The following is a 47827-nucleotide window of genomic DNA, read 5'->3' as shown; positions in this document are numbered from 1 at the left end:
CCTCCCAGCATGAATGTTGAATCAGAACTGCGATGATTTGGGAATCCTACGACTCATATAAATCTCATCCCGCTCTAATGCAAATCGGGCCGCGCTTTTGGCGCGGCCCGATTGTCTACGTAGCTGTTTTAGAGCGATCAGCCGCGGAAGAGCGACAGGATCGACTGCGACGAGCCGTTGGCGATCGACAGCGCCTGGACGCCGAGCTGCTGCTGAACCTGCAGTGCCTGGAGGCGGGTCGATTCCTTGTTCATGTCGGCATCGACGAGCTGGCCGACGCCGCGGTCGATGGAGTCCATCAGGCTCGAGGTGAAGGTCTTCTGCAGGTCGATCGAGCTCTTGGCGGCGCCGAGCTTGGTGGCGGCGGTCGTCATGTCCTTCAGCGCGGCGTCGACGACGTTCATCATCTGCGAGATCTGAGCGTCGCTGGCGGCGGTGGTGCCCGTGAAGATGGACAGGCTGGAAACCGAATAAGTATCGCCGGCTACGGGAGCAGCACCCAGGGTCGGGTTCTGTGCCGTGGCGGTCGTAGCGCCGGTGGTGCCGAGGCGAGCCGCATCGAGAATGCCCTTGGAGGTCGGGGCAGCGCCCGAGTCATAGAGCTTGATGCTTTCCACGTTGACGTCGATCGTCGAGATCGAAACCGCGCCCGTGGCGCCGCGGTTGAAGGCCGAAACGATCTTGACGTCGGCAGCGGTGCCCGAGGCCGTCGACACCGACAGCATGTTGGTGCCGGAGAAGGTGGCGCCGTCTGCATAGGCCTTCAGCTGGTCCTGAAGAGCTTTGATTTCAACCTGCGTCTTTTCCTTCGAAGCATCCGTCTGGCCGTAGGAGGCGGTCAGCTTCTGCTGGATCTGGTTGATCGTGGTGATCGCGCTGCTCATGCCGGTGTAGGCGGTGTCGACCTTCGAGGCGCCGAGGCCGAGCGCGTCCGAAACGGTCGACATGGCCTGGTTGTCGGACCGCATCGTGGTGGCGATCGACCAATAGGCCGCGTTGTCCGAAGCCTGCGAGACGCGGTAACCGGTGGAGATGCGGGTCTGGGTGGTCTGGAGCTGGTTCTGGGTATTGTTGAGGCTCTGCAGCGCGGTCAACGCAGCGCTGTTGGTCATGATACTGGCCATGGTACTCGTACCTTATTTTTACACGGATTTTTTTGACATACCGGCATGTCCGGTATGACGGTGCGGCATCATGCCAATGACCGCTCAACTGGGTCACCCGCCATCTGCGAGCGACTATGGCGGGAAGTCCCTACCAAAGACCTAAATCGGACAGTTAATCGAAAATATATTGCGTAAAATTTGTGCGGAACGGGGACGGCATTTCGATACCCGTTCAAGCGTCGTCAGGTGAAGGATCGCACCAGGCTGCCGACCAGAAGGTTCCAGCCGTCGATCAGCACGAAGAACAGGATCTTGAACGGCAGCGACACCACCGTTGGCGGCAGCATCATCATGCCCATGGCCATGGTGACGGTGGCGACGATGAGGTCGATGACGAGGAACGGCAGGACGATGAGGAAGCCGATCTCGAAGCCGCGCCGGATCTCCGAGATCATGAAGGCCGGCACCAGGATGCGCAGGTCGACGGTCTCGCGCGAGACGGTCTGGCCGCGCTCGCGGGCGAGGTCGGCGAAGAGGTCGAAATCCTTGTCGCGCACATTGTGCAGCATGAAGTCGCGGAACGGGCCGGAAATCTTCTCGAACGCCTCGGCCTGGGTGATCTGGTTGTCCATCAGCGGCTTTACGCCGGTGTTCCAGGCCTGGTCGAAGGTCGGCGCCATGACATAGAAGGTCATGAACAGCGACAGCGAGATCAGGATCAGATTTGCCGGCGTCGACTGCAGGCCGATGCCGGCGCGCAGGATCGAGAAGGCGATGACGAAGCGGGTGAAGCTCGTCACCATGATGAGCAGGCCCGGCGCCACCGAAAGCACGGTGAGCAGGCCGAACATCTGGATCAGATAGCCAACGGTCGTGCCGTCGGCCTTGCCGATGCCGCCAAGATCGAGCTGCTGGGCCGCGGCGACGGATGTGGTGACGACGATGAGCGCCGTGGCTATGAGGAACTTTCTCATTCGAGCAGCATCGTCCTGACGAGAACCTGTTTGACGTGGCCGCCGCTGCGCAGCGTCGCGCGCTCCTCGAGATCGGCCTTGAGATGCTGGTAGCCGCTGGCGCCCTCGATCTGATGCAGCTTGAGCGTGCGCACGTAAGCGAGCAGATCCTGGTGGATCTGCTCGGTCATTTCAGGCGGCTGTGGGCCATCATAGAGCAGCGACGCTTCCAGCCGGATCCAGACTTCCGACGGCGAGGCGAGATTGGTGGTGATCGGCGCCAGTTGAACCAGCGTCGGCGCGGCGGCCGATTTGCCCGCTTCGGCAGACTTTTGCGCAGTGCCGGCGTTCTCCGGCGCCGCAGGCACCGGCGCCGGTGTCTCACCCTGCTTGAGATAGCCGCCGGAGACCCAGCCCATGCCGACAGCCGCACCCGTCATGACCAGCAGCATGGCGAGCTGGATCACCAGGGAAGGCCCCTTCTTGGGCTGGGTCTGCTCGACATTCGCCACCGTTGCTCGCTCCCGGCCCTAGAAAGGAAGAACCTGGTCGAGGACCTGCTGGCCATAGGCCGGCTGCTGGACCTCGCTCACGCGGCCACGGCCGCCATAAGAGATGCGCGCCTCGGCGATGCGCTCGTAGGGGATGGTGTTCTCCGCACCGATGTCGGACGGACGCACCATGCCGGCGATGGTCAGCACCCGAAGCTCGTAGTTGACGCGGACCTCCTGCGAGCCCCTGATCAGCAGATTGCCGTTGGGCAGCACATCGGTGACAACGGCCGCGACATTGAGTTCGAGATTCTCCGAGCGCTTGATCTCGCCGTCGGCATTGGTCTCGGTGCTGGAACTCAGGCCGGCATCGCCCTTGCCGCTGGTGCTTGCCTTTTCCCAGCCGAGATTGACGTCATAGCCGAGCTTGCGCGCCGCGGTGCGGCTGCGATCGTTCTGGTTCTTGAAATTGGCCTTGTCGTTGAGCTTGATGTTGACGGTCAGGATGTCGCCGGCGCGCAGCGCGCGCGGATCGGTGAAGAGCCGGCTCTGGCGGTCGTCCCACAGCGAAAATTTTTTCGGCCGCGAGGCCGGTGGCTCGGGATAGCTGTAAGGCCCCGAGGCACCGTCGCCGATGCCGGAACCGACCGGCGACAAGGCCGGCTCCCTGCCGATCTCCTTGAAATTGGTGCCGCAGCCGGACAGCGCCGCGACCGCGACGAGGACAAGGAACTTCAATTTCATGACGGGTCAACCCTTCGCGCCGCGCTGGCCATGATGCCGGTGAGCGTCGCCGCCGCCTTCTGGTCCATTTCGTTCAAGATGACGCCGGCCTTGCGCGAATCGAGCTTCATCAGGATGGCCGCAGCGAGCTCGGCGTTGACCATCGCCAGCCGTTCGGCCGCGGCGTCGGGCTTCATGCCGGCATAGATCTTGACGACGCCGTCCTCGGCGCGCGCCAGGAACACTTCGCGGCGCTTCAGCCATTCCTCATATTCGGCGCGCTTTGCTTCCAGCGCTTTCATGCGCTCGTCGATGCCGGCCTGCAGCTGCTTCAGCTCCTCGGCCTGCAGAGCGTAGCGGCGGTCGCGCGCGGCGTCCGCAATGTTGGAGCAGAAGCGCTGGATCTCGCTTTCGTCGGGAGCCTTGCCGCCTGCGAGTGCCGCCGGCTGGGCCGGCTCCTTCGCGCGCGTGAGTTCCGCCGACTGGGCCGGCGCCTGTCCACCGGGCAGAACCTGCCGAATTTCCTCCGCGCCGACGGAAGCGCTGCCAAGAAGCGCGGCTGCTGCCACAGCAGCGATCACTGTGAAGGGGCGGTGCGTCTTCGAGGAGAGCAGCTTGATCATCGGCGTGCCTATTGAAGAACAAGGTCGGCCTGCAAGGCGCCGGCCGATTTGATGCCTTGCAGGATGGCGATGATGCCGTCGGGCTTCACGCCCAGGCGATTGAGGCCGGAGACAAGCGTTTCGAGATCTGGACCGTCGAGCACGGCAACGCGCGCGTTGGGCCGGGTCGCTTCAATGGCGGTGAAAGGCTCGACCGCGGTCTGGCCCCTGGAGAAGGGTTCCGGCTGGACCACCTTCGGCGCTTCGGTGATGCGCACGGTAAGCGTGCCGTGGCTGATCGCCACGCGCGAGATCCTGACATTGCTGCCGATGACGATGGTGCCTGTGCGCTCGTCTATGACGACGCGGGCCGGGGCATCCGATTCGACGACCAGATTCTCGATCTCGGCATAGAAGCGCGCGGCGGAGATATTCTTCGGCCGCCTGATCTGCACGGTGCGCGCATCGCGCTCGGCGGCGACACGCATGCCGAAGCGTTGCGAGGTATAATCGTTGATGGCGTCGGCGATGCGGATCGCGGTCGAGAAATCGGGATTGCGCAGTTGCAGCGTCAGCACGCCCTGGTCGTCGAACTCGGCCGGCACGGCGCGCTCGACGATGGCGCCGTTGGGCACGCGGCCGGCGGTCGGCACACCCTGCGTCAACTGCTGGGCCTGGCCCTGGGCGGTGAAGCCGCCGACGATCACGGAGCCTTGCCCGACGGCATAGATTTCGCCATCGGCCGCCTTCAGCGGCGTCATCACCAGCGTGCCGCCGGCAAGCGAGGTGGCGTCGCCCATCGAGGAGACGTCGATGTCGATGCGGGCGCCCGACTGGACGAAGGGCGGCATGTTGGCGGTGACGATGACGGCGGCCACGTTCTTGGCGCGCGCGCTGCCGCCTTCGGTGGCGATGCCGAGATTCTCCAGCATGGCGCGGATCGACTGTTCGGTGAACGGCGAGTTGCGCAGGCTGTCGCCGGTTCCGGCAAGGCCGATGACCAGGCCGTAGCCGACGAGCTGGTTGTCGCGCGCGCTCTGCAGCTGGGCGATGTCCTTGATGCGCGCGGCGACCTGGCCGGGCGGCAGCGTGCTTGGCCCGGTCGAGACCCGGAACATGCGCTGGGTCGTGGCCGGATCGTATTGCGGATCGTCGTAGACGCCGCCGTTTTTCTGCGCCAGCTCGCGCTTGACCTTGGGTGTCAGCCCGTCCGCCAGCGCTGGCTGGAGAGCGATGGCCGTGCTCAGCAGAAGGACAAAGGCGCGCATCACGAAGCGCCGACCTTGATGGTGCCGTCGGCCATCACCGTGCCGGAAATGATCTTGCCGCTGTCGATGTTGCGGATCTTGATCTGGTCGCCGGCGGCACCGGGTTGCAGCGTGACGCCGGCCGCCGAAATGGTCAGCGCGCCGGCGGTGAAATAGACCTGCACGGAAGCGCCCTGTTCGACCAGCCAGGCGTCACGGATGGCGGTGACCGGGATATAGCGGCCGGGCAGAAGCGTGCGCTTGGCAACCTTGCCTTGGAGCTCCTCGGAGCGCGTCGCCATGCCGTCCGGCTTGTGCTTGCCTGGGATGAGCGTCACCTGCTTGAGCGAGGCGAATTCGATGGTCTCGCCGGGATAGATGACCCGGTTGGGGATCAGCACGGCCTCGCCGACGGATTGGCCGGCGGCAATCTGGTTTGCCGACTGGCCGGTCGTGTCCTGCGCGAAAGCCGGCATGCCGGCGGCCACCAGAATGGCGGCCAGCGCGGCGCGGCGGAGTGCGCAGGAGATCGGCTCGGCCATCATCCGTTACCTGATGTTCTTGGAGACCACCGAGGCCATGTCGTCGGCGGCCTGGATGACCTTGGAGTTCATTTCGTAGGCGCGCTGCGCCGAGATCAGCTCGGTGATTTCCTTCACCGGATCGACGTTGGAGGACTCTAGATATCCCTGCTGGATCGTGGCGAAGCCAGGATCGCCCGGAACGCCGACATTGGCCGGACCTGAGGCAGCCGTTTCCTGGAAGAGGTTGTCGCCGAGCGGCGCCAGGCCCGCCTCGTTGGCGAAGTTGGCGATCTGGAGCTGGCCGAGAAGCTGGAGGTTGGTCTGACCGCCCAAGCGGGCAAAGACCTGGCCGGTCTTGTTGACGATCACCTCGACGGCGTTGGTCGGCACGGTTATGGCCGGGATGACCTTGGCGCCGTCCACCGTCACGAGCTGGCCGGTGGCATTGGTGTTGAAGGCGCCGGCGCGGCTGTAGAGCGTGCCGCCGTCGGCACCCTCGATCTGGAACCAGCCCCTGCCGGTCAACGCCAGGTCGAAACTGTTGCCGGTGCTGGCCAGCTCGCCCTGCGTGTGGACGTTGCGCACCGCCGTCGTCTTGACGCCGAGGCCGATCGAGACGCCTTCCGGCACCAGCGAGGTGTTGGAACGGTTGGGCACGCCTTGCGTGCGGTCGACCTGGTAGAGCAGGTCGGAGAATTCGGCCCGCGCCCGCTTGTAGCCGGTGGTGTTGATGTTGGCGATGTTGTTGGCGATGACTTCCAGGTTGGTCTGCTGGGCATTCATGCCGGTGGCGGCGATGGCAAGTGCTTTCATGGCGCTGTCCTAGATACTCATGCGACTGATTTCGAGGTAGGCCGAGACGACCTTGTCGCGGATCGCGATGGTGGTCTGCAGCGCCTGCTGGGCGCTCAGCACCGCATCGACAACCTGGCGCGTATCGGCATCGCCCTTCAGGGCCTGGATCGACATCTGCTCGGCGCCCTGCAGCGTGTTGACCGTTTTGGTCGCCGCATGGCTGAGGACGTCGGCGAAGGTGCTGCCGACGCTTTCGCTGGCCTGCGTTCCGATGCCGCCTGGCAGCAGGTTCGGTGACGCAGACCCCGCTCCGTCAACCGCTGTCTTGAATTGTATAGCCCCGATACCGCCGATCATTACTGGTTCCTCATCAGGTCGATGGTCATGGAAATCAGATCGCGAGCCTGCTTGATGACCTGCAGGTTGGCTTCATAGGAGCGGTTCGCCTCGCTCATGTCGGCCATTTCGACCAGCGTGTTGACATTGGGCATCTTGACGTACCCTTTGGCGTTGGCGGCTTCGTTGCCGGGCTGGAATTCGATCGGGAAGTCCGAGGGGTCGCGAGAGATCGAGCTGACTTCCACCAGCGAGCCGCCGGTTGCGCGGTCGACCTCGGACTGGAAGGTGATCGTCTTGCGACGATAGGGATCGGCGCCGGGCGTGTTGCCGGTCGACTGGGCGTTGGCAAGGTTTTCCGAAACCACGCGCAGGCGCTCGGACTGGGCGCCAAGGCCGGATGCCGCGACTTTGAGGGCTGCTGTCAGCGCGTCCATGCTCAGCCCTTCACCACCATCGTCATCATCGAATGGAAGGCCTTGACGATCGCCGTGTTGAGCTCGAAGGAGCGGCGGACCTCGCCGGCCTTCATCAACTCCTGCTCGACAACGACGGTGTTCTTCGACGGCATGATCGCGCCGTCAGGGTCTTCCGGCTTCACGTTGAAGCCGGCATTGGCGGTTTCGGCGCCGAGGTGGCCCGCCTGCGTGGCGGCCAACGTCACCGCGGTCCGATCGAGGACCTTTTCGAACGGCTCGACGTCATTGGCGGTGTAGCCAGGCGTGTTGGCATTGGCGATGTTGGAGGCGATCGCCGACTGGCGCACCGCCAGCCATTGCGACTGACGCGTGGCGAGATCAAAAAGGTTTACGGGTTCCATGGGAATCTCCCGGACAAGTACGCGCAAGACTAGGCGGCCAGTCTTGCGCGGACCTTGCGCGGGGAGGGCTATGCAGCCCTAGAGCCAGATGATTTCAGGTCGAATCGACCTGAAATCTGAATCCGGCTTAACGCATGATGTCGTCCGAAAACCGCTTCACACTTTTCGGCATCATGTTCTAAAGCGCGTCGCGCTGAAACGGATTCAAGCGACGCGCCTTAAGTTTTTGTTTTTATGCATGTCGTTATCCCAGAACCGCTTCACACTTCTGGGCGACATGCATTAGCCGTTACCTAGAGAGCTGGATCACCTTGTCGGTGCTGGTGACGATCACCCACCTGCCGCCACGCTGCTCGATGGAGGCGACGCGGCTGGAATCCGGGAGGACGGAGCCGCGCTGAACGATCCAAAGACCTGTATCGTCCTCGATCATGGCGCGGCCGTTGGCGACATGCACCATCTTGAATTCCGAAGCGGCGGCCGGGAAAGGCTGGTCATCGGGCGCGGGCGCGGGGTCGTCCTGCACCGTTCCGGTGGCAAACAGGTCGATATCGGTATTGGGAACGTCCCTGGCCGTCAGCGTTCCGCTGCGTTCGGCTACGACGCCGCCGCCCTGGCGTCCGGAATTGCTGCCGCTGCCGCCGAACTTGATGGCCTGGACGCCGAACTGCTCCTGGTTGAAGAAGATGTACCAGGGAAACAATGCGCAGATCAGGCCGAGCGTGATGCCGAGCGCGGCGATGACAAGATCGCTGCGACGGTCCGCGCTTCTGTCGACCAGGCGCGGGAACTGGGCTTTCGGCGGCTGTGGCCACTCGGTGCTTGGAAAAAGCCCGTCGATCAACGAATCGCGGCTGACCTGTGCCACATCGGCGATCGCGGCAGCGGATTTCCTCGGCGGATGCGGCTTGTCGGCTCTGCTCAGAAGAGCTGTTGCCTTCACCGTCTTGGCGCGCGCGGCCTTATCCCTGGCAATTCTTGCTTTGTCGGCCTCAGCCCTCTCCGCTGCCTCGGCCTCGGCAAGCATGTCGCGCAGCATGCGCTCGGTGTATTGGAGCTCAGTCTCCTTGATCGCCATTGAGCTTCCCCTTGAGATGGCGGGCGAGGTCGGCGAACGGATCGGCCGATGCGCGGTCCCGCGGCGATTGCGTGAGCGCCTCGTAAATCAGCGGCACCTGTCGCACCGCGATATCGAGCTCGGTGTCGGCGCCGCTCTGGTAAGCGCCCAGCAGACGGATGTCGCGCGTATCCTCGAAGCGCGCGATCATCGATTTGAGCCTTGTCACCAGCATGCGTTGCTCGGCGCTCCAGGCCTTGTCGGCAAGGCGCGAGATCGACGACAGCGGATTGACCGGCGGATAACGGCCCTGCTCGGCAAGCGCGCGGTCGAGCACGACATGGCCGTCGAGAATGCCGCGCACCGAGTCGGCAACTGGATCATTGTGATCGTCGCCGTCGACCAGCACGGAGATGATGGCGGTGATCGAGCCCCTACCTTTGACTCCGGGGCCTTCGGCGCCCGGTCCGGCGCGTTCGAGCAGCTTCGGCAGGTCGGTGAAGACCGAGGCCGGATAGCCGCGCGCGACCGGGGGCTCGCCGGTTCCCGTCGCAACCTCACGCAGCGCATGGGCAAAGCGGGTGATGGAATCCAGCACCAGGAGCACACGATGGCCCTGATCGCGAAAATGCTCGGCCACGCACATGGCGGTGTCGGGCGCGCGCCGGCGCATCATGGCGCTTTCGTCGCTGGTGGCGACGACAGCGACGGTCTTGGCCATGCTCTCGGCGCCGATCGTATCCTCGAGGAACTCGCGCACCTCGCGGCCGCGCTCGCCGATCAGGGCCACGACCACGGTATCGAAGGCCTCGGCGCCGGCAAGCATGGCAAGCAGCGTCGACTTGCCGACGCCGGAACCGGCGAAGATACCGAGCCGCTGGCCGAAGCAAAGCGGGGTGAAGATGTCGATCACCCTTACGCCGGTCAGGAAGCCGGTGCCGACGCGCTGGCGCGACAAGGCGCCTGGCGTCGCGCCATGCGTGACGTCGGCAGCATTCGGCCTGATCAGTGGCGGGCCGCCATCAATGGCTCGGGCCAAGGCATCGATGGCGCGCCCGCGCCAGGAGACGTGCGGCGTGACCGCGAGCGGGCCCCGGCGAAAGACGGCGTCGCCAATGCCGGCATCGGCGCTGCGTTCGAAGGGCGCGATCACCACTTCGTCGCTGCCGATCTTGACGATCTCGCCGCGTCGCGCGCCGGCCTTGCCGCGCTGCTCGACGATGTCGCCCAGCCTGGCAATTCCGGACAGGCCGCGGACCTTGTAATGCGTCGGCGAAATCTCGGCGACGCGGCCGCCGCGCGCAAGCAGCGTCTGCGGATCGTCGAACCGCCGGAAGACGCGTTCGAGCGCGGCCAGCCTGTCCGTCCGCCCGGTATCCGCCGGGCTCTCGGAGGCGCGCAACAGGGACGAGCCGATCGTCATGCCGTCACTTCGAGCCGAGCGTCTTGATCGCGTCGTCGGTGGAGGAATCGGTCTGCCGCATCAGCGCTGCGGTGTTCTCGAAAGCGCGCTGAACCTGGATCAGCCGGGTCATTTCCAGCACCGGGTTGACGTTCGACTCTTCCAGAAATCCCTGCGCGATACCGACGTCCGAGCGATCGGTGACAGGTTCGGGCGTGCGCGCGGGAACGATGCCCGAATTGCCATAGCGGACGAAATTCTCGCCGGGATCGAAGTTGTAGAGGCCGATGGCCCCGACCAATTGGCCATTCTGCCTGAGCGAGCCGTCGGCGCCTGCCTTGGGCGGGCCGTTGCGCGGATCGAGCTGGATCGGCGCGCCGCCGCTGTCCAGCACCGGATGGCCTTCGATCGACATCAGTTCGCCGTTCTCGTTCATGGAGAACCGGCCGTCACGCGTCATCACCGTGCCGGCGGGCGTATCGATGGCGAACCAGGCGTCGCCCTGGACGGCGAAGTCGAACGGGTTGCCGGTTTCGGTCAGCGCGCCATGCGCGCCGGAAAGATAGGTCTTGCCGGAGGAGGCGAAGGAAACCGACTTGGGCCCGGTGCCGGAGACGACGTCCTCGAACTTCACGCCGGTGGCGCGAAAGCCGATGGTCGAGGCATTGGCGACATTGTCGGCGATGGTGTCGAGACGGCGCTCGAGCGCGATCTGCGAGGAAAGGGCGACGTAAAGGCTGTCCTGCATGATCTTCTCAGAACTTCAACTGCTGCATGGCCATCATCAGATCGGTGGAGATGCCGACGGTGGTCGGTTTCGCGAAGAGCACGCTGATCGACGACACGGCCGTCGAGGTCGGGTGGTCGATCTCGTACATGCTGGTGAAGCGGGTCAGGAATTTGCCGAGCTTCTCGGGGTCGGTGAAATCCGAGATGTCGAGCTTCTGCCCGAACAACTGCGCCTGCTTGTCGATGTCGGCGGTGGCGAAGGAATCGGGCAGGCCGAGCGCGGTGCGGACCACGCTGGCAAGCGCGGTGTCGGCGAGCACGTCGTACCAGCTGGTGATGTCGGGCGCCTTGCGCTGGAAATAAAGCGCCAGCCGCACGCCCTCGTTGGTCTTGCCGGCGTCTTCCTCCAGCGTCTGGCGCATGTATTTGTCGACGGTCGGCTGCTGCGCTGGAACATAGGTGGTGGCGTTTTCGCCATATTGTTGAAAGTTGAAGGCGGAGGCCAGCGCGGCATAGGCCGGATCGGTCTGTTTGTTGGCGACACTGTTGGGGTCGCGCACGCCGCCTTGCAGGACCTGTTTGATCAGGTCCTTATCTTCGGTGGCGGAATCGAGCCCGAACGCGGCCAGCGCATAGGTGTAGAGCCGGCTGTTGCCCATCAGGTCGTCGACGGACTTCACCTTGGTGATGTTTGCCAGGTAATAGGTCGTCTCACCCTTCACATAGTCCGAGTTCGGATCGAGCCCTGCGATCTGCGCTTGCGTGGCGTAATTCTTCGTCACCAGCTGCTGCGCCTTGTTATACACGGTCGCATCGGCGCCGTTGGCGGCGAAATTGAAGGCGCTGACAAACTGCGCGTAACGCTTGTCGGTCAGCTTGTTGGCGAAACTGTGTGGATCGGAAACGCCTTCCTTGAGCGCCTTGACCATGAAGGCCTTGGCATAGTCCATGTCCTCGAGGCCGTAGGCCTTCATGGCATATTTGAACAGCCGATCGTTGTTGACGAAATCGTCGATCGATTTCACCTTCGTGATGTTGGCCAGATAATATTGGGTATCCCGATCGACCGTCGGCTGTTTTTCAACCTGGTCGATCGACTTGTTGATGTCTTTAACAATCAACTGATAGCTGGTGTAGGTATTGAGCAAGGACACGCCTCCGGCCGAAGCTATCCCGGCACAATAACGCCACTTCCTTGCGCGAAGCTGAATCGCGTCCGCTGCCTTCGATTCAAGCCTCACACAAGGCACGGGGACTATCCCTGATCCACGACTGACATGCGGAAGGACCTGTCGTGGGCATTCTGATCGGACTTGTGGTGACGCTCGGCTGCGTTCTCGGCGGCTTCATGGCCATGGGCGGCCATCTGCATGTGCTGCTGCAGCCATGGGAAGCGGTGGTCATCTGCGGCGCCGCGCTCGGCACCTTCCTCGTCGCCAATCCGATGAAGACGGTCAAGGACACCGGCAAGGGCATCCTCGAAGCGTTCAAGCAGGCGGTGCCGAAGGAGCGCGACTACCTCGAGACGTTGGGCGTGCTGCACAGCCTGATGCGCGAGCTGCGCTCGAAGTCGCGCAGCGAGGTCGAGGCGCATATCGACAACCCGGAAGAGTCGGCCATCTTCCAGGCCTTCCCGACCGTGCTCAAGAACCACGATCTGACGAATTTCATCTGCGACTATTGCCGCATCATCATCATCGGCAATGCCCGCTCGCACGAGATCGAGGCGCTGATGGATGAGGAGATCCAGACGATCCGCACCGACAAGCTGAAGGCCTATCACGCGATGGTGGCGGTCGGCGACGGCCTGCCGGCGCTGGGCATTGTCGCCGCCGTGCTCGGCGTGGTGAAGGCGATGGGCGCGCTGGACCAGTCGCCGGAAATCCTCGGCGGGCTGATCGGCGCGGCGCTCGTCGGAACCTTCCTCGGCATCTTCCTGTCCTATGCCGTGGTCGGTCCGGTCGCCACCAAGATCAAGACGGTGCGCGAGAAGAAGAACCGCCTCTACATCATCGTCAAGCAGACGCTGCTTGCGTATATGAACGGCGCCCTGCCGCAAGTGGCGATCGAGTTCGGCCGCAAGACCATCTCGTCCTATGAACGCCCGACGATCGATGCCGTCGAGCAAAGCACGATGAACGCTGGCGGCGCCGAGAAGAAGGCGGCCTGAGCATGCTCCTTCTCAGACAGGGCCGCTTGCCGTCATGACCAGCCCGGCCAGTCCGTCAGAAACGCGGGCCTTGATCATCGAGCGCCTCGTCGGCGACAGCGGCGAGGCCGCGCAGGTGATCGGCGTCGGGCGCGGCATGGCCGAGCGCGCGTTGCCGCTGCTGCAGAAGGCGCTCGCAGGCGAGCTCGGCGCGCCGGTGACGGTCGATCTGCAAGTCGTGGAAGTCAGCCGCGTTCCCGAGGCGCGCTCGCGCGCCGGCGACGCCTTCGCGCTGAGCATCATTCCTTCGCCGGCCTCGGCCGACGCCATGACGCTGGTGATGGATGCGCAAGCGGTCGCCGTCACAGTGAGCGCGCTGTTCGGCGGCGATCCCGACCAGCCGGTCGCGCCGATCGAGCGCGACCTGTCGCAGATCGAGGCCGATGTCGCGACCACCGTCTTCCAGGAGGTCGCGACGGCGCTCAACGGCTCCGGCAAACGCTCGCTCGATCTGCGCCTGCCGGTGCCGAAGGCGATGTCCGGCAACGAGGCGAGGCGGCGCGTGCTGCGCGACGGCGCCGCCGTGCGCATCGTCTATGGCCTGTCGACGCCGTCCGACAGCGGCACGCTCACGGTGATGATCCCGCAGCGCCTGCTGCTTACCTCGCGCGGCGGCGAGGCCACCGCGGGCGAGGATGGGAAGGCCACGGAGTTCGACTGGCGGGCCCGCTTCTCCAAAGAGGTGATGCGCTCGACCGTCCCGCTCGAAGCGACGATGCCGCTCGCCAGGATGACGCTCGGCGACCTCGCGGCGTTCGAGCCCGGCCAGGTGATCGAATTCGAGGAGAACGCGCAGCTCAACGCCAGGCTCAGCACCCGCGACAAAACATTGTTTGTCTGCGAGTTCGGCAAGTTGGGACAGAACTACACCGTCCGCATCAGCCATCCGCATGACGCCGGGCAGGATTTCATCGACGGACTGATGCCGGGCTGACGCCAGGTCCGGGATTTATGGAGACGACAGATGGCAAAGACCAAGGTGGAAGCCGAACCCGATCAGCCCGACGAACAGCTCGACCGCGCCATAGAGGAACTGCGCGGCGTGCTGCGGGAAGAGGAAAATCGCCCCGATGCCCTTCAGTCGGGCGCCAATTCCTCGATCATCATGACCATTCCGGTCGACGTGCAGATCATCCTTGGCAGCACGGAGATGCCGGTCTCGGAGTTGATGGCGCTGCAGAAGGGTTCCACGGTCGCGCTCAACCGCCGCATCGGCGAGCCCGTCGACGTCGTGGTCAACGGCCGCAAGATCGCGCGCGGCGAGATCACTGTGCTGGAAAGCGATCCGACGCGCTTCGGGATCAGGCTCACCGAGATCATCGCCGCGACGAAAAGCGCCTGAGAATGGTCGGCGGACGGACCAATCGGCAGCGAGGGCTACACGCATGACGACGGCATTGGCGCTCACACGTCCGCAAAAGGCGGCAGCCATACTGGTGGCCATGGGCAAGCCCGCGGCCAGCCGGCTGCTCAAATTCTTCAAGCAGGATGAACTGAAGGCGCTGATCGAGGGCGCGCGTCTGCTGCGCACCATTCCGCAGGCCGACCTGGAGCGCATCGTCGCCGAGTTCGAAGCCGAGTTCACCGAGGGCGCGGGCCTGCTCGATTCAGCCGACCGGATGGATACGATCCTGAACGAATCGCTGTCGCCCGAGGAGATGAGCGCCATCATGGGCGACAAGAAGTTCGAACCGGTCCCGGAAGGACCCGCGCCGATATGGCCGGACCTCGAAAAGCTCGAACCGGCACGGCTTGGCGCCTTCCTTTCCGGCGAGCATCCACAGACGTCGGCCATGGTGCTTTCGAAGCTCGCGCCGCAGACAGCCGCCAATGTGCTCCTCACCATGGAAAAGCCGATGCGCAGCCAGATCATCAAGCGCATGGTGACGATGGCCAACATCCCGGATGCGGCATCCCGGATCGTCGAGAACCAGCTGCGCGTAAGTGTGCTGTCGCAGAAGGCCAGCAGGGACACCTCGGCCGGCCAGGAACGCGTCGCCAGCATGCTCAACGAAATGGCGAAGCCGGAACTGGACGACCTCATGCAGGACCTGGAACAAGCCGGAACGCCCGATCTCGCCGGCGTCAGGTCGCGGCTGTTCGCCTTCGACGACCTGCCTCTGCTGCCGCAGAAAGCCCGGGTTCTGCTGTTCGACGGGCTGTCGACCGAACTCGTCACGCTGGCGCTGCGCGGCGCGGCGCCGGAACTTGCCGAATCGGCGCTGTCGGCAATCGGCGCGCGCTCTCGCCGCATGATCGAATCCGAACTCGGACAAGGATCGGAAGGCATTGCGCTTGCCGACATCATGGCGGCCCGCAAGAGCATATCGGTCGCCGCCATCCGGCTGTCGCGCGAAGGGGCTTTCGAGCTGCCTTCGACGCAGGCGGCCGCCGCCGAAGCCGCTTGACGATAACTAACCGGTCAGAGCGCCATGGCGGATGCAGTCGACAAGGATTCCAAAACAGAGGAAGCCACAGAAAAGAAGATCCGCGACACGATCGAACAGGGCAAGCTGCCCTATTCGCGTGAGACCGCGATCTTTGCGTCCTTCCTCGCCATACTGGTTTTCGCCGTCTTCTACGCCAAGGACGCGGTTGTCGATCTCGGCATGTTCCTGTCGACGTTCCTGGAAAAGCCGGAAGCCTGGCCGATGGACACCGAGACCGACGTCATCTCGCTCTACAAGCAGGTGATGACCGAGATCGGTCGCGCCGTCGTCAGCCTGCTGGTGCTTTTGACGGTTGCCGGCATCGGCGCCTCGATTTTCCAGAACATGCCGCAAATCGTCGGTGAACGGATCAGGCCGCAGCTGTCGCGCATCTCGATCGCCAAGGGCTGGAGCCGGATGTTCGGCGTGCAGGGGTGGGTCGAATTCCTGAAGTCGCTTGCCAAACTCGGCTTCGCAATCGCTGTGTTGAGCTTCACGCTGTCGGAAGATCACCGCAAGCTGCTCGCCGGCATGATCACCAACCCGGTCTCGTTCGGCCTGGTCATCCGCGGCATCTTCGTCGACATTTTGGTGGCGATCGTCTTCGTCATGGGACTGATCGCGGTGGTCGACATCGTCTGGTCGCGTTTCCACTGGCGACGCGACCTGCGCATGACCAAGCAGGAAGTCAAGGACGAGATGAAGCAGTCGGAAGGCGATCCGATCGTCAAGTCGCGGCTGCGCTCGCTGGCGCGCGACCGGGCGCGCAAGCGCATGATGACGGCGGTGCCGCGCGCGACGCTGGTGATCGCCAACCCGACGCACTATTCGATCGCGCTGAAATATGTGCGCGAGGAGGATTCCGCTCCGATCGTGCTGGCCAAGGGACAGGATCTGGTCGCGCTCAAGATCCGCGAGATCGCCAGGGAGAACAACATCCCGATCTTCGAGGACGTGGCGCTTGCGCGCTCCATGTACAAGCAAGTTTCGGTTGATAGCGTGATCCCGTCGCAATTCTACCAGGCGGTCGCCGAGTTGGTGCGGATCGTCTACTCGAAGAAGGCTGCGCGCAAAGCAACCCAATGAACGGACGCCGCTAATCCATGGACCGGCAACCACACGCCAATTCCCGCGAGCTCATCGTCGCCAGCGCCATCGAGCCTGTGGTGGGCGAATTGAGGCTCATCGACGTTGCCGACTATATCGCCTTCATCCGGCTTGAGCATTTCGCCTGCCTGTCGGACCTGGTGGATTCGGCCGCCGAGCTCTACTTCCGGCCGAGCACGCTGCGGCTTGGCCATGGCGGCGAGGCGCATGTCGACTGGGGCGGCAGCCCGCGCATCGTGCTCGATCTCGAGCTCCGGCCGCGCGGCGTGACGGTGTATTTCCAGCTGACGCTGACCGAGCACGAGGCTTCCGTGGTGGTCAACTACGTGTCGTTCGAGAAGCCTGGCGAGACGCCCGAGCACAACACTGCCTTGCTCGAGGACGCGATCGAAGAGGCACACATCCGCAGAACCGAGCCGCTGGCCTTTTGATTGCAGTCGGCCCGAACCTCGCTGCCGCACATTCAAAACGCCGCGCGCTTAGAGCCGTTCCTGGAGTTGCTCCGGAGCGTTTCACCGTTTCACGGAAACGGCGAACCCGCTCCATCTCTCTGCTTTGACGCAATTCCGAACGGAAAACCGCTACGCACTTTTCCTGGAGTTGCTCCAGCAAGGTCATTCGATCAGGCCGAGCCGCAACGCCTTGGCGACCGCCTGGTTGCGGTTGACCGCGTTGAGCTTCTGCGTCGACTGGGTGAGGTACTGGTTGGCGGTGTGCACCGAGAGCTTGAGGAGCTTGGCGATCTCTTCGCTGGTGTTGCCGTTGGCGGTCAGCTTCAGGCATTCGAGTTCGCGCTTGGAGATCGAGCGCGTCCTGCCGGTGTCGCCGGGCCGGATGCGGGCGACCGCCGCGAAGAGTGCGAAGGAGCGGGCGTGGATCTCGCAAAGCGCGTCGTCGGACAACGCGATCTCCGAGCCCAGAAAGACGACCAGCCCGCATTGACCGCGATCGGCATGCACGGGGAAGGCGATGCCGTTGGTGCCCGGCGCCAGCGGCGCCGTTGGCTCGGCCCAGGCGAGCGATTGAAAAATCTGCCGCGAGCCGGCCGCGCCGTCGTCCGCCCACCAGCGCGGCGCCGTCGAGATGCGGCTGTGGCGCACCATATCCTCGCCATTGGCGCCAGAGATGAATTTGGTCGCGACCGCCGTGCCGGGATAATCGGAATCGAAACACGCCACGAGTCGCGCGCGTTCCGCGGACGGGCTGACGAAAAATAGCCCGAAGGCCGAGGCGTTGATGTCGACGGCGATCCAGCGGCAGCGGCGCACGGCATCCGGAATGGTAACCGCGTGGTGGGTCTCGGAGCCGAGAGAGAACGCGCCGAACGGGTTGCGCTGATCGTTGAAAAGGGCGGCGGCCGCCTCTCTGACCTGTGCATGCTTCAAATGATGCCGCTCCTGATCGCCGTCGCGATCGCCATCGCGCGGTTGCTGGCCGCGAACTTCTGGATGGCGTGCGTGATGTAGCTGTTGACGGTGTTCGACGAGACGCCGAGGATGAGCGCCACCTCATCGGTGGTCTTGCCTTCCGAAACCCAGAACAGGCATTCGCGCTCGCGGTCCGACAGCGGATCCTGCATGGACGCGGCCGCGATCAGCTGCGGAATGCTGGAAAGCGCATAGCAGCATTTGAGCTGCGCCTTCATCAGGGCGGTCAGGTCGATCTTTCCCGCCTCGGCGGCCGAGAACAGCACGAACAGGCGCTGCCGGCCGACATTGAGCCGCAACGAATAGATTTCGGCGTGGCCAAGCACGTCGAGCAGGCGGGCCTCTTCCCCTGTCAGCAACGCGCCGGCGTCAGGCGCGTGCGCGGCCACCAACGGCCTTGGGCGTGTGCCCGGCGCCACGGTCAAGGGGCCCAGCGCCAGGTTGGCGATCAGCCTTTTGCCGATCAGCTCTATGCCGTCGAAGATCCAGTTCGAGGAGACGATGCGCGCATCGTTGCGGTCCTGGTCATGCACGATGGCGACCAGCATGTAGCTGTCGGCGCCGATATCGGCTGCGAGCTGCATGAAGAAACTGGTGAGATCGCCGCGCGACGTCAGGCGCGAGCCTGAAGCATCGGGTTGGAGAAGCGCGGCGGGACTGCTCATTTTAATTCTTGGATTCTTGCCGGAATCGATCCTTGTGCCCGGTGCTGGCGAAGCCAACGGCCGGACCCGAAACGCGTCACGTTTACGAAGACACACTCAAAGGCGCGAACGGCGCCCAACCGCGCCGAATCCCTCTAGGGAACGCGAAACCGTCCGCGTCTGGTGCCGGCCTGGCGCCGGGACTTGAGACTTTGGGTGGTCGCCGCGCCCCCCATGGACCGGCTGATTCGGGTCTAATCTACCCGCAGATGAATCCGACATCAAACGCGATTTGACAAAATCGAATCTGATGGACTCGTATTGCGACTCAGCGGCCAGTCTTCGCGTTACTTGGTGTTGATTTCAAAGTCGAATTGGGCCGATGATTTCCCGGCGGGGTCGCAAAAAATACGCCCCCGGTTGCATCCGAGGGCGTATGTCCCTCGATCGGATGCGGCTTAGAGCAGCTCAGCGTTTGATAGAATCGCTGACCTGCTCTAAGTCTTTGTTTTTACGCAATTCCGGACGGAAGGCTGCGGCGAAGGCGCCGAGCCTAACCGCTGCGCACTCTTTCTGGAATTGCTCTAAAGCGCGTCGCGCTGAACCGGGTTCAGGCGGCGCGCTTTACGTCTTTGTTTGATGCATGTCGTTGTCCCAGAACCGCTGCTGGGCGACATGCATTAGTGATCCTCGAAACCCGTCAGCACGCCGACGGCGTTGATGCCGATCTCTTCCACCGCGTAGCCGCCTTCCATCACGAACAGCGTAGACAGGCCGAGCTTGGCGATGCGGCGGCCGATCTTCGGGTAATCCTCGCTCTTCAGCTTGAACTGGCTGATCGGGTCTTTCTCGAAGGTGTCGACGCCGAGCGAGACGATGACCACATCGGGGGCATAGGCCGCAAGCCTGGCGCAGGCGTCCTCCAGCGATGCGCTCCAGCCGTCCCAGTCGGTGCCGAAGGGCATCGGGTAATTGACGTTGAAGCCTTGGCCTTCGCCTTCGCCGCGCTCGTCGGCATGGCCGAGGAAGAAGGGATACTCGACCATCGGATCGCCGTGCAGGTTGAGCACTTGGACGTCGCCGCGGCGGTAGAAGATCTCCTGCGTGCCATTGCCATGATGATAGTCGACATCGAGGATCGAGACGCGTTTGGCGCCCTGGTCGCGGAACCATTGCGCGACGACGGCAGCGTTGTTGATGAAGCAATAGCCGCCCATGAAAGCCGCGCCGGCATGGTGGCCGGGCGGGCGGCAAAGCGCGAAGGCGGTGCGCTCGCCGCCCTTGACCAGGGCGGCGGCGGACAGCGCCACGTCATAGGAGGATTTGATCGCCGCCCAGGTGCCCTCGACGAAGGTGGCGCCGGCATCGAAGGAATAGTAGCCGAGCAAGGCATCGACGCGCTTCGGCGGCACGTCGCCGCGCAGGCCGCGCGTCGGCCAGGTGAAGCCCATGGCCGATCCCTTGAAACCGGCGGCGACCCATTCCGGCCACACTGTCGGCAGGAAATCGATGTAGTGGGCCTCATGCACGCGTTTGGCTGCGGCGAGGTCGTGCTCGACCGGTCCGATGATCGGCCCGAGCTTCTCGCCCTCCACCCGCGCCTTGATGAATTCGGCCCGCGACGGCTTCTCGAAACCCGGCACGATCGCCGACGTGACCAGTTCCATCTGGCCTGAATGGCCGGCATGAAGCGGCGAGTAGACAGTTTTCATCGAAATTCCCCTGGAAGTGCGAAAATCGGTTGGAGGTGCAAAAATCAGTCGAGATTGAGATAGGGGGTCACCAGAGCGAGCCACATGGCTTCCACATCGTCCTCGATGAGGTCGAATGTCTTGCGATCCCGCTTTAATCCGACAAGCCTGCAGGCGTGCCCGACCTCCATCATCACAAGGCCCAGCCGCTTGGCGGTCTTTTCCTCAAGGGCCGGGTTCACATGCTGCAGCCAGGCGGCGTAGAGGGCGATGATGTCCTTGTCGTATTCGTCCTGGATCGGCCTCAGGTCGGCGTTGCCGGAGATCGCCTCGATCACCGGCATCAGGGTCGCGTTGTCGAGATAGATCCGGGACGTGTCGATAAAGAGCTTGCGCACTTCGCGGCGAAACTCTTCGCGGTTGGTGGGTGAGGCGACTTTGATGCGCTTGGCGATCACCTCGGGAAAGGACGACAGCCAGCGCCTGCCGAGTTCGAGAAGGATGGCTTCCTTGTTGGGGAAATATTGGTAGACCGAACCGACTGATAGGCCCGCGCGCTGCGCGATGGCGAGCGTCGTCGGGGTCTTGGTTCCTTGCTCTCGCGTCAGGATCAGCGCCGCGTCGAGAATCCTGTCGACCACCTTGCTTGACCGTTTCTGCCGCGGCTGCTTGCGCGGTTCGAGCGCTATCCTGGTCTTGCGGTCGAGACTGCGCTTCACTGCTTGCTGCCCCCGTTCCCCGCTCGGCCTCACCATAGGCGCGCGGTGCTGTCCACAATACATTCTAAATTCGGCATGTTGACAAACGCGAATAATCAGTCGCATTCTTTATCCACGCTGTCTTCAACGATAACAAGGGGAATTTCGAAGACGGCGCATCGGCATCGGCTTTTGTCACACGGCGTCGCCCCGGTGGAGCGGCAGCTCGTTGGACCTGGCCGCTGTCGGTCCCTCGGCAAAATGTGGAGTCGCGATGTCGGTTGCGGATGGTGGTGCGGATCTGGTGGTCGTCAACGGCCGAGTGCTGACCGTGGACGATGACAATCCCGCCGCTGAGGCTGTTGCCGTCAAAGACGGCGTCATCATTGCAATTGGCAACCGCGCTTCCATCGAAGAGCTCAAGGGACCGGCGACAAAGGTTGTCGACGCCCAGGGCGGCTCCGTCCTGCCGGGCTTCGTCGAGGCGCATATGCATCTGTTCGGCGGTGCGGCCGAGCTCGACAATCTGCATCTGGCGGGCGTGCATGGCTTCGACGCGCTGCGCGACGCGATCCAGGATTTCGCGGCGAAGCGCCCGGACGCCACGCTTCTGATCGGAGCCGGCGTCGACTACGCCATCCTGCCGGAGCCGGTGACGCGCCACGATCTCGACCGCATCATTCCCGACCGTCCCTTCGCCATGTCGGCTTCCGACCACCACACGATGTGGGCGAACACCAAGGCGCTGGAAGAGGCCGGGCTGCTTCATGGCAGGCAGGTCGGACAGGGCAATGAGATCGTCATGGGCGCGGATGGGCTTGCCGCCGGCGAGCTGCGCGAAGGCGAAGCCTTCGGGCCGGTCCTCGACCACTACGGGGCGAACCGGACGCGGCTTGGCCTGGAGGGCGCCGAGCCGGATCCCTATCCTTCGGCGAAGGAATTGGCGGCCGATCGCGACCTCATGCATCGCGGCCTGCAATGGTGCGCCAAGCACGGCATCACCTCCATCCAGAACATGGACGGCAACCTCTACCAGCTCGAGCTGCTGGCCGGGCTGGAAAAGGAGGGGCGGCTTTTGTGCCGCACCAAGATCCCGTTCCACTTCAAGAATTTCATGAAGCTGGACATGCTGGAAAAGGCCTCGCGCATGGCCGCGACCTACAATTCCGAATGGCTTTCGTCCGGCATGGTCAAGGTCTTCTATGACGGCGTGCTGGATTCCTGGACGGCGGTGATGGTCGACGACTATGCCGACCGGCCCGGATGGCGCGGCGAACCGCTGTTTTCGCCGGAACATTTCGCCGAAGTGGCGGTCGAGGCCGACAGGCGTGGCCTGCAGATCGCCGTGCATTCGATCGGTGACGGCGCGGTGCGGGCGGTGCTCGACGGCTACCAGGCTGCGCTCAAGAAGAACGGCAGGCGCGACAGCCGGCATCGCATCGAGCATATCGAGGTGACGACGGCCTCCGACGTGCCGCGCTTCGCCGAGCTCGGCGTGCTCGCCTCGATGCAGCCGGCGCATCCGCCGGGCGCGCTGAACTTTCCGATGGAGCCGACGATCTCGCGCATCGGTCGCGACAAGTGGCCGCTGAGCTATGCCTGGCGCACGCTGAAAGATGCCGGCGCGCGCGTGGTGTTCGCATCCGACTGGCCGGTTTCGCCGGTCGATCCGATCCTGTCCATCCAGGCGGCAGTGATGCGCAGACCTTGGGCAGAAGGCATGCCGGACCAGAGCTTCTCGTTGCAGGAAGCAATAGAGGGCTACACGGTCGAGGGCGCTTATGCGGAGTTCATGGAACATCGCAAGGGTCGCCTGAAAGCCGGGTATCTGGCTGATATCGTCGTTTTGTCGGCTGATATCGAGGCGACGGCGCCGGAAGCGTTGCACACCGTGCGTCCGGCGACCACCATCTGCGGGGGGAAGGTCACCTATCAAGCCTAACGATGGCATAGGAATTGCTTAATTGAATAGGGGCTCGGATCGAGTCACTGCTGCGCAGTTGCCAAGCCGCCCGGCTTATGGTGACAATCAAACAGGAACGCACCTGCCGACAAGAGCAGGCTTTCTCAATGGGGTAATCGTGCCGGAACAACCGGGTAAGAACGCGATCGAAGTTCGTGGTGTAAGAAAAGTATTTGGAACCGGTGAAAACCAGGTCGCCGCTCTCGACACGGTGTCGGTGTCGATCCGCGAGAACGAGTTTTTCACGCTGCTCGGCCCGTCGGGATGCGGAAAGACGACGCTGCTGAGACTGATTGCCGGCTTCGATTTCCCGACCGCCGGCGAGATCCTGCTGCACGGCCAGGATATCGCGCCGCTGCCACCCTACAAACGCCCGGTCAACACGGTTTTCCAGAGCTACGCGCTGTTCCCGCATATGACGGTGGCGCAGAATATCGGCTTCGGGCTCGAGATGCTCGACAAGCCGAAAGCGGAGATCGAAGCGCGCGTCGCCCAGATGCTGAAGCTGGTCAAGATGGAGGTGCAGAAGGCACGCCGCACCAGCCAGATTTCGGGCGGCCAGCAGCAGCGCGTGGCGCTGGCCCGCGCGCTGGCGCCGCAGCCGAAGGTGCTTCTGCTCGATGAACCGTTGTCGGCGCTGGACTACAAGCTGCGCAAGGAAATGCAGATCGAACTGAAGCGGCTGCAGAACGAAACCGGCATCACCTTCATCTTCGTCACCCACGACCAGGAAGAAGCGCTGACGATGTCCGACCGCATCGCGGTGATGTCGGCCGGCAAGATCCTGCAGGTCGGCACGCCGCGCGACATCTACGACCGGCCGGCCGAACGTTTCGTCGCCGACTTCATCGGCGAGACGAATTTCCTGCCTGGCACGGTGGTGTCGAAAAAGGCCGGAGTGGCCACGGTCAAGTTCGCCAGCAATGCGACAATCTCAGCGGGCTATCCGGAAGGCTTCGACCCGACCGGCGAGGTGACGCTGGTGGTACGTCCCGAGCATGCCGATCTGGTGCCCGATCCCGCCAAGGGCACGATCGCCGGGACACTTTCCAATATCGTCTATTTCGGCACCGACACGCATTATCACGTCAAGCTCGACGGCGGCGGTGAGGATTTCATCGTGCGCCATCAGAACAGCCGTTCGAGCGCGGTGACCTACGAGACCGGCGCCAAGGTCGGCATCCAGTTCGAGGAGGACGCCGCGCGCGTCCTGAAAGACTGATGACGACAGCCACGCTCTCCCCAACCACGATCTCCAAGGCCGCGTTGTTCGAGGCCCAGGCGGTGAAAGCCGGCGCACGGCGCAACCGGCTGCTGTCGGTACCGGCGCTGATCATCATCGGCATTTTCGGCGTGCTGCCGCTGATCATCATCTGCGTCTACTCGTTCCTCGTCGCCGCGCCCTATGGCGGCGTGCAGTGGCAGTTCTCGACCGACGCCTATCTGAATTTCCTCTTCCAGCGCGATATCTTCGACGACACGCTGCAGTTCACGCCGGACTTCCTGATCATCTACCTGCGCTCCTTCCTGTTCGCGGTGGTGACGACGGTGATCTGCCTGCTGCTCGGCTTTCCGACCGCCTATTTCATGGCGACGCGACCGCCGGCGCAGCGCAACTGGTGGGTGCTCCTGATCACCATCCCCTTCTGGTCGAACCTTCTGGTCCGCACACTGGCGATCATGTTCATCATCCGCGACGAGGGCCTGATCAACAACGCGCTCCTGGCGCTCGGCGTGATCGATAAGCCGATCACCATGCTCTACACCAATTTCGCCATCCAGCTCGGCCTGCTCTACGCCTTCCTGCCGTTCATGGTGCTGCCGCTCTATTCGAGCCTGGAGAAACTCGACTTCCGGCTGATCGAAGCGGCTTACGATCTCTATGCGACGCGCCGGCAGGTGTTGTGGCGCGTGATCATCCCGCTGTCCAAGCCCGGCATCATCGCCGGCTGCCTGCTCGTCTTCATCCCGGCGCTCGGCGCCTATGTGACGCCGCTGATCCTGGGCGGCGGCGTGCACCTGATGATCGGCGATCTCATCGCGCAGCAATTCGGATCGGGACGCAACTGGCCGCTCGGCTGCGCGCAGGCGCTGATCCTGATGGCGGCGGTGCTGGTGGCGCTCTACTTCTACGTCCGCAACACGTCGGGGAAGATGCAGCATGGCTGAGCCCCGCATCATGGACATCAAGGACCAGCCGGGCTTCCGCTCGATCGCCATCATCTGCCTGCTGGTGCTCTATGTGCCGGTGCTGATCCTGATGATCTTCTCGCTGAACAGCGGCTCGCTGGTCACGCATTGGGAAGGCGTCACGCTCGGCTGGTATGGCAGCGCGCTGCTCAACGAGGAGTTCCACAGCGCCGCGAAGAACACGCTGATCATCTCGGTGACCGCGACGATCGTTTCGACCATCTGCGCGACGCTGGCGGCGATCGGCATGACCCGGGTGAAGCCATGGCGCGGGCTTGCCGCGGCCTTCATGGTCATCAACCTGCCGCTGATGGTGCCTGAGATCATCACGGCGGTGGCGACGCTCTCCTTCTTCGCGCTGATCGCCGGCACGCTCGGACTGAATTTCGGCATCGGCAATCTGATCCTCGCCCACACCGTGTTCTGCATCCCCTTCGCCTATATGCCGATCAGGGCGCGGCTCGAGGACATGGACCTGACGCTGGAATATGCGGCGGCCGATCTCTATGCGACGCCGTGGAACGCCTTCAAGCGCATAACGCTGCCGCTCTTGGTACCCGGCATCATGTCCGGCGGCGCACTGGCCTTCATCGTCTCCTTCGACGATTTCACCATCACGCAGCTCGTCGCCGGTCCCGGCCAGACGACGCTGCCCCTCTATATCTGGAACCAGATCCGGCGGCCGATGACGCCTGAGATCAACGCCATCTCCACAATCCTGCTGCTGGTGTCGATCCTGTTCGTCTCGGTCTCGTTCCTGATTGCGCGGCGGCGCGCAAAATGACCCGAGAGCTCCAAGACAAACAATGGGAAGGCAAGGAGAACATAAAATGTCTAGAAAACTGATGGCGGCCGTTTCCGCGGCCGTTCTGTTATGGGCAGTGCCGGCGCTCGCCGACGGCGAACTGCACATCTACAACTGGGGCGATTACACCAACCCCAAGCTGATCGAAAAATTCGAGAAGCAGTACAACGTCAAGGTGACGCTGGACGACTACGATTCCAACGAAACCATGCTGTCCAAGGTGCGCGCCGGCAATTCCGGCTACGACATCGTGGTGCCGTCCGACTATACCGTGAAGATCATGGTCGAGGAGGGCCTGCTCGAAAAGACCGAGCCCAACGCGATGCCGAACGGCAAGAACATCGATCCGCGCTTCGTCGACGTCTATTGGGACTCCGGCCGGCACTACACCGCGCCCTGGCAGTTCGGCACGACGGCGTTCTCGGTCAACACGGACAAGTTCAAGGGCGACATCGACACGCTGGCGATCCTGTTCAACCCGCCGGACGAGATCAAGGGCCAGATCAATGTGCTCGACGACGTCAACAGCGTCATGCATGCCGCCGAGCGCTATGCCGGCGTGCCGCGCTGCGGCGCCGACAAGGCCAATCTGAAGAAGGTCAACGATATCCTCATGGCCGCCAAGCCGTCGTGGAAGACCTTCAGCTACGACACCATCACCAAGATCACCTCCGGCGACGTCATCGTGTCGGAGCAATGGAACGGCGCCAGCTACCGCTCGCGGCAGAAGATACCGGCGATCAAATATGCCTATCCGAAGGAAGGCATCGAAGGCTGGATGGACAATGTCGCGGTGCTGAAGGGCGCCAAGAACCTCGACAACGCCAAGCTGTTCCAGGACTTCGTCATGGCGCCCGAGAACGCGGCGCTGATCTCGGAGTTCGCCGGCTATGACAACGGCATCGCCGGCAGCCACAAATTCCTGCCAACGGAGTTCGCCAACTCGCCGGAAATCAGCCCTCCAGCCGGCTCGCCGACGCCGGAATTCGTGGCGCCGTGCCCGCCTGACGTGGTGGAGATCTACAACAAGATCTGGACCAACCTGCGCAAATAATTTTGCGCAGCGCATGAAAGGAGGGGGAGGCTCCGGCCTCCCTTTCTTGTGTTCAGGGAGGGACCATGACGTCGTCTTACCGCAACTCCGATCCGCGGCCGCCGATCATGCAGGGCTCGCCGCCGAAGCTGGTGCCGCCGAAGCTCGATTGGGACCGGCCACCCTGGAACCGCTGGGCCTTCCAGCACATCCGCGAATTCCTGCCGACGGTCGAGGTGTGGCGCGGCAGCGGCCATCGCCATCGCCTCGAGCGCGAGGAGGTCGATCTCGACGACCTGCCGGTGGTCGACAGCAACGGAGCGCCAACGACGCTCGCCGGCTTGCTCGACGAAACCTATGCCGACGGCTTCCTGGTGCTGAAGAACGGCAAGGTTGCCTATGAGCGCTATTTCAACGGCATGGACCAGCGCACGCTGCATCTGTCGCAGTCGATGGCGAAGTCGGTCACCGGTTCGGTGTGCGGCATACTGGTCGGGCGCGGCCTGATCGATCCGGGCAAGCTGGTAACCGACTATCTGCCGGAGCTCGGCGAGACCGGCTGGGCCGGCGCCACCGTGCAGCACGTGCTCGACATGACGACGGGCGTACGCTTTTCCGAAGAATATACCGACCGCTATTCCGAGATCGGCCAGGTCGATGTCGCGACCGGCTGGAAGCCGATCCCGCCGGGCAGCTATCCGGATTTTCCGTGGCCCTCGCATTTGTTCGAGCTGATCCTGCGGCTGAAGGACAGGGTGCGCCCGCATGGCGAGGCCTTCGAATATCGCTCGATCGAGACCGACGTGCTCGCCTTCATCATGGAACGGGTAAGCGGCAAGCGCCTCGCGCAGCTTGTCTCGGAAGAGCTATGGCAAAAGCTCGGCGCCGACGAGAGCGCTTGCTTCACCGTCGACAGCGCCGGCTATGCGCTGGCCGATGGCGGCTTCAACGCGACGCTGCGCGACTATGGCCGCTTCGGGCAATTGATCCTCGACAATGGCGGCGGCGTGATCCCGGCTGAGTGGATCGAGGCGACGCGTAGCGGCAAGCACGGGCCGAATTTCAACCCGAGCCTTCCGGACGGCAGCTACCGTAACCAGTTCTGGATCGAGGATTCGCGCTCACGTTCGCTGATGTGCCGCGGCGTGTTCGGGCAAATGATCCACATGAGCTGGGAACACAGGATGGTCGTGGTGAAGCTTTCGACCTATCCGGATTTCCTCAACTCCGCCTATTCGGTGGCGACGCAGGAGGCGGTGCATGCCATCGCCGCCGCGCTGGCCTGAAAAGACAAACCGGGAGAATAGCGTGACCGGCAAGACCGCGTTCGAGACCAAATACGGCTTTGCCCGCAAGGATGTGCGGCTCGACAACTGGCGGCTGGCGCCGTTCAACCGATGGTCTTTCCAAAATGTCGGCGAACTGGTGCCGAGCGCGCATGTCGCCGCAGCAGCCGGCGGCGAGGAACAGGCGAAATCCATGGGCGCATTGCTTGAGGAGAAGATCTCGCTTGCCGGCGGCAGTGAAACCGTCGAGGGCTTTCTGAAGCGTTCCCATACGGACGGGCTGGCGATCCTGAGGGCCGGCAAGCCGGTCGGCGACTGGTCGGCGCCGCATATGCCGTTCGGAGCCCGCCACATCATCTTTTCGATCAGCAAGTCGGTGACGGCGGTCCTTGCCGGCATATTGGAAGGCGAGGGGCTGTTCGACCCCAACGCACCGGTGACAAAATACATCCCCGAAGCCAAGGGCTCGGCCTATGGCGATGCGAGCGTGTGCAACGTGCTCGACATGACGGTCAGCCTCGATTTCGAGGAAGCCTATCTCGATCCGGAAAGCGCCTTCGCCCGCTACCGCCGCTCGACGCTGTGGAATCCCGGCGGCGGATCGGAGAGCCTCGCGGCGTTCCTTATGACCATCCAGCGCCTGGCCGAGCCGCATGGCCAGACCTATCGCTACCGCTCGCCCAATTCGGACATGCTCGGCATCCTGGTCGAGCGGGCCTCCGGCAAGCGCGTCAGCGAATTGCTCAGCGAGAAACTGTGGCTGCCGCTCGGTGCCGTAAGCGAGATGTCGGTGACGGTCGACATGGAAGGCACCGCCCGCACGGCCGGCGGCATGTCGATGACGCCGCGCGATCTTGCCCGCATCGGCGAGATGATGCGGCAGGGCGGCATGGCCAATGGCCGCCGCATCGTGCCGGAAGCCTGGGTGCGCGACACGGTCGCCACCGGCGGCAGCCATGAGGCCTGGCAGCGCGGCACTATGGTGTTCCTGTTCCCGAAGGGGCGCTACCGCAACAAATGGTACCAGACCGGCCACGACAGCGACGCCTTCTGCGGCATCGGCATCCACGGCCAGTGGCTTTACGTCAACCCGCAGGCGGAAGTGGTGATCGCGAAAATGTCGTCGCAGCCGGAGCCGGTGGACGAGAAGCTGGACGATGACATCGTGGCTTTCCTGGAGGCGCTGAGCCGGATGGTTTGAGCCGATTGGCGGTTTGTTCTCACGGCTGTTTTCTGTGGACCTGCGCTGTCGGGTGAAACCGGCGCGGTTGGCGAAGCGATCTTCCCGGCTTATGGTCGCCGCTCTTTTCGACAGGGATCGGCATGGCATCGGACATCAAGCGCATCGCAGCAATCATCGCGGCCGAGATCGGCGCGCGGCCCGAGCAGGCCGCGGCGGCAATCGGGCTGCTGGACGAGGGCGCGACCGTTCCGTTCGTGGCGCGCTACCGCAAGGAGGTCACCGGCGGCCTCGACGACACGCAATTGCGCGACCTTTCCGAGCGGCTTGTCTATCTGCGCGAGCTCGATGCGCGCCGCGAGACGATCCTCGGTTCCATCCGCGAACAGGGCAAGCTGACCGAGGAGCTTGAGGGCAAGATCGCCGCGGCGAGCACCAAGGCCGAGCTCGAAGACATCTACCTGCCCTATAAGCCGAAGCGGCGCACCAAGGCCGAGATCGCCAGGGAGCGTGGGCTCGGGCCGCTGGCGGAGGGGATCCTCGCCGACCGGTCGGCGGTGCCGGCGGAGCTTGCGCTCGCCTATGTCACCGAAGAGGTGGCCGACGCCAAGGCGGCGCTTGAAGGCGCGCGCGACATCCTGTCGGAGCAGTTCGCCGAGAATGCCGACCTTGTCGGCAAGCTGCGCGCCTATATGAAGGAACGCGCCTTGCTGCGCGCCAGGGTCGTCGACGGCAAGCAGGAGGCGGGCGCGAAGTTCTCCGACTATTTCGACCATGTCGAGCGATGGGCGAATGTGCCAAGCCACCGTGCCTTGGCCATGCTGCGCGGCCGCAATGAAGAGGTGCTGTCGCTCGACATCGAGGTCGACGCGGACGACGCCTCGCAGGTGAAACCGGTCGAGCGCATGATCGCCAACGCCTACGCGATCGGCGCCAGCCTGGCAGGCGACCGCTGGCTGATGGAGGTTGCCGGCTGGACCTGGCGCATAAAACTGTCCCTGCATCTGACGCTCGATTTGATGCGCGACCTGCGCGAGCGGGCCGAGGAGGAAGCGATCCATGTCTTCGCCCGCAACCTGAAGGACCTTTTGCTTGCCGCACCCGCCGGCTCGCGGCCGACCATGGGGCTCGATCCCGGCATCCGCACCGGCGTCAAGGTGGCGGTGGTCGACGGCACCGGCAAGCTGGTGGCGACGACGACCGTCTATCCGTTCCCGCCGAAAAACGACGTGCGCGGCACGCAGGCCGAACTTGCCGCCCTCATCCGCCAGCACAAGGTCGAGCTGATCTCGATCGGCAACGGCACCGGCAGCCGCGAGACCGAGAAGCTGGTGGCGGACATGCTGTCCGATATGCCCGTGGGTTCAGGTCCGAAGCCGCTCAAGGTGATCGTCAGCGAGGCGGGCGCCTCGGTTTATTCCGCGTCGGCCACGGCAGCGGCGGAGTTCCCGGGCCTCGATGTCTCGTTGCGCGGCGCGGTCTCGATCGCCAGGCGCCTGCAGGATCCGCTGGCCGAGCTGGTCAAGATCGAGCCGAAGTCGATCGGTGTCGGCCAATACCAGCATGACGTCGACCAGTACCGGCTGGGCCGCTCGCTGGAGGCGGTGGTAGAGGATGCGGTCAATGCCGTCGGCGTCGACCTCAACACCGCTTCAGCGCCGCTGCTGGCGCGGGTTTCCGGCCTTGGCCCATCGCTTGCGGACGCGATCGTCGCGCATCGCGATGCCGGCGGAGCCTTCGCGACCCGCCGCGATCTGCTCAATGTATCCCGGCTCGGGCCGCGCGCGTTCGAGCAGTGCGCCGGCTTCCTGCGCATTCCGAACGGGACGGAGCCGCTCGATGCTTCCTCGGTTCACCCGGAAGCCTATGGCGTAGCGAAAAGAATAGTCGCGGCCTGCGGGCGCGACGTGCGTTCGCTGATGGGCGACAGCGTCGCGCTCAAGGCGCTCGACCCGCGGGTGTTCGTCGACGAGCGTTTCGGCCTGCCGACGGTGCGCGACATCATCGCCGAGCTTGAGAAGCCCGGACGCGACCCGCGCCCCGGCTTCAAGACCGCGACCTTTGCCGATGGTATCGACGACATCAAGGACCTGAAGCCGGGCATGCTGCTCGAAGGCACCGTCACCAATGTCGCCGCCTTCGGCGCTTTCGTCGATATCGGCGTGCACCAGGACGGGCTGGTGCATGTGTCGCAGCTGGCCGACCGCTTCATCAAGGATGCGCATGAGGTGGTGAAGGCGGGCGACGTGGTGAAGGTGCGGGTCGTCGATGTCGATATCAAGCGCAAGCGCATCGGGCTGTCGATGCGCAAGGATGGCGGCGAGGGTGGTGCGCCTCGCGGCGGGCAGCGTGACAGCGGCGGCGGCAAGCCCGCGCCGCGCTCGCCTGCGCTGCAGCGCCAGCCGGAAAAGCCGGCGCAGGGCGCGTTCGGTGCGGCGCTCGCTGAGGCGATGAAGCGGAAATAGCTGGTGAGGGTGAAGCGTTCCGTTCCTTGCAATCGGTAGTAAAGATGCCTACCATATACGTATGGCAAATGTAGAGAAAGTGAGCGTTGCCCTCACCCCCGAAATGGCAAACATGATGCGGGAGGTCGTCGCCGCGGGCGAATACGCCTCGGCAAGCGAAGTCATGCGCGAGGCATTGCGCGACTGGAAATTTCGCCGGACACAGCGTGATAAGGCTATCCACGAGTTGGGCCGTCTGTGGGATGAAGGCATGGCAAGCGGCAACGCGGTCGACGGTGACCAGGCTTTCGCCCGGATCAAGAATAAGCTCGATGCGAAAATCGCTGAACGCAAGTCATAAATGACGCTCCGTTTACGACCGGAAGCGGAGGCGGATATCGAGGCCATTGCCCTCTACATCGCCGAAGATAGTCCGTCGGCGGCGTTGCGCTGGTATGGCGAGATGCTCACCCATTGTCAGCGCATCGCCGAAATGCCGGGAATGGGCATTGCCCGGCCGGAGGTGCGAGCAGACTTACGCACGTTTCCCATAGGAAATTACCTTATCCTCTATCGCCAGATCGAAGCCGGGGTCGAGATCGTGCGCGTCGTTCACGGCGCGCGGCGGTGGCAGGAACTGCTGTAGCTGAACGTCGAGACGCAACGACAGCCGGAACCGACCCAAACGCGTTCGGTGCGGCGCTCGCGGAGGCATGAAGCGCAAGTAGTTACCACGCCAGGAAAGCCGGCTCCTTCTCAACCTGATCCAGCAGCCAGCCGCGAAAGCTGGCGACCGGCGGGTGGCCTTGCTTGTCGTGCGGCACGACCAGATAATAGGCGCTGCGGCTCTGCATCGGTTGACCGGGCGCGGGCACCAGCTGGCCGCGCTGCAATTCTCCGGCAATCAGGATTTCCGGCAGCAGCGCCACGCCGAGCCCCGCCATGCAGGCCTGCGCGACCGTGCCGAACTGCTCGAACTGCATGCCGGGACCGGTCGGCGCCTCGAACCCCTGATGCTCGAACCATTCGCTCCAGGCGCCGGGGCGCGTCGCCATATGCAGCAGCGGCAGGCGGCTGATGTCGGCCGCCGTGACGATGTCGCGGGTGGCCAGGAATTCGGGGGAGGCCACCGGCATCACGGTCTCGCGCATCAAGAGCGTGCAGTCGGCCTCCGGCCAGTCGGGCATGCCGTGATGGATTGCAGCGTCCAGCCGTTCGCGGGCAAAGTCGAACCGGCCGATGCGGGTGGCGAAGTTGATGGTGATGTCCGGATGCCGGGCGACGAAATCGGGGATCAGCGGCATCAGCCAGCGCGTGCCGAAGGTCGGCAGGATGGCAAGGTTGAGAACACCACCATGCCGATTGCTCATCAATCCGAGCGCGGCATCGCGCAGCTGGCCAAGCGCCGAACGCACCGCTTCGGCATAGATCTCGCCTGCGGCCGACAAACGGACATTGCGGCTGTCGCGCTCGAGCAGCCGGCGCCCGAACTGCTCTTCCAAAAGCCCGATCTGTCGGCTGATGGCGCCCTGAGTCAGATTGAGCTCGCGCGCGGCCGCGGTGAAGGAGCCAAGTCGCGCCACCGCCTCGAAGGCGGCAAGGGCGGCCGTGTTCGGCAAAAGGCGGCGCTGGACGTTCATGATCCATTACTAACGCTCATTGATCCGTGATGCAATTTTGTTTGATTTTTCTCCGGCTGAGGCGGATAAGCCGGACCACCTCAAAAATATGCCGGGAGTCCAAGGCCATGGCCGCCGAGAAGAACGCGTTCGTCTGGAACGATCCTTTCCTGATCGAGGACCAGCTTTCCGAGGATGAGCGCATGGTGCGCGACGGCGCGGCGGCTTTCGCCGCCGACAAGCTCGCACCGCGCATCGAGGAGGCTTATGCCGACGAGAAGACCGACCCGTCGATCTTCCGCGAGATGGGCGAGGCGGGTCTGCTCGGCCTCACCATTCCGGAAGAGTATGGCGGGCTCGGCGCGGGCTACGTGACCTACGGGCTGGTGGCGCGGGAGGTCGAGCGCATCGATTCCGGCTATCGCTCGATGATGAGCGTGCAGTCCTCGCTGGTGATGTACCCGATCCATGCCTACGGCTCGGAAGCGCAGCGCAAGAAATTTCTGCCGAAGCTCGCCTCGGGCGAATGGATCGGCTGCTTTGGCCTCACGGAGCCGGATGCCGGCTCCGATCCGGGCGGCATGAAGACGCGCGCCGAGAAGACGGCGAATGGCTACAGGCTTTCCGGCTCCAAAATGTGGATTTCCAACGCGCCGATCGCCGACGTGTTCGTCGTCTGGGCGAAGCTGAGGGGCGATAACGGCAAGGACGAGATCCGCGGCTTCGTGCTGGAAAAGGGCATGAAGGGGCTTTCGGCGCCGAAGATCGACGGCAAGCTCTCACTGCGCGCCTCGATCACCGGCGAGGTGGTGATGGAAGGCGTCGAGGTCGGCGAAGAGGCGCTGCTGCCCAACGCCAAGGGCCTCGGCGGTCCGTTCGGCTGCCTCAACCGCGCGCGTTACGGCATCTCCTGGGGCGCGATGGGCGCGGCCGAGGATTGCTGGCACCGGGCGCGACAGTATGGCCTCGACAGAAAACAGTTCGGCAAGCCGCTCGCCGGCACGCAACTGTTCCAGAAGAAGCTCGCCGACATGCAGACCGAGATCGCGCTCGGCCTGCAGGGCTCGCTGCGCGTCGGTCGGCTGATGGACGAAGGCAAGATGGCGCCGGAGATGATCTCGATCGTCAAGCGCAACAATTGCGGCAAGGCACTCGACATCGCCCGCCAGGCGCGGGACATGCATGGCGGCAACGGCATCCAGATAGGCTACCATGTGATGCGCCACGCGCAGAACCTGGAGACGGTCAACACGTATGAGGGCACGCATGACGTGCATGCGCTGATCCTGGGACGGGCGCAGACGGGTATCCAAGCGTTTTTCTAAGCTTCCCCCCCGCTTCGTCATCCTCGGGCTCGACCCAGGGCTTGACCCGAGGATCCATGCCGTGACCTTCGCCGAACGGTGCAACGGAGCAGAATTCTCAACCGTTGCAACGCTTTAGCTTCACAGCATGGATCCTAGGGTCTGCGCGCGTCGCTTCGCTCCTTACCTCGCCATAGGATGACGAAGGCGCAGGAGCCTTCGCCATCGCGGAGGTCGGGGACTGGCTGTTACCTGGCAACGTCGAGCGTTCATTGGCCGCTTAAATTAGGTGCGGCGCAACATCTCTGCTTGGAGAACGGCCAGGATTTGTGTCAGGGTCTGGCGGTAAACGCCACTCTCCGGGGCACCATGGCAATTCTGGCAGCCGTCCATCACCTGACCCATTACAAATATGACCGGCCGGTGGTTCTCGGCCCCCAGGTGATCAGGCTGCAGCCGGCGCCGCATTCGCGCACCAAGGTGCTCAGCCATTCGCTGAAGGTCGAGCCGGCAAACCACTTCGTCAATCTGCAGCAAGACCCCTACGGCAACTTCCTCGCCCGCTTCGTCTTTCCGGAGCCGGTGACCGAATTGAAGATCGAGGTCGACCTCGTCGCCGACTTGACGGTCTACAACCCGTTCGACTTCTTCGTCGAGGAGAGCGCAGAGACCTTCCCGTTCGACTATCCCGAAGAGATCAGGGAAGACCTTGCCATCTACCGCACGCCGGAGCCAGCCGGGCCGCTCTTGTCCAAATTCCTGGAAAGCGTCGATCGCAGCCCGACAAATACCGTCAATTTCCTGGTCGACCTCAATGCAAGGCTGCAGCGCGAGATCGCCTACATCGTGCGCATGGAGACCGGGGTCTACTCGCCCGAGGAAACGCTCGCCGCGGCCAAGGGCTCATGCCGGGATTCAAGCTGGCTGCTGGTGCAGATCCTGCGCAATCTGGGCGTCGCCGCGCGCTTCGTCTCCGGCTATCTGATCCAGCTGAAGCCCGATCTCGTTTCGCTCGACGGGCCGCCGGGAACCGCCGTCGACTTCACCGACCTGCACGCCTGGTGCGAGGTCTATATTCCAGGCGCAGGCTGGATCGGCTTCGACCCGACCTCCGGCCTGCTGACCGGCGAAAGCCATGTGCCGCTCGCCGCGACGCCGCATTTCCGCAATGCCGCGCCGATCTCCGGCATGGCGAGCTTCGCCAATGTCGATTTCGGGTTCGACATGCGGGTCGACCGGATCGCCGAGCATCCGCGCATCACCAAGCCGTTCTCGGACGAAAGCTGGCAGGCGCTCGATGCGCTGGGCGAGAAAGTCGACGCAGCGCTGAGAGACGGCGACGTACGGCTCACCATGGGCGGCGAGCCGACCTTCGTTTCGATCGACGATTTCGAAGCCGCCGAATGGAACACGGCAGCCGTCGGCCCGACCAAGCGCGACAAGGCGGACCAGCTCATCCGCCGTTTGCGCGAACGCTTCGCGCCGGGCGGCTTCCTGCATTACGGGCAAGGCAAATGGTATCCAGGCGAGAGCCTGCCGCGCTGGACCTTCTCGCTTTACTGGCGCACCGATGGCGAGCCGGTGTGGCGCGACCCTTCGCTGATCGCACAGGAGAAGGGCGATCCTGCCGTCGGGCCCGAGCAGGCCGAGGGACTGTTGAGGGCGATTGCCGGCGAGCTCGGCATCGAACAGTCCATGGTCGGCGAAGCCTATGAGGATCCGGGCGAATGGCTGCTCAAGGAAGGCAAGCTGCCGGACAATGTCGACCCGTCCAATTCGAAGCTGGAAGACCCGGAAGAGCGCAGCCGCATGGCGCGCGTCTTCGAGCGTGGGCTGACAAAGCCGTCGGGATATGTGCTGCCGGTGCAGCGCTGGAACAGCCAGGCCTCTGGACAGCGCTGGCGTTCGGAAAAATGGAAGACCCGGCGCGGCCGCCTGTTCCTGGTGCCCGGCGATTCTCCGGTCGGCTACCGGCTGCCGCTCGGCACGCTTCCCTATGTGCCGCCGGCGCAATTCCCCTATATCGTGCCGGTCGATCCGTCTGTGCCGCGCGCTGCCTTGCCGGCGCGCGAGGCAATCCTGCCGGACGCCGCTCCGGCAGGGGCTGAAGGCGCCGACGAAATGGCGCGCCGCCAGCAGGCGGTGTCGTTCACGGCGGCGACCGGGCAGCAGGATCGCGTCGAGCAGGAGCTAACCGAGATCGGCGGCGCGGTGCGCACGGCGCTCACCGTCGAGCCGCGCGACGGGCGGCTCTGCGTGTTCATGCCGCCGGTCGAGGCGCTGGAAGATTATCTCGAACTGGTGGCAGCAGCCGAGAACGCGGCGAAGGCGATCGGCCTGCCGGTGCATATCGAGGGCTATGGTCCGCCGCATGATCCGCGTCTCAACGTCATCCGCGTGGCGCCGGATCCGGGCGTCATCGAGGTCAACATCCATCCGGCCGCCAACTGGCGGGAATGCGTTGCCACAACAACGGCCATTTACGAGGAAGCGCGGCAGTCGCGGCTCGGCACCGACAAGTTCATGATCGATGGCCGCCACACCGGCACCGGCGGCGGCAACCATGTCGTGGTCGGCGGTGCGACGCCCAATGACAGCCCGTTCCTGCGCCGGCCAGATCTCCTGAAGAGCCTCGTGCTGCAATGGCAGCGGCATCCGTCGCTGTCCTATCTGTTCTCCGGCCTGTTCATCGGCCCGACCAGCCAGGCGCCACGCTTCGATGAAGCGCGTCACGATTCGCTCTATGAGCTCGAGATCGCGCTGGCGCAGGTGCCGCATCCGGACAAGGGCGCAGCACCGTTGCCCTGGCTGGTCGACCGGCTGTTCCGCAATCTCTTGACCGACGTGACCGGCAACACGCATCGTTCGGAAATCTGCATCGACAAATTGTTCTCGCCGGATGGCCCGACCGGCCGGCTCGGTCTGGTCGAGTTCCGCGGTTTCGAGATGCCGCCCAATGCGCGCATGTCGCTCGCGCAGCAATTGCTGGTTCGCGCGATCATCGCCCGGACCTGGAAGAACCCGCTCGACGGCCGCTTCGTTCGCTGGGGCACGTCGCTGCATGACCGTTTCATGCTGCCGCATCATGTCTGGGCGGATTTCCTCGATGTGCTGGAGGACCTGAAGCACAACGGTTTCGACTTCCGCCCGGAGTGGTTCGCGGCGCAGCTCGAATTCCGCTTCCCGTTCTGCGGCGAGGTAAGCCAAGCCGGCGTCAAGCTGGAATTGAGGCAGGCGCTGGAGCCCTGGCATGTGATGGGCGAGCAGGGCACGATCGGCGGCACGGTCCGCTTCGTCGATTCTTCCGTCGAGCGGCTGCAAGTGAGGACCGAGGGCCTCAATCCGGAGCGTCACGCCATCGTCTGCAATGGGCGCATCGTGCCGATGAAGGTGACAGACAACCGCGAGGTCGCGGTTGCCGGCGTGCGCTTCAAGGCCTGGCAGCCGGCCTCCGGCCTGCATCCGGCCCTGCCGGTCAACACGCCGCTGGTCTTCGACATCTATGACCGCTGGTCGGGGCGCTCTGTCGGCGGTTGCGTCTACCATGTCGCGCATCCGGGGGGCCGCAGCTACGATACGTTCCCGGTCAACGGCAACGAGGCCGAGGCGCGGCGGCTTGCGCGGTTCGAACCGCGCGGCCACACGCCGGGCGGTTATGTGCTGCGTGACGAAGAAGCCTCTGAAGAGTTCCCCATGACCCTTGACCTCAGGCGGCCGGCGAGACTCTGATCGACAATGGCCAAGGGGAATCAGAAACGGGCGAGCGGCAGACCGCCGGCGCAGAGCCTGCTGGAGCGCTACCGGCCGATCGAAGGCGTCGTCGACGAGATGGTCGACGCATCGGGCGCTCCGCGTCCGGCCTGGCGCGCCTTCATAGAGGCGCTGGACGAACTGGGAGCGGAGCGGCTTGGCCGGCGCTTTGTCCGCGCCGACCAGTATCTGCGCGATGCCGGGGTCTATTACCGCGTCTATGACAAGGCGGGCGCCAATGAGCGCGAATGGCCGCTGGCGCATGTCCCGCTGCTCATCGACGAGAAGGAATGGGTCGAGATCAGCGCCGGGCTGGTCCAGCGCGCCGACCTTTTCGAGGCGATCCTGGCCGATGTCTACGGGCCGAACCGGCTGGTCGAAAAGGGCATTCTGCCAGCCGGTCTGATTGCCGCGAGCCCTGAATATCTGCGCCCCATCGCCGGCGTCCGGCCGGCCAATGGCCATTTTCTGCACATGGTCGCTTTCGAGCTCGGCCGCGGCCCGGACGGCCGCTGGTGGGTGCTTGGCGATCGCACGCAGGCGCCGTCGGGCGCGGGCTTTGCGCTGGAGAACCGAGTCGCTACCACGCGCGCGCTGTCGGACATCTATGGCGAGATGCATGTGCACCGGCTCGCCGGTTTCTTCCGCCGTTTTCGCGATTCGCTGAACGGCATGGCGAGGGACTCCGGCGGCCGCGTCGCCATCCTGACGCCCGGGCCGCTCAACGAAACCTATTACGAGCACGCCTACATCGCCCGCTATCTCGGCATCATGCTGCTCGAAGGCGAGGACCTGACCGTTTCCGGCGGCAGGCTGATGGTGCGCACCGTTTCCGGCCTGATGCCGATCGGCGTTTTGTGGCGGCGGCTCGATGCCGCGTTTGCCGATCCGCTGGAACTCAGGCCGGACTCGCAGATCGGCACGCCGGGGCTCGTCGAGGCGATCCGGCGCGGCTCGGTCTCGGCAGTCAACGCCCTGGGCTCAGGCCTGATGGAGACGCGGGCATTGCTGTCGTTCCTGCCCAGGATCGCGCGGGAACTGCAGGCTGACGATCTCAAGCTGCCGAACATCGCCACCTGGTGGTGCGGCCAGGAGACCGAGCGAAGCCATGTGCTGGCCAACATCGACCGCATGGTCGTCGGCCCGGCGCTGTCGACCCGGCTTGCCTTCGAGGACGACGGCGCGACCCGGCTCGGATCGTCCCTTTCGGCGGGCGAGCGGGCCGGGCTCGTCGCGCGCATCGAGGCGAACGGCGCCGGTTTCGTCGGCCAGGAGGCGGTGACGCTGTCGACCACGCCGGTGTTTGTCGGCGGCCTGCTGGAGCCGCGGCCTGCCAGCCTGCGCGTCTATCTGGCGCGCACGCCCGAAGGCTGGACGGTGATGCCCGGCGGCTTCGCCCGTGTCGGCTTCTCGCTCGACCCGACAGCGATCGCCATGCAGCGCGGCGGCCAGGCGGCGGATGTCTGGGTGGTCAGCGACAGGCCGGTCGAGCGCGAGACGCTGTTGCCGCAGGAGCATGAGGGCTTCACCCGCACCATGCCGGGCAGCCTGCCCAGCCGCGCGGCGGAGAACCTGACCTGGCTCGGGCGCTATATCGAGCGCTCGGAAGACACGGTGCGCGTGCTGCGCGCCTATCACGTGCGGCTTGCCGAGACGTCCGATCAGGACATGCCGCTGCTTGCCGACATCAGGGACTATCTCGAGCCGTTCGGCATCGAGGTCGAAACGGCGATACCGCTGGGATTGATCAGCACTTTGGACAGCGCGGTCTACAGCGCCGGCCAGATACGCGACCGCTTCTCGCCCGATGGCTGGCTGGCGCTGAAGGATCTGTCGAAGACCATTCACAAGTTCGCGGACACGGTGGCGCCCGGAGACGACGCGACGCGGGCGATGACGGTGATGCTGCGCAAGCTCGCCGGCTTTTCCGGCCTGCTGCACGAGAACATGTACCGCTTCACCGGTTGGCGTTTCCTGGAGATCGGCCGCAGGCTGGAACGCGGCATCCAGATCGCCGGCACGCTCAGCCGGCTGACAAGGAACGGGGCGCCGGAGGGGGCGCTCGACATGATGCTGGAGATCGGCGACAGCGTCATGACCCATCGCCGGCAGTATCCGGTGCAGGCCGGGCGGCGCACGGTCATCGACCTGCTCGCGCTCGACCCGCTCAATCCCCGCTCGATCCTGTTCCAGCTCGAGCGGCTGAAGGCCGAGATCGGCATGCTGCCTTCGATCGGCGGCGAGGGGCACATGTCGGCCGCGGCCAAGGAAATCCTGCAGCTCAACACGGCAATAGCCGTCATGGAGCCGTCGGACATGGGCGCCAAGGTGCTTGATGAGCTCGCCGGCCAGATCGGCGATCTCTACAACAGCCTCTCCAGAGCCTATTTCGGGTAGGCGATGCTGTACGACATCAAGCTTCATTTGCACTACGACTACGCCGCTGCCGCCGGCGGCGGGCGGCACCAGGTGCGCGTCATGCCGCAGACGATCGCCGGGGTGCAGCGCGTGATCGCCGCCTCGCTGTCCTTCCAGCCGATGCCGGCCGAGCGTGCCGATTTTTCCGATTTCTTCGGCAACAACGTCACATCGATCGCCTTTCGCGACGCGCATGAGACGCTCGACATCCGGATGAGCGCGCGCGTGTCGGTCTCGCGGCCCGAGCCGGGTCTCGACGTCTCGCCCGATATAAGCGGGCTGAAGTCGGAACTCGATCTGGTGCGCTCGTTGTCGCCTGCCGCGCCGCATCATTTCCTTGCCGCCAGCGATCATGCCGCCATCGACGCGGCGATCACGGCCTATGCGCGGGAAAGCTTGGCCTCCTCGGCGGTGGCCACGGCGGTCGATCTCTGCAACCGCATCCATCGCGATTTCACCTATGACGGCAAGGCAACGACCGTTCAGACGCGGGCCAGCGACGCCTTTGCGCTGAAGCGCGGGGTCTGCCAGGATTTTTCGCACATCATGATCGCCGGCCTGCGCGGACTGGGTATTCCGGCCGGCTATGTCAGCGGCTTCCTGCGCACGATCCCGCCCAAGGGCAAGCCTCGGCTCGAAGGCGCGGATGCCATGCACGCCTGGGTGAAGGCCTGGTGCGGACGCGATGCCGGCTGGCAGGAATTCGATCCGACCAACGGCATGCGGGCGAGCAACGACCATATCACCGTCGGCTACGGCCGCGACTATTCCGACGTGGCGCCGATCGTCGGCGTGCTGAAAACCACCGGCGGCCAGGTCGGCGAGCAGGCGGTCGACGTCATCCCGGTCGCCGTCGAAAAGGTGTAACGACAACCTGATTGCTCGTGGGCGCTTCTCAACTGCGCCTGCCGCCGATATCTTGGGCACGGGATTGAACGGGGCGCGCGCGCCTGCGAGGGATGGCGCGCGGGGACAGGATTTGGAAGCGGTCAGCATCATCATTCCGGCACACAATGCGGCTCGGACAATTGCCCGGACGCTCGCTTCGCTGGTTTCGGAAAAGGAAGTCATCGGCGAGGTGCTGCTGGTCGACGATTCTTCCTCCGACGACACCGCCGCCGTCGCCACGGAAACGGCGTTGCGGTTTGCCTTGCCGATGCGCGTCATCAAATCGAGCTGCCGCGACGCCGGCGGCTCCAGGAATCTGGCCCTGGAGCAGGCCCGCTTTGCCTGGATCTATATGATCGATGCCGATGATCTTCATCTGGAAGGTGGCCTGCGCGCGCTGCTGGCCACGGCCAGGGCACGATCGGGGGTCGACATGGTGATCGGCGCCTTCCGTCGGCGGGTTGATGGCGAGGGGCGGTCGACCAAGATGCCGGGCGTCTACACAGCAAGCGGACTTGCCAATGCCTGCGCCTATCTCGACGGGCGGATACGGTCGATTGCGGTCGGCGGCGCGCTGGTGTCGCGGCAGGTCATCGGCGAAACAAGGTTCCCGGTCGGGCTCGCCTATGACGAGGACACGCTGTTTTGGGCGCGCGTCATCGCCAAGGCCTCGCTTGCCGTCGTGAGACAACCGATCTTCATCTATTTCGTGTCGGCGGAGCGCTCCGACGATCGTTTCATGGTCAGACCGGCCGCGCGCTTTCTCGAATGGCGCCGGGCGCTGCGCCGGCTCCCGTCCTGCGGCATCGCGGAGCGCTCTCTGAAGATGAGGGAGGGCCTGGTCGCCCTGAAGATCGCGCGTGTTCATTATAAGCGCGGCGATTTCGACATGGCTGCAAAATTCCTCACGGTGGCCGAGGCCGCGCCGCGGGCGGGCTTGGATGTCTGGCGTTGCATGCGCTACCGGTTGAAGATCACGCTGCGGCGCCGGTTCTCGGCGCCGGCAGCCCGACTGCAACGCGCCTGATGGCCGTGAAGCCGGACCTTGCGACTATCTGGCGGACGCGCCGGCGATGGATGTTCAAGTCCATGCCGGCCGGTAGTACTTCGCACCCATGCCGATGATGGAAGGCTATTGGAGAGCGGACGTTTCGGCCGGCCGGCAGGGCTGAAAAGGAGTTTCGGAACCAGTCACCCGGCACGCGGCTTTATCTACGGATAATTTCGCGGAGCCGGCATGTTGCAGCATTCACAATTGTCTCCGGGTCGTTCAGCGCGGGACGAGGAAACCCGCAGGAACGGTGCGCAGAGCTCCGCCGAGGGTGCGTCGCTCAGCTATGTGAGCGATGCCGATCCCGGTATCCGCAGATTAAGGAAAGGCACGGGATTTTCCTATTCGGGACCCAATGGAAGAGCCCTCGACAAAGGAGCGCTTGCCCGCATCAAGGCGATCGTCATTCCGCCTGCCTGGACGGATGTGTGGATTTCGCCCGATCCGGACGGCCATATCCAGGCAACCGGCCGGGATCAGCGCGGCCGTAAACAGTACCGTTATCACCCGCAATGGATCGAGGAACGCGACGGCGTCAAATATTCCAGCCTCGTCGCCTTCGCAGAAAGCCTGCCCGCTCTCAGACGGCAGATCGATGCCGATCTGCGCCGGCACGGGCTGCGTCTGGAGCGCGTCGTCGCCTCGGTGGTCTGGCTGCTCGACAACACCATGATCCGGATCGGCAATGCGGCCTATGCCCGGGATAACAAGAGCTTCGGGCTGACCACGCTGCGCGATCGCCATGTCGAGATCACCGGCTCCAGCCTGCGCTTCGCCTTCAAGGGCAAGTCCGGCAAGGAATGGAAGCTGAAGCTGGTCGATCGCCGCATCGCCAAGGTTGTGCGCGGCACGCAGGATCTGCCCGGACAAAAACTGTTTCAATATCTCGATGAGGATGGCGACCGGCGGCCGGTGCGTTCGGAAGACGTCAACCGCTATATTCGCGAGGCTTCCGGCGCCGAATTCAGCTCCAAGCATTTTCGCACCTGGGGCGGCACAATCCATGCGGCGTCGCTGTTTGTTCAGACGGAACTTCCCGAGGCCAAAACTCAGCAAAAACGGGTGATAAACAATGTCGTCGACGAGGTCGCCGAGTGCCTCGGCAATACCCGTGCCGTCTGCCGCAAATGCTACATTCACCCGCTGGTGTTCGAGGCTTGGTCCGAGGGGCGCCTGCTCGACGAAATGGCTGACGCCAACAAGCGCAAACGTCTGATATCCGGCCTCGACGAGGAAGAAACGCTCGTGCTCAGATGGCTGCAGGCCCAAGGCGCCTGACTGCCAACCGCCAAAGACCGCCAAGCCCGTGATCGCCCGCCGATTTTTTTATCGACCTTGTGTCGGGAAGGGTCCTACTGTCGCGTCCTTTGATACGGAAAGGACCCGCCATGCTTTACGCCATTCTTTGCTACGCCTCCGAAGACGTCGTCTGCTCCTGGAGCAAGGAACAGGACGACGAGGTCATGGCGAAGATCCTCGATGTGCAGGACAAATACGCCAAGGCTGGGCGGCTCGGGCCGGTTGCCCGCCTTCTGCCGACGACTGCAGCGACCACGTTGAGAAAGGTCAAGGGCGAAGCGATCGTGCTCGACGGGCCGTTCGCCGAGACCAAGGAACAATTCCTCGGTTTCTACACGCTCGAATGCCGCGATCTCGATGAAGCCGTCGAGTTCGCCCGCGAACTTTCCGAGGTCAACCCGAGCGGTGGCTCCTACGAGATCCGGCCAGTTTCGGTCTTCAACCCCACCAAGGTCGCCGTATGACGGAGCTTGCCTGGATAAGCACAGCGATCAGCAATGCCCGTCCGCAGGCGATGGGCGCGCTGCTGCGCTACTTCCGCGACCTCGACGCCGCGGAAGAGGCTTTCCAGGACGCATGCCTGAGGGCACTCAAGAACTGGCCGAAGAACGGGCCGCCGCGCGATCCGGCGGCCTGGCTGATCTTCGTCGGACGCAACAGCGGCATCGACGCCGTGCGCAAGCGCGCCAAGCAGGCGCCGATGCCGGAAGAGGACCAGATCTCCGATCTGGAGGACGCCGAGAGCGACATCGCCGAGCGGCTCGACGGCGCGCATTACCGCGACGATATCCTGCGGCTCTTGTTCATCTGCTGCCATCCGGATCTGCCGGCAACGCAGCAGATCGCGGTGGCGCTGCGCATCGTGTCCGGCCTCACCGTCAAGCAGATCGCGCGCGCTTTCCTGGTCGGCGAGAGCGCCATGGAGCAGCGCATCACACGCGCCAAGGCGCGCATTGCCGATGCCGGCGTGCCGTTCGAAACGCCGGGCGCGGTGGAGCGCTCGGAGCGGCTCGCCGCTGTCGCAGCTATGGTCTATCTGATCTTCAACGAAGGTTATTCGACCAACAGCGGCGAGGCTCCGGCCCGCGCGCCGCTCTGCGAAGAAGCGATCCGGCTCGCCCGCCTGCTTCTGCGGCTGTTCCAGACGGAACCGGAAATCATGGGCCTTACCGCGCTGCTTCTGCTGCAGCATGCGCGGGCGCCGGCGCGTTTCGACGAGAATGGCGAGATCGTCCTTCTGGAAGACCAGGACCGCTCGCTATGGAGCCGCAAGATGATCGACGAGGGCCTGGCGCTGGTCGACAAGGCGCTGCGCCATCGCAAGCCCGGTCCTTACCAGGTGCAGGCGGCAATTGCGGCGCTGCATGCACGGGCGGTGACGGCGGAGGATACCGACTGGACCGAGATCGACCTGCTCTATGGTCTGCTGGAGCAGATGCAGCCGTCGCCGGTGGTGACGTTGAACCGCGCCGTCGCGGTCAGCAAGGTGCGCGGCCCGGAGGCCGCACTTGCCATGATCGAGCCGCTGGAAGAGCGGCTGTCGGGCTATTTCCACTTCTTCGGCCTGCGGGGTGGGCTGCTTATGCAGCTTGGCCGCAACGAGGAGGCGCGCATCGCATTCGATCGCGCCATCGCTTTGGCCAACACCGCCGCCGAGGCGGCGCATATCCGCATGCATATCGATCGGCTGATCAAGGAAAGCAGCAAAACGTCCTAGATCCAGAAGGCACGCTGATCCGGCCTCGCTGTCTGGCCCAATTTCGCAATCCGGGCTTGGACCATGCCGGGGTGGCGGTTTTTCCCTGAAACGAGTAATGCCACGCCATCAAAGCGCCCAGGCGTGCCCGACGGCAGGTCCAAGACATGGCGCATGGCTCCATTCCCACCCCATGATGAGAGGCGGGATCTGAAAGGGACAAAAATGATGTTAGCGAAGGAAACGGCCTCACTTCTTGAGAAACTCGGAGTTGCCAAGGATGCGCTCTCCGGCGGTGACCTCATCGTGCGCAGCCCGGTGACGGGCGAACAGATCGCGGCGCTGAAGTCGATCTCGGCCGCAGATGCGGGCAAGGCCATCGATGCCGCGCACAAGGCCTTCCAGAGCTGGCGGCTTGTGCCGGGCCCGAAGCGCGGCGAACTGGTGCGCCTGCTCGGCGAGGAATTGCGCGCGCATAAGGACGAGCTTGGCCGGCTGGTGTCGATCGAGGTCGGCAAGATCCCGTCCGAGGGTCTCGGCGAGGTCCAGGAAATGATCGACATCTGCGATTTCGCCGTCGGTCTCTCGCGGCAATTGTACGGTCTCACCATCGCCACCGAGCGGCCCGGCCACCGCATGATGGAGACCTGGCATCCGCTCGGCGTCGTCGGCGTGATCTCGGCCTTCAACTTCCCGGTCGCGGTGTGGTCGTGGAATTCGGCACTCGCCTTCGTCTGCGGCGATGCCGTGGTGTGGAAGCCGTCGGAAAAGACGCCGCTGACGGCGCTCGCCTGTGAGGCGATCTTCAAGCGCGCCGCAAAACGTTTCGGCGCCGACGCGCCGGAAGGCCTGCTGCAGGTCTTGATCGGCGACCGCGTCGCCGGCGAGGTGCTGGTCGACCATCCGAAGGTGCCGCTGGTCTCGGCCACCGGCTCGACGCGCATGGGCCGCGAAGTCGGTCCGCGGCTCGCCAAGCGTTTTGCCCGCGCCGTGCTGGAGCTCGGCGGCAACAATGCCGGCATCGTCACGCCCACCGCCGATCTCGACATGGCGCTGCGCGCCATCGCCTTCGGCGCGATGGGCACCGCCGGCCAGCGCTGCACGACGCTCAGGCGCCTGTTTGTGCATGACAGCGTCTATGACGCGCTGCTGCCCCGGCTGAAGAAGGCCTATCAGTCCGTTTCGGTCGGCAATCCGCTGGAAGGCAAGGCGCTGGTCGGTCCGCTGATCGACCAGGCTGCTTTCGACAACATGCAGAATGCGCTGAAGGAGGCCGAGGCGCATGGCGGCAAGGTGACCGGCGGCACGCGCGTCGAGAACGGCCATCCGGACGCCTATTATGTGCATCCGGCGCTGGTCGAAATGCCGAAGCAGGTTTCACCGGTAACCGAAGAGACCTTCGCGCCGATCCTCTATGTGATGAAATATTCCGATTTCGACGAGGCGCTGGAGCAGCACAACGCGGTCGGCGCCGGCCTGTCGTCATCGATCTTCACGCGCGACCTGCAGGAGTCCGAGCGCTTTCTGGGCGTCGACGGTTCGGACTGCGGCATCGCCAACGTCAACATCGGCACCTCGGGCGCCGAGATCGGCGGGGCGTTCGGCGGCGAGAAGGAGACCGGCGGTGGCCGCGAGAGCGGCTCGGATGCCTGGAAGGCCTATATGCGCCGCGCCACCAACACGGTGAACTTCTCCAAGGCGCTGCCGCTCGCGCAGGGCGTGTCGTTCGACATCGACTGAATCGAAACGGCGCCGCAAAAGCGGCGCCGTTTTCCGAACGGAAAACCGCCCACACTTTTCCTGGAGTTGCTCTAAAAGCGCGTCGCGCTGAAACGGATTCAGGCGACGCGCTTTAACAGGCTGCTGAAAAACGTTTTTGGTCCGGCCGACTCGTGGCTTTGATTCTGTTTT

General features: G+C 64.1%; 45 protein-coding genes. 25 read left to right on the top strand and 20 right to left on the bottom strand.

Annotation, left to right across the window (positions count from 1 at the left end; all coding sequences use genetic code 11):
- Nucleotides 1-137: 137 nt before the first annotated feature.
- The 15 genes from ACWGS9_RS27540 to ACWGS9_RS27470 form a co-directional block, all read right to left on the bottom strand.
- Nucleotides 138-1124 carry a flagellin N-terminal helical domain-containing protein gene (locus ACWGS9_RS27540; RefSeq protein WP_454508206.1) on the bottom strand — a complete coding sequence of 329 codons (987 nt, stop codon included), beginning with the start codon at nt 1122-1124 and terminating at the stop codon, nt 138-140.
- Between the two features lie 224 nt (nt 1125-1348).
- A complete protein-coding gene (gene fliP / locus ACWGS9_RS27535; RefSeq protein WP_040997123.1) occupies nt 1349-2080 on the bottom strand; it encodes a flagellar type III secretion system pore protein FliP in 732 nt (243 codons plus the stop codon).
- Nucleotides 2077-2571, bottom strand: a complete 495-nt coding sequence (locus ACWGS9_RS27530) for a flagellar basal body-associated FliL family protein (RefSeq protein ID WP_454508205.1) — start codon at nt 2569-2571, stop codon at nt 2077-2079. Before ACWGS9_RS27530 ends, fliP begins: the two co-directional genes overlap by 4 nt.
- Before the next feature lie 18 nt (nt 2572-2589).
- On the bottom strand, nt 2590-3294 hold the full coding sequence (flgH, locus tag ACWGS9_RS27525; protein ID WP_320212451.1) for a flagellar basal body L-ring protein FlgH: 705 nt from the start codon (nt 3292-3294) through the stop codon (nt 2590-2592).
- Nucleotides 3291-3896 (bottom strand): MotE family protein, encoded by a 606-nt coding sequence (locus tag ACWGS9_RS27520; RefSeq protein WP_454508204.1) that lies wholly within the window; start codon nt 3894-3896, stop codon nt 3291-3293. The genes flgH and ACWGS9_RS27520 overlap by 4 nt, the downstream gene beginning before the upstream one ends.
- Nucleotides 3897-3904: 8 nt before the next feature.
- Complete coding sequence (locus tag ACWGS9_RS27515) at nt 3905-4993, bottom strand: flagellar basal body P-ring protein FlgI (protein WP_454508207.1); 1089 nt, start codon at nt 4991-4993, stop codon at nt 3905-3907.
- Nucleotides 4994-5142: 149 nt separating this feature from the next.
- Nucleotides 5143-5664, bottom strand: coding sequence for a flagellar basal body P-ring formation chaperone FlgA (gene flgA / locus ACWGS9_RS27510; RefSeq protein WP_454508203.1), 522 nt, complete (start codon nt 5662-5664; stop codon nt 5143-5145).
- Between the two features lie 6 nt (nt 5665-5670).
- The gene (gene flgG, locus ACWGS9_RS27505) at nt 5671-6459 is read right to left on the bottom strand and encodes a flagellar basal-body rod protein FlgG (protein ID WP_454508202.1); all 789 of its coding nucleotides are present in this window, start codon (nt 6457-6459) and stop codon (nt 5671-5673) included.
- A gap of 9 nt (nt 6460-6468) precedes the next feature.
- Nucleotides 6469-6798, bottom strand: coding sequence for a flagellar hook-basal body complex protein FliE (locus ACWGS9_RS27500; RefSeq protein WP_454508201.1), 330 nt, complete (start codon nt 6796-6798; stop codon nt 6469-6471).
- Nucleotides 6798-7214, bottom strand: coding sequence for a flagellar basal body rod protein FlgC (gene flgC, locus ACWGS9_RS27495; protein ID WP_454508200.1), 417 nt, complete (start codon nt 7212-7214; stop codon nt 6798-6800). Before flgC ends, ACWGS9_RS27500 begins: the two co-directional genes overlap by 1 nt.
- A gap of 2 nt (nt 7215-7216) precedes the next feature.
- A complete protein-coding gene (flgB, locus tag ACWGS9_RS27490; RefSeq protein ID WP_454508199.1) occupies nt 7217-7597 on the bottom strand; it encodes a flagellar basal body rod protein FlgB in 381 nt (126 codons plus the stop codon).
- A gap of 289 nt (nt 7598-7886) precedes the next feature.
- Complete coding sequence (locus ACWGS9_RS27485) at nt 7887-8675, bottom strand: hypothetical protein (RefSeq protein WP_454508198.1); 789 nt, start codon at nt 8673-8675, stop codon at nt 7887-7889.
- Nucleotides 8656-10077 (bottom strand): flagellar protein export ATPase FliI, encoded by a 1422-nt coding sequence (gene fliI, locus ACWGS9_RS27480; protein ID WP_454508197.1) that lies wholly within the window; start codon nt 10075-10077, stop codon nt 8656-8658. Before fliI ends, ACWGS9_RS27485 begins: the two co-directional genes overlap by 20 nt.
- Before the next feature lie 4 nt (nt 10078-10081).
- A complete protein-coding gene (gene flgF, locus ACWGS9_RS27475) occupies nt 10082-10804 on the bottom strand; it encodes a flagellar basal-body rod protein FlgF (protein ID WP_454508196.1) in 723 nt (240 codons plus the stop codon).
- Between the two features lie 7 nt (nt 10805-10811).
- Nucleotides 10812-11939 carry a DUF1217 domain-containing protein gene (locus tag ACWGS9_RS27470; RefSeq protein WP_454508195.1) on the bottom strand — a complete coding sequence of 376 codons (1128 nt, stop codon included), beginning with the start codon at nt 11937-11939 and terminating at the stop codon, nt 10812-10814.
- 140 nt (nt 11940-12079) lie between these two features.
- On the opposite strand from ACWGS9_RS27470, the gene motA reads away from it, so the two are divergent.
- From motA to ACWGS9_RS27440, 6 genes are read left to right on the top strand one after another with little or no spacing between them, the layout of a single operon-like run.
- Nucleotides 12080-12955, top strand: coding sequence for a flagellar motor stator protein MotA (motA, locus tag ACWGS9_RS27465; protein ID WP_320309774.1), 876 nt, complete (start codon nt 12080-12082; stop codon nt 12953-12955).
- Between the two features lie 34 nt (nt 12956-12989).
- Nucleotides 12990-13928: a FliM/FliN family flagellar motor switch protein gene (locus tag ACWGS9_RS27460; protein WP_454508194.1), complete on the top strand. Its 939-nt coding sequence runs from the start codon at nt 12990-12992 to the stop codon at nt 13926-13928.
- A 30-nt stretch (nt 13929-13958) separates the two neighbouring features.
- Entirely contained in the window at nt 13959-14336 is a 378-nt protein-coding gene (gene fliN, locus ACWGS9_RS27455) for a flagellar motor switch protein FliN (protein WP_454508193.1), read from the top strand.
- 43 nt (nt 14337-14379) lie between these two features.
- Nucleotides 14380-15402 (top strand): flagellar motor switch protein FliG, encoded by a 1023-nt coding sequence (locus ACWGS9_RS27450; protein WP_320212438.1) that lies wholly within the window; start codon nt 14380-14382, stop codon nt 15400-15402.
- A 24-nt stretch (nt 15403-15426) separates the two neighbouring features.
- Nucleotides 15427-16509: a flagellar biosynthesis protein FlhB gene (gene flhB, locus ACWGS9_RS27445; RefSeq protein ID WP_454508192.1), complete on the top strand. Its 1083-nt coding sequence runs from the start codon at nt 15427-15429 to the stop codon at nt 16507-16509.
- A gap of 17 nt (nt 16510-16526) precedes the next feature.
- The gene (locus ACWGS9_RS27440; RefSeq protein WP_454508191.1) at nt 16527-16961 is read left to right on the top strand and encodes a hypothetical protein; all 435 of its coding nucleotides are present in this window, start codon (nt 16527-16529) and stop codon (nt 16959-16961) included.
- 183 nt (nt 16962-17144) lie between these two features.
- Here the strand turns inward: ACWGS9_RS27440 and ACWGS9_RS27435 are convergent, their stop codons facing one another.
- The 4 genes from ACWGS9_RS27435 to ACWGS9_RS27420 all read right to left on the bottom strand — a co-directional run bounded on the left by ACWGS9_RS27435 (nt 17145) and on the right by ACWGS9_RS27420 (nt 21011).
- Nucleotides 17145-17915 carry a helix-turn-helix transcriptional regulator gene (locus ACWGS9_RS27435; RefSeq protein WP_454508190.1) on the bottom strand — a complete coding sequence of 257 codons (771 nt, stop codon included), beginning with the start codon at nt 17913-17915 and terminating at the stop codon, nt 17145-17147.
- Complete coding sequence (locus tag ACWGS9_RS27430) at nt 17912-18622, bottom strand: helix-turn-helix transcriptional regulator (protein WP_454508189.1); 711 nt, start codon at nt 18620-18622, stop codon at nt 17912-17914. The genes ACWGS9_RS27435 and ACWGS9_RS27430 overlap by 4 nt, the downstream gene beginning before the upstream one ends.
- Before the next feature lie 659 nt (nt 18623-19281).
- Nucleotides 19282-20313, bottom strand: a complete 1032-nt coding sequence (locus ACWGS9_RS27425; protein WP_454508188.1) for a histone deacetylase family protein — start codon at nt 20311-20313, stop codon at nt 19282-19284.
- 44 nt (nt 20314-20357) lie between these two features.
- Nucleotides 20358-21011: a TetR/AcrR family transcriptional regulator gene (locus ACWGS9_RS27420; protein WP_320212432.1), complete on the bottom strand. Its 654-nt coding sequence runs from the start codon at nt 21009-21011 to the stop codon at nt 20358-20360.
- 253 nt (nt 21012-21264) lie between these two features.
- Between ACWGS9_RS27420 and ACWGS9_RS27415 the strand changes: the two genes are divergently transcribed.
- The 10 genes from ACWGS9_RS27415 (at nt 21265) to ACWGS9_RS27370 (ending at nt 32537) form a co-directional block, all read left to right on the top strand.
- Nucleotides 21265-22932, top strand: a complete 1668-nt coding sequence (locus ACWGS9_RS27415) for an amidohydrolase (protein WP_454508187.1) — start codon at nt 21265-21267, stop codon at nt 22930-22932.
- A 139-nt stretch (nt 22933-23071) separates the two neighbouring features.
- Nucleotides 23072-24175, top strand: a complete 1104-nt coding sequence (locus ACWGS9_RS27410; RefSeq protein ID WP_454508186.1) for an ABC transporter ATP-binding protein — start codon at nt 23072-23074, stop codon at nt 24173-24175.
- Entirely contained in the window at nt 24175-25122 is a 948-nt protein-coding gene (locus ACWGS9_RS27405) for an ABC transporter permease (RefSeq protein ID WP_454508185.1), read from the top strand. The genes ACWGS9_RS27410 and ACWGS9_RS27405 overlap by 1 nt, the downstream gene beginning before the upstream one ends.
- Nucleotides 25115-25927 (top strand): ABC transporter permease, encoded by an 813-nt coding sequence (locus ACWGS9_RS27400; protein WP_320309785.1) that lies wholly within the window; start codon nt 25115-25117, stop codon nt 25925-25927. The genes ACWGS9_RS27405 and ACWGS9_RS27400 overlap by 8 nt, the downstream gene beginning before the upstream one ends.
- A gap of 46 nt (nt 25928-25973) precedes the next feature.
- A complete protein-coding gene (locus tag ACWGS9_RS27395; RefSeq protein ID WP_454508184.1) occupies nt 25974-27002 on the top strand; it encodes an extracellular solute-binding protein in 1029 nt (342 codons plus the stop codon).
- Nucleotides 27003-27067: 65 nt separating this feature from the next.
- Nucleotides 27068-28267: a serine hydrolase domain-containing protein gene (locus ACWGS9_RS27390; RefSeq protein ID WP_454508183.1), complete on the top strand. Its 1200-nt coding sequence runs from the start codon at nt 27068-27070 to the stop codon at nt 28265-28267.
- Nucleotides 28268-28289: 22 nt separating this feature from the next.
- Nucleotides 28290-29468, top strand: coding sequence for a serine hydrolase domain-containing protein (locus ACWGS9_RS27385; RefSeq protein ID WP_454508182.1), 1179 nt, complete (start codon nt 28290-28292; stop codon nt 29466-29468).
- Nucleotides 29469-29590: 122 nt separating this feature from the next.
- Complete coding sequence (locus ACWGS9_RS27380) at nt 29591-31912, top strand: Tex family protein (protein WP_454508181.1); 2322 nt, start codon at nt 29591-29593, stop codon at nt 31910-31912.
- A 61-nt stretch (nt 31913-31973) separates the two neighbouring features.
- Complete coding sequence (locus ACWGS9_RS27375) at nt 31974-32252, top strand: type II toxin-antitoxin system ParD family antitoxin (protein WP_454508180.1); 279 nt, start codon at nt 31974-31976, stop codon at nt 32250-32252.
- Nucleotides 32253-32537, top strand: coding sequence for a type II toxin-antitoxin system RelE/ParE family toxin (locus tag ACWGS9_RS27370; protein ID WP_454508179.1), 285 nt, complete (start codon nt 32253-32255; stop codon nt 32535-32537).
- 82 nt (nt 32538-32619) lie between these two features.
- Here the strand turns inward: ACWGS9_RS27370 and ACWGS9_RS27365 are convergent, their stop codons facing one another.
- A complete protein-coding gene (locus tag ACWGS9_RS27365) occupies nt 32620-33531 on the bottom strand; it encodes a LysR family transcriptional regulator (RefSeq protein ID WP_454508178.1) in 912 nt (303 codons plus the stop codon).
- A gap of 107 nt (nt 33532-33638) precedes the next feature.
- Here ACWGS9_RS27365 and ACWGS9_RS27360 point away from each other — a divergent pair, with 107 nt between their 5' ends.
- The 9 genes from ACWGS9_RS27360 (at nt 33639) to amaB (ending at nt 47656) form a co-directional block, all read left to right on the top strand.
- Entirely contained in the window at nt 33639-34835 is a 1197-nt protein-coding gene (locus ACWGS9_RS27360) for an acyl-CoA dehydrogenase (protein ID WP_454508177.1), read from the top strand.
- 348 nt (nt 34836-35183) lie between these two features.
- Nucleotides 35184-38543, top strand: a complete 3360-nt coding sequence (locus ACWGS9_RS27355) for a transglutaminase family protein (RefSeq protein ID WP_454508176.1) — start codon at nt 35184-35186, stop codon at nt 38541-38543.
- A gap of 6 nt (nt 38544-38549) precedes the next feature.
- Nucleotides 38550-40961 carry a circularly permuted type 2 ATP-grasp protein gene (locus ACWGS9_RS27350; protein WP_454508175.1) on the top strand — a complete coding sequence of 804 codons (2412 nt, stop codon included), beginning with the start codon at nt 38550-38552 and terminating at the stop codon, nt 40959-40961.
- 3 nt (nt 40962-40964) lie between these two features.
- Nucleotides 40965-41849 (top strand): transglutaminase family protein, encoded by an 885-nt coding sequence (locus ACWGS9_RS27345; RefSeq protein WP_454508174.1) that lies wholly within the window; start codon nt 40965-40967, stop codon nt 41847-41849.
- Nucleotides 41850-41961: 112 nt separating this feature from the next.
- Complete coding sequence (locus tag ACWGS9_RS27340; RefSeq protein WP_454508173.1) at nt 41962-42897, top strand: glycosyltransferase family 2 protein; 936 nt, start codon at nt 41962-41964, stop codon at nt 42895-42897.
- 210 nt (nt 42898-43107) lie between these two features.
- Entirely contained in the window at nt 43108-44199 is a 1092-nt protein-coding gene (locus tag ACWGS9_RS27335; protein ID WP_454508172.1) for a DNA topoisomerase IB, read from the top strand.
- 110 nt (nt 44200-44309) lie between these two features.
- Nucleotides 44310-44684: a YciI family protein gene (locus ACWGS9_RS27330; RefSeq protein ID WP_454508171.1), complete on the top strand. Its 375-nt coding sequence runs from the start codon at nt 44310-44312 to the stop codon at nt 44682-44684.
- Nucleotides 44681-45937, top strand: a complete 1257-nt coding sequence (locus ACWGS9_RS27325; RefSeq protein WP_454508170.1) for an RNA polymerase sigma factor — start codon at nt 44681-44683, stop codon at nt 45935-45937. Before ACWGS9_RS27330 ends, ACWGS9_RS27325 begins: the two co-directional genes overlap by 4 nt.
- Nucleotides 45938-46141: 204 nt before the next feature.
- Nucleotides 46142-47656: an L-piperidine-6-carboxylate dehydrogenase gene (gene amaB, locus ACWGS9_RS27320; protein WP_454508169.1), complete on the top strand. Its 1515-nt coding sequence runs from the start codon at nt 46142-46144 to the stop codon at nt 47654-47656.
- The last annotated feature ends 171 nt before the right edge of the window (nt 47657-47827 follow it).

The organism is Mesorhizobium sp. Arg314 (assembly GCF_053714275.1).
Note: the sequence above shows the minus strand (reverse complement) of the source record. Positions and strands in the feature narration are given on the sequence as shown.

Excerpts from the sequence above, each read along its gene's own strand:
- ACWGS9_RS27360 (WP_454508177.1), top strand. The coding sequence starts at position 33,639 with ATGGCCGCCGAGAAGAACGCGTTCGTCTGGAACGATCCTTTCCTGATC.
- ACWGS9_RS27460 (WP_454508194.1), top strand. The coding sequence starts at position 12,990 with ATGACCAGCCCGGCCAGTCCGTCAGAAACGCGGGCCTTGATCATCGAG.
- flgB (WP_454508199.1), bottom strand. The coding sequence starts at position 7,597 with ATGGAACCCGTAAACCTTTTTGATCTCGCCACGCGTCAGTCGCAATGG.
- ACWGS9_RS27430 (WP_454508189.1), bottom strand. The coding sequence starts at position 18,622 with ATGAGCAGTCCCGCCGCGCTTCTCCAACCCGATGCTTCAGGCTCGCGC.
- ACWGS9_RS27380 (WP_454508181.1), top strand. The coding sequence starts at position 29,591 with ATGGCATCGGACATCAAGCGCATCGCAGCAATCATCGCGGCCGAGATC.
- ACWGS9_RS27370 (WP_454508179.1), top strand. The coding sequence starts at position 32,253 with ATGACGCTCCGTTTACGACCGGAAGCGGAGGCGGATATCGAGGCCATT.
- fliN (WP_454508193.1), top strand. The coding sequence starts at position 13,959 with ATGGCAAAGACCAAGGTGGAAGCCGAACCCGATCAGCCCGACGAACAG.
- ACWGS9_RS27365 (WP_454508178.1), bottom strand. The coding sequence starts at position 33,531 with ATGAACGTCCAGCGCCGCCTTTTGCCGAACACGGCCGCCCTTGCCGCC.
- fliI (WP_454508197.1), bottom strand. The coding sequence starts at position 10,077 with ATGACGATCGGCTCGTCCCTGTTGCGCGCCTCCGAGAGCCCGGCGGAT.
- flgG (WP_454508202.1), bottom strand. The coding sequence starts at position 6,459 with ATGAAAGCACTTGCCATCGCCGCCACCGGCATGAATGCCCAGCAGACC.
- ACWGS9_RS27335 (WP_454508172.1), top strand. The coding sequence starts at position 43,108 with ATGTTGCAGCATTCACAATTGTCTCCGGGTCGTTCAGCGCGGGACGAG.
- ACWGS9_RS27395 (WP_454508184.1), top strand. The coding sequence starts at position 25,974 with ATGTCTAGAAAACTGATGGCGGCCGTTTCCGCGGCCGTTCTGTTATGG.
- ACWGS9_RS27500 (WP_454508201.1), bottom strand. The coding sequence starts at position 6,798 with ATGATCGGCGGTATCGGGGCTATACAATTCAAGACAGCGGTTGACGGA.
- ACWGS9_RS27485 (WP_454508198.1), bottom strand. The coding sequence starts at position 8,675 with ATGGCGATCAAGGAGACTGAGCTCCAATACACCGAGCGCATGCTGCGC.
- flhB (WP_454508192.1), top strand. The coding sequence starts at position 15,427 with ATGGCGGATGCAGTCGACAAGGATTCCAAAACAGAGGAAGCCACAGAA.
- ACWGS9_RS27405 (WP_454508185.1), top strand. The coding sequence starts at position 24,175 with ATGACGACAGCCACGCTCTCCCCAACCACGATCTCCAAGGCCGCGTTG.
- ACWGS9_RS27450 (WP_320212438.1), top strand. The coding sequence starts at position 14,380 with ATGACGACGGCATTGGCGCTCACACGTCCGCAAAAGGCGGCAGCCATA.
- ACWGS9_RS27540 (WP_454508206.1), bottom strand. The coding sequence starts at position 1,124 with ATGGCCAGTATCATGACCAACAGCGCTGCGTTGACCGCGCTGCAGAGC.
- ACWGS9_RS27425 (WP_454508188.1), bottom strand. The coding sequence starts at position 20,313 with ATGAAAACTGTCTACTCGCCGCTTCATGCCGGCCATTCAGGCCAGATG.
- ACWGS9_RS27400 (WP_320309785.1), top strand. The coding sequence starts at position 25,115 with ATGGCTGAGCCCCGCATCATGGACATCAAGGACCAGCCGGGCTTCCGC.
- ACWGS9_RS27390 (WP_454508183.1), top strand. The coding sequence starts at position 27,068 with ATGACGTCGTCTTACCGCAACTCCGATCCGCGGCCGCCGATCATGCAG.
- amaB (WP_454508169.1), top strand. The coding sequence starts at position 46,142 with ATGATGTTAGCGAAGGAAACGGCCTCACTTCTTGAGAAACTCGGAGTT.
- ACWGS9_RS27330 (WP_454508171.1), top strand. The coding sequence starts at position 44,310 with ATGCTTTACGCCATTCTTTGCTACGCCTCCGAAGACGTCGTCTGCTCC.
- ACWGS9_RS27515 (WP_454508207.1), bottom strand. The coding sequence starts at position 4,993 with ATGTTCCGGGTCTCGACCGGGCCAAGCACGCTGCCGCCCGGCCAGGTC.
- ACWGS9_RS27325 (WP_454508170.1), top strand. The coding sequence starts at position 44,681 with ATGACGGAGCTTGCCTGGATAAGCACAGCGATCAGCAATGCCCGTCCG.
- ACWGS9_RS27440 (WP_454508191.1), top strand. The coding sequence starts at position 16,527 with ATGGACCGGCAACCACACGCCAATTCCCGCGAGCTCATCGTCGCCAGC.
- ACWGS9_RS27350 (WP_454508175.1), top strand. The coding sequence starts at position 38,550 with ATGGCCAAGGGGAATCAGAAACGGGCGAGCGGCAGACCGCCGGCGCAG.
- flgC (WP_454508200.1), bottom strand. The coding sequence starts at position 7,214 with ATGGACGCGCTGACAGCAGCCCTCAAAGTCGCGGCATCCGGCCTTGGC.
- flgF (WP_454508196.1), bottom strand. The coding sequence starts at position 10,804 with ATGCAGGACAGCCTTTACGTCGCCCTTTCCTCGCAGATCGCGCTCGAG.
- fliP (WP_040997123.1), bottom strand. The coding sequence starts at position 2,080 with ATGAGAAAGTTCCTCATAGCCACGGCGCTCATCGTCGTCACCACATCC.
- ACWGS9_RS27415 (WP_454508187.1), top strand. The coding sequence starts at position 21,265 with ATGTCGGTTGCGGATGGTGGTGCGGATCTGGTGGTCGTCAACGGCCGA.
- flgH (WP_320212451.1), bottom strand. The coding sequence starts at position 3,294 with ATGAAATTGAAGTTCCTTGTCCTCGTCGCGGTCGCGGCGCTGTCCGGC.
- flgA (WP_454508203.1), bottom strand. The coding sequence starts at position 5,664 with ATGGCCGAGCCGATCTCCTGCGCACTCCGCCGCGCCGCGCTGGCCGCC.
- ACWGS9_RS27375 (WP_454508180.1), top strand. The coding sequence starts at position 31,974 with ATGGCAAATGTAGAGAAAGTGAGCGTTGCCCTCACCCCCGAAATGGCA.
- ACWGS9_RS27345 (WP_454508174.1), top strand. The coding sequence starts at position 40,965 with ATGCTGTACGACATCAAGCTTCATTTGCACTACGACTACGCCGCTGCC.
- ACWGS9_RS27520 (WP_454508204.1), bottom strand. The coding sequence starts at position 3,896 with ATGATCAAGCTGCTCTCCTCGAAGACGCACCGCCCCTTCACAGTGATC.
- ACWGS9_RS27355 (WP_454508176.1), top strand. The coding sequence starts at position 35,184 with ATGGCAATTCTGGCAGCCGTCCATCACCTGACCCATTACAAATATGAC.